Consider the following 56885-nt stretch of genomic DNA (forward strand, 5'->3'; position numbering starts at 1 on the left):
TTTTAGGGCTGGTTTAGAGAAATAAGGCCAATAACAGAAAGGCACCACTCCAACACTTCCGCCTTCCCTATAAAATGCAAATGACCGATTAGTACATCTAACCGGCCTTTGCATTTGGATTAATTAGTAAAAGCTTTCTCTATAGGCTACTTTAATATATAGTTATTTAATTTAATACCGGTTCTACTTTATACCCTTGGGCACGCAACAACTGGATCAACCCTTCCTCACCGGCTAGGTGCGCAGCGCCAACCGCTACAAACGAGGGGTGTTTCTTCATCATGTTCACCATTGGCGTGAGCCATTTGTGGTTCCGCTCATCCAGCAGCATATCGTTTGACTTCTCGTCTTCCTGAGAAGTGATCAGGCTGTACAAACCTGCCAGGTCTTCCTGCTGGTACAAAGACAGCATCTTCTTCATGAGCTTCCGCTGCCTGTCAAACTGCTTTACATTATTGAGCAACTGCGAGGCCTGGTCTGCCAGCGTAGATTGGTCAAAGAGGGCCACCTGCTCTTCGGGGGTTTCCAGCGCATACACAGATTTATGCCACTTTTTAGCCAGATCTAACAGTGCCAAATCATAGGATTCTGGGCTATAACCCAATAATTTGGGATATAGCAGCAATTGGCCCAGGAAACCAGGCTTTATGTACCGGAACTGCTGCATGCTGCGCTCCAGAGTGTCTTTCACAAAGCTGGCGAAGAGGTTGTATTCCTGCACGGTCATCAACGACTCCAAGGGCTGGCTCATGCGCATAGACCTGGATAGCAGGCTGGTGAGCTTGGGGCTGTCCAAATCCACTTCAAACACCGCCACCTGTGACTTTATCATTTTTTCTTTTACCTTATTGGGCAGAACAAACTGGTCTTTAGGCACTAAATGGAAGGTTCCGTAGAGGTAGGAGGTCTTGATCCCTTTGCCGCTAACTTTCCAAAGCAGGGAGTTTTCAGTAGAGGGCGTGGCACAAATTGCACGCTCCGGCAGCAGCATACCGCCGAAGAACAGACTTAAGAAGAATAAAAAGGAGGCTTTAAACGTGCCCATGAACTAAAGGTTACAAATACTTTTACAAAAGTATTACATTTTATGAGGCAACAACATGAATTTTATAAGAACCCTGTAGATTCATATTAAATACTTCTTAAAATTTAATCTACTGGAAACAAAGCACTTACCTAACTAATAGCAAAATTTTAAAACCATAGCAGAAACTAAGAATAGTTATACTTTAAACTATATCAACCAGCCTTTATGCAAATCACTACTTCCCCAGATGCCAAGAGTAAAATAGTAAACACCGCCGTGGTAGTCGCCGCGCTAGGGTACTTTGTAGACATCTATGACCTTGTGCTGTTTAGCATTGTCAGAATAGCCAGTCTGCGTGATTTGGGGGTGACCAGTCCCGCTGCTTTGCTGGACGAGGGAGTACACCTGATTAACATGCAGATGGCCGGCATGCTGTTGGGGGGTATTTTCTGGGGCGTGCTGGGCGATAAACGGGGGCGTATCTCGGTGCTGTTTGGCTCCATCTTCCTGTATTCGGCGGCCAATGTTGCCAACGGCTTCGTTCACAACCTGGAACTGTATGCCTGGCTGCGGTTTATAGCCGGGGTGGGTTTGGCCGGGGAGCTGGGGGCGGGGATTACGCTGGTCTCAGAAGTACTACCCAAGGAAAAGCGCGGGTACGGCACCACCATAGTGGCGTCTGTAGGGATTTCTGGGGCAATTTTGGCCGGGGTGATTGGCGAGTACTTTCATTGGCGCACCGCCTATTTTGTGGGAGGTGGTTTAGGCTTGCTCCTGTTACTGCTCCGCATTGGGGTCTATGAATCTGGCATGTTTGCGCGCACCCAGAAACAAGAGGTAGCGCGGGGCAATTTCCTGAGCCTTTTCACCAACAGGGCTCGGTTCCTGAAGTATGTGAAATGTATTCTGGTAGGGGTTCCTATCTGGTTTGTGATTGGCGTACTTATCACATTCTCTCCCGAGTTTGGCCAGGCGTTGGGCGTACCTGTTGCCATTTCAACCGCCAAGGCCATCGGCTTTTCCTATTTCGGGTTGAGTTTGGGAGACGTGGCCAGCGGCTTGCTCAGCCAAAAGCTGAAAAGCCGGAAACGCGCCGTAATACTCTTCCTCTTTTTGCTCGCGCTCGCCATTACCCTTTACCTGGTAGCCCATGGCGCTAGTGAGACCTATTTCTATGCCCTATGCTGCGCCCTGGGGTTTGCCAGTGGCTATTGGGCCATGTTTGTGACCATAGCGGCAGAACAGTTTGGCACCAACATTAGAGCCACCGCTACCACCACCGTACCCAATTTTGTACGCGGGGCCGTCATACCATTCACCCTTACGTTTAGCGCCTACAAAGAAGAGTGGGGCTTGTTACTGACTGCCGGAGCCTTGGGGGCATTCGCCTTGCTCATTGCGCTAGTGGCTATCTTAACCTTACCGGAGAGCTATGGCAAAGACCTGGATTACCTGGAGGAATCATAAGGTTTTAATTTTCAGGCTCATTTTGGAAAATGAGCCTGAAAACGGAATTAATCTAGTCTACTTTTATCTTGTAAGGCACCGTATACTTCACTGGTACAGCTTCACCGTCTTGGGTTCCCGGTATCCAACGGGGCATAGCTTCAAGCATTTGAACTGCATTTCTGGCCAGCGACTCATGGGTTGTTTTAACAACCTGAATATGCCCCACTTGTCCATCTCTCCCTACCACAAATGATAGAATTATATGTCCGCTCTGTTTAGCTTTTTGCATGTCTTTGGGTATTCTCATGTTGTTGCCCAAAAACTGAAACATGGCTTTCTGTCCGCCGGGGAACTCTGGCATTACCTCAAAAAGGTAATGGGGAACCGGCGCTCCATTTTCGTTGAAGCATTGCCCGTTAAGTAATTTCCCCTGCCTGTAAATGTCTTCTCGCTTTGGCTTTTGGTTGGAATGATATGACTTTGTCTCGCCGTCTAATTTACCTTTGTCGTAATTGGAAACCCATTTTTGTTGTCCACTCTCATACCAAGCCTCCTGCTTGCCATGCTGCAAGCCTTTTACAAACTCCGTTTTAGACTCTAACTGGCCATTTCTATACCATTTGGTTGAAAGGCCGTCTCTCACTGAATCTACTTTACTAAAGTGAGACTCTTGCCTCAATTCCCCCGTCATGAAAAAATCTTTTTGATATCCCCTTCCAGAAACTTGATCCGTTATCTGGGTGACACGGTAAAAGACAGCGTACCCCCTAGAAGTTTCATTAAAGTCCTTGTCTAAATAAGTGACCGAATCTGTTTGGCTGTAACCAACTGTCATAGCACATGCCCACATTAGCATGGAGAGTAAAACTTTGTTCATTGGGTATTTAATGAATGGGACGTGCGCCATCTGGGAAGGCACCTTTTTCGGGTTCTTATTTGTTATAGCAAGATAAGCAGTAATTTTGAGAATGATTCTTTTCAACGAAACCGTAAACATAGACAACGCCGTGGCGGCTAATTGGCTGCAGTGGATGCAGGAAACCCATATTCCGGAGGTGATGGCAACCACCTTCTTCATTAAATTCCAAATCGCCAAAGTGATGGAGGAAGAAGACAACGGCGGCTCTACCTACGCCATCCAGTACTACGCCCGCCACATGGATGACCTGCTGGAGTATCACCGCGAGCATGACCAAGCCATGCAGGCCAAAATGCAGGCCAAATACCCCGGTCAGTTTGTGGCCTTCAGAACCGTGCTGGAAGTAGTAGGCTAGTTTAGTTTTCAGTTGCTGGTTGTCAGTTATCAGTTGAGGAATCGCTGCTTTCTTGACGACAGCTCTGTTTTTAGCCCATATTTATGAAAACGCCCTGAAACCAGAATTCGGTTTCAGGGCGTTTTTTGTTTGAAGTGCCCCAATAGGCAACCAGGTATTCTGTTTTCAACCATCACCCGTTAAGCTGGTTTGAGGCTGTTTACGCAAAAACAGCCTCAAAACGCCATGTGGTGGTTTCTGGTTGAAAGGGAGTTAAACCTGACCTTACGCCCTCCTGCCAGTGGTTCCCGGCGAGTCTGGAGACTCGCTTCATCCCCAGTCACAAGGCTGAAGTCCCGCGCCAGTTGGCTCTAAACCTGTGAGGTCTTCAAGACCTCACAGGTTTTCGCGTTTTGTGTCTGCTTCCGCAACTCCGCTTGCTCCAAAGACCTCGTAGTGCGCGCAGCTCCTACGAGGGTCTCCGCCAAGGCCGTTTATAGCCCGTTTTCCGTAAACAGCCCCGGAACGCAACAAGACGTTTTTAGGCGGCTTTGTTTTTACAGCCGATAAACTTAGAAGCGTTGTAATTCTTCCTGACTAAGATTGCAGTTGATCCACTCGGCATCCAGGTGGGCGCCAATGCTGCGGTAGAAGTTAATGGCGGGCTCGTTCCAGTCCAGCACCTGCCACTTCATGCGCTTGTAATTCTCTTCTTTGGCGGCCTTCGCTACGGCGTGGAACAGCAAACGGCCAATGCCTTGCCTACGGAGGCGCTCGGTGACCACAATATCCTCCAGAAACAGCATCTTTCCTTTCCAGGTAGAATAGGCGGTATAGTACAGCGCGATGCCCACAATTCCCTCCTCCGCAGAATCGGCGACGAAGAACTCAAAGATGGGCTGTCCCCCGAACCCATCGTGGCGCATGTCTTCCAGGGTGTTGGTGACTTCATCGGGGGCTTTCTCGTACACGGCCAGTTCCACAATCAAGGCATGTACGCCCGGTAAATCGGCCTCGGTTCCTTTTCTAATTTTTATGGTTTGGCTCATAGTAGGGGTTTAGCTTGGAGAGGAGAAGACAGATTGCCTTTGTTTGCTCGCGCTATTTCCTGCAAGTTATCCAACCGGAGCCGTGAATGAAAATCTTACTCTTTACTTCTCTGCACGGGCTATTTTCAGGGCTTTCTCCAGCAGTTCATTGCGCTGCCCTTTCTGCACGATATCTTCAAGCGTCGGGCATATTGCGATTCAGTTTAACGCCTCAGGTAGGCAGCAGGCACTGCGTTAGAAGCGTTTCCCTATGCCAATGCCCACAGAGAACGTGTCATAGGCATGGAGGCGGTTGTCATAAAATACCGCAGGGGCAACATCCCAGTGGTCTTTCAACTCTACCTCGTATTCCAGGCCGCCTCGCAGCACAAATAGCCTTTCCCGTTCCTCTATCTCCGTGCCCAGGCCTGCCAACAGCACCAGCCCCTTCCAAGGCTTACAAAGGCCATCTACGGTCAACAACACGGGCCGCTCCCGCTCCACAGAATGGTGTTCGCCTTGCTTCACCTCAAAATTTATAAGTTCCAGGTCATTATGCGAGCCAATGCCCCAGGTGGGGTTAAACCAATATTCCACATCAAATCCTATGGAGGGTATGCTGATGAACTCTTTCCCATTCTGGGTATGGGTGCCTATATGGGTGTGGTACAGAACAACGCTTACCCGGGCATGTTTGAATTGGTGCTCCTCAACTTTTCCCTCAGAGGCAGTGGTATGGGAAACCGTCTGGCTGTAAACCGGGCAGGCGAAGGCAAATAACAGAATAAAAACCTTTATCAATTTCATAATAAAAACAAGTATATCTTAAATGGAAACAGGAACTGGTGCAACGATTGATTTAAGCGGCACGCTTTAACTGGTGATGGCCTGGAACGCGACCGCGCTTCTCCATTTCTTCCGGATGTTCACCATGGCCCGCCGGTTTACCATGCCAAAGCGGAACAGCAGCACGAACAGCACGATACCGCCACCGGCCAGTACCACCCAGCCCAGCATCTCCTGCGCCGTGAGCAGAATGGCCTGGGCCGTGGCCGACCCGTAGAGGCCTAACACCCCGGAGCCTAGAAACCTGGCCACCACGTTCGGGTTCAGGGCATCCATGTTCTGGGCCAATTGTTGCAGGTTGTCTATCTGGCCGTGGTACATGCCACAGGACATCACCGCTGAGAAAAAAGCCGGGCCTATGAACGAGCGGACGATAATTAGGAACGTGGAGGCCGCAAACATCTCCAGCATCTGCAGTTTATCTGAGGCATAGAGGCCCAGGGAGGCAAAGAGGATCACCATGCCCACCCCCTTCAGCGCCGAGGCCAGGTAGAAGTCCTGCACGCCCGCGCCCGGGTGTACGTTCATATACATAACCATGTGCGCCAGAATGTAGGCGAAGAAACCCACCAGCACCATCTGCTTAAAGCTCCACTCGTATTTGTTAGCAAAAAACATAAAAACGCCTCCTACGATTATCCCCGGAATCATCCATAGGTTTATCTGCGCGTTGGTCATGGGGTTGAATTTAAGGATGCCTACCGTGAGGGCGCTCTGGATGGAACCTGTCCCCATGAATAATCCCATTAAAAACACCAGCAGCAGGGATCCCCATACATTCCGGCGCTTGAGGATAGTAAGGTCAATGAAAGGCTTGGGCAAGGAAAACTGGCGCTTTGCAAACCAAAGCACCCCCACCACAAACCCGATGCACGCACCCTGTATGTTTACCGAATTGAAATAATCCTCTACCCTGGCAAAACACAGAATATAGTTCAGGAGCATGAGCGTAGCGCCCAGCAATCCAAGGCTAAGCCAGTCCATGCCTGCCCACGGGGCTTTGGGCATGGTGCGCCCGTTGTGGTAAAAGATGACTACCAATGCCAGACCCAACAATAACCCAGGTAGCATGAAATAATACACGAGCTGCCAGTTGTAGTCATACGCCAATTGGGCGGTGAAATAGGCCGATACCTGACCCGAGACAATACTAATGGGGTAGAAAATGGCGTAGAACCTGCCCCGGTTCCCGTCCGGGCTAATGATCATCATGACCGGGATGATGACTTCTATCATGGCAAACATCTTGAGGGCTCCCAATAGAAAATTGGCCGCAATCATTACCTCGGGGTGGGTGGTCATGGCACAGAGCAGGGTCAAGGCCGCGGTGCCGCTCAGGCTGATGAGTAAAATGTGGCGCCCTTTCAACAGGCTCTTTACCTGAAACAGAATAGGGAAAACCACCACCATGCCAATGGAGGAGGCAAAATTGGCCATGGTCAGGTACTCTGCCATGGTACCCAGCCCGCCCACCATATCGGTGATATTGGCGGTGTACAGACCGTTGGTGGTCAGAACGACCAAGGTGAGGAAAACAATAACCAGCAGCCCTACGGGTTTGGGAACCCAGTCATGGAACAGCCCTTTTCTAACTTCAGACATTCTCTTGTTTCTTTCCAGTTCCGGCTTTGCGGCCGATGTGTGTTTGGGTTGTGTTTTCTTCCTGTTTTCAGGCTGTTTTTAGAAAAACAGCCTGAAAACAGGGATAATTTTCTTATAATCATTTCCTGTTTTAGGCCTGATTTTCTGAAATCAAGCCTAAAACAGGAAATGATTAAAGGAGGGCTTTCACCTCCACGTTCATCCCGGCACGGAGTTTCTCCAGGTCAGCGGGCTGGTTCTCCGGCGTGAACTCAATGCGTACCGGAATGCGCTGCTGTATTTTCACGAAGTTACCCGCAGAATTATCCGTTGGCACAGCGGAGTATTTAGCGCCGGTGGCCTCGGAGATGGCGGTTACCTTGCCCTTGAAGACTTTGCCTTTCACGGCGTCCACCTCAATCTCCACCGGTTGCCCGATGGCCAGTTTCCCTGTCTGTGTTTCCTTGTAGTTGGCCACCACCCAAATCTGGTCGGCGCGCACGATGGGCACCAAGGCCTGCCCGGGTTGGATTAACTGCCCTTCCTGGATGTTCCTCCGGCCCACCACCCCATCATACGGCGCGGTGATGACGGTATAACTCAGGTTCAGTTTGGCCATGTCCAGCGCGGCGGCGGCACGTTTGATGTTGGCGTCGTTCACGGCCAGCCTGGATTTCACCTCTGTGGTAGAAAGCTGGGTAGACTGTTTCTGTTTCTGAAGACCTCGGTAGCGGGCCCGGGCGGCATCATACTCGGTTTTCACCTGCTCGTATTGCTGGCGCGTCACGGCTTCGTCTTTCAAAAGGCTTTCGTAGCGCCGGTAGTTCGCCTCCAGGTTTTCCAGGCGGGCCTGGGCCTCGGCGATGTTCGCCTCTGAAACCCCCACGTTGTTGCTCACGGTATTCACGCTGGAGCTGGTCACGTTCCTGCTGGCGACGGCATCCAGGTAGGCAGCCTCGGCCTGGGCCAGTTGGATTCTTATTTCGTTGTCATTAATGACCACCAAGGTGTCCCCTTGTTTCACCGGCTGGTGCTCGGTAAAGTATATTTTATCAATGTAGCCACCCACGCGGGCGTTGATGGGGGTAATGAACTGCTCTACCTGGGCATCATTGGTGATTTCGTTCTTCCCGAAATCAAAGAAGAGAGTAGCCACCCAAAACAGGCCTCCGGCAATGGCCAGCAACAGCAAGGTGTTCATGATGATAGGCCCGGCCTTGCGTTTCTTGGGATGCGCGTGCGCTTCGTGGTGTTTCCCGTGCCCCTCCTGTTTGTGGGAATCCTGGGGAGCGTGGTTTTCGGGGGAAGGATGGCTTTGTTCCTTGTTCTCCGCAGGAGCCGCACTTCCTTCTATTGGGGTATTTTCTTTCTGTTGTGACATTTCTTTAATGGATTTCTGTTAAAGGTTACCGGCTAGGCGCTGTAATTGGTAATAGGTGTAGAAGATGTTGGCGTCTGCGTTGGCTTTCTGCAGCTCGGCCTCCAGTTTTGCGTTGGTGGCATCCAGAACGTCCACTATCAGGGCCAGGCTACCGTAGTATTTTTTCTCTACGATGCGGTAATTCTCATCGGCAAGCCGAATGCTCTGGGTAAAACTCACGCTCCGCTGCCGGGCTTCGTTGTGCTTGATAAAGGCGCTGTTGACCTCGTTTTCAATGTTCTGGCGCTGCAGCGTGGCTACCTGCTGCTGTTGCGCCACGGCGGTATTGGCCAAGGCGATGCTGTGGCGGACGTTGTAGAGCGAGGACATGTTATAGTTGATGCCCACGCCCGCGTTCCAGCCTCTGGAGTACATGTCCAGCGCCGGGCTAGCAGTAGTGATGGGCCGGGCCAGGGAGTTCCCGGCCTGTAGGGTGATAGCCGGTATCCTGTCGGTTTTGGCAATCTCCAGGTTCTTGCGGGCAATGTCCACATTCACCTGGGCGGTCTTTATGTCAGGGAAGTTACCCAGGGCCAAGTCCAGGTAGGTCGTGTAATCCCGGCTTTCCATCTGGGAGGCCAGAAAAGAGGAGTCCGGCACAATCTGCGTGTTGGCGGGCAGGCCTACCAGCTGGCGGAGCTGCTGATTGGCGATAGACAGGTTGTTGCTTGCCTCCAGCACCGCCATGTCCAGGTTGGTAATCTGCAGTTCGCTTCTGATAAGGTCATTGCGGGTAACCATGCCCTGCTTATACAGGTTATGGATGTTTTTCAGGCGCAGTTGAGCCAGCTCAATGTTACGCTGGTACACCAGACGTTGGCGCTCCAGGCGGTACAAATCCACGTAGCGGGCCACCAACAGCAGTTTAATATCGGCGCGGTTTCTGGCGAAGCTCAGGCTGGCCACCTCCTGATTCAGCTCTGCGCGCTGAATGCTGTTGTTGATGGCGCCTCCCTTGAACACCACCTGGCTGGCCTGCACCGAGAAGGAGTTCCCGAAATGGGGCATCTTTACGTTCTGCGCCTCAGAGAAGTCGGTATCCAGGATTCTGACATCCCCGATGTAACTGGCCGTGGCCGCTACGTTCAGGGTGGGGCGTTTCTGGGTTTCGGCTACCTCCCGCTGCTGCTGGGCAATCTCAATACCGGTGCGCGACACCTGTAGCTGCTGGCTGTTCTGCTCGGCGAGCGTGAACAGTTCCTCTACCGTCAGCACCCGCGGCACCAATTCCTGGGCATTTACCTCCACCGAGGCGAACAGAACCACAAGTAAACCTAAAATGGTTTGTCTCTTAATCATACTATATTTAACTGTTAAATATTTAACTAATAAAGCAAAAAACTATTCTGCCTTGTTTTGGATATTTTTGTAAATCGTTTCGAAGGTGTGCAGACTGGTGGCTAAATCTCCGGCCGAAACGTTTTCCGCTACCAGTCCATACATTTCCTCCAACCAAGGGGTGATAAGGCTTTCCAGCTCTCTGCCTTCCTGAGTCAAGGTGATGATTTTGTTCCGGCGGTCTTGGCTATCTTCGGTGCGCAGTACCAGGTTGCGGCGCCCTAGGTTATCGAGGAGGTACGTCAGACTGGCTTTGTCCTTGTTGATGGCCGTCGCGATTTCCTGTTGGTTGCAGCTCTCTTTCTCCCACAGAAAACGCAGCACCTGCAGCATCTCAAAGGTGATGTCCACATTATGGGCCTTGAATTTCTGGCGCATATATCCTTTCAATGCCAGAGTCACCTTTGTCATTTGCTGCAGGAAAAGGATGGCATTCTCACGGGTTGACTTAGACATATCTAAATTTTATGATGCAAAGATAAAGGCTCAACAGTTAAATAACAAACTAATTTTATAACTTTATTTTAGACTTGGGAAATTACCTGGACGGAGTTGGCCGGAGGAAGAATAGCATCGTTTATTCACCTGCTTTACGCCCTTTTCTGAGAACCTACAGAGAAATGCGGCTGCCCACTGTGAATATATCGACTTAGAAGCTGTTTGAAATTTCAGGAAAACAGCCCAAAAACAGCCATTATAAGCGTGTTCCTGCCGTTCTGGAACTCCCGTTTTTGGCCTTGTTTTCAGAAACGAGCCCCAAAACGAAAGCAGAATCTATAAACACCTTCTATGGCGCGGATTTACTTCTGTGCCTGACGGATACTGCTTAGAAAGTCACGGAAGTAAATCCGCGCCATAGAGAGAAGTCATGGTAAAGTCTGTTTTGGCTTGTTTTCCTAAAAACAGGCTTAAAACACAAACTCTATCCGGTAATAAGGCAAAACAGAAGCCGATGCTTTCTTTCGCATCGGCTTCTGTTCAAAATTACTTCTTTTATTTGTGGTACGGATTCACGCCCATGTTGTAGAAGGTGAACGCCCAGGTGTCGGCCGCCTCGGCAATTTGGGCAGTGGTAGATTTACCGGCCCCGTGTCCGGCTTTCACGTCTACTCTTATCAGGTACGGATTTCCCGGTGCGCCTTTCTCCTGCAGCGTGGCGATGTACTTGAACGAGTGCGCGGGTACTACGCGGTCGTCATGGTCAGCGGTGGTCACTAAGGTGGCCGGGTAGGTCATGCCTTCTTTAATGTTGTGTATGGGCGAGAACTTGAGCAGGTTCTGGAACTGCGCGGCATCATCTGAGGAACCATACTCGGGTACCCAGGCCCACCCGATGGTGAACTTATGGAAGCGCAGCATGTCCATCACGCCCACGGCGGGCAAGGCCACCTTGAACAAATCTGGCCGTTGGTTGGCTACGGCCCCAATGAGCAACCCCCCGTTAGAGCCTCCGGCGATGGCTAATTTCTGCGAGGAGGTGTATTTCTGGTTTATGAGGTATTCGGCGGCTGAGATGAAATCGTCAAAGACGTTCTGTTTGTTAGGTGTTACCCCGGCTTTGTGCCAGGCCTCGCCGTACTCGCCACCGCCCCGTATGTTGGCTACGGCATACACACCGCCGTTCTCCAGCCACACCATGCGGGCGATGCTGAAGCCGGGGGTCATGGAAGCGTTGAATCCGCCGTAGGCGTACAGGTAGGTGGGATTGTCGCCGGTCAGTGGCAGCCCTTTCTTGTGGGTGATGAACATGGGAACCTTGGTGCCGTCTTTGCTGGTGTAAAAGACTTGCCTGGTTTCATAGGCTTCCATGTCTACATCTACCTCAGACTTCCGGAAGAGCGTGGATGTATTGGTGGCTACGTCATACTGGTAGATGGCGCTGGGGTACGTGAACGAGGTGAAGGTGTAGAAAACGGTCTTGTCTTCCTTCTTCCCGCCAAACCCGCTGGCGGTACCAATGGTAGGCAAGGTAACATCATGCAGCCATTTGCCGCTGGTGTCATGCACGCGCACCAACGTAGCAGCGTCTTTCATGTAATTCAGCAGCAAGCGGTTGTTTACCAGCGATGCGTTATTGAGCACGTTGTCGGTTTCAGGCACCAGCGTTTTCCAGTGGGCCTGCTGCGGTTTCTTCAGGTCAATCTCTATGAGCTTGTACTTGGGCGCGTTCTGGTTGGTGAGCACAATGAGCTTGTCACCTATGTTTTCCACCACACCATACTCTTTGTCAAAGCTCTCCACCAGCGGCACCAGCGGGCTGTTGTTCCTGGTGAGGTCTTTCACATACAAAGAGTTGTTGCTGGTGCCCTCTGAGGCGGTGAGGATAAGGTATTTTTCATCTTGGGTGGTACCGGCAAACAATAAGCGGAGTGGGTGTGCTTTGTCTTCCCAGATAAGTTGGTCCTGGCTTTGCGGGGTGCCTACTTTGTGGTAGTAGACTTGGTGGAACTCGTTCTTGTTGGCCAGTCTGGAGCCCTGGGTAGGCTCGGCGTAGCGGCTGTAGAAGAAGCCGTCTTTAAACCAACTGGTGCCCGAGAATTTAATCCAGTGCAGTTCATCAGACAGCTTTTTACCCGTGGCCACGTCCAGCACATAGGCATCGCGCCAGTCAGAACCGCCGGTAGAGGTGGTGTACACGGCATATTTAGCGTCTTTGCTGAAATCCAGGCTACCCAGGGAAGTGGTGCCGTCTTCTGACAGTTTGTTGGGATCCAGGAACAGTTCTGGGGTGCCGTTCAGGCCTTTCTGGCGGTACAACACGCTCTGGTTCTGGAGACCGTCGTTTTTGTAGAAGTAATAATAATCGCCTTCCTGAAAGGGCGCGCCGTATTTGGGGTAGTTCCAGAGTTGCGTGAGGCGCTGCTTCATCTGCTCCCTGAACGGGATTTTAGCCAGGTAATCAAAGGTCACTTCGTTCTGTTGCTTCACCCACGCGGCTACGTTTTCAGCGGTATCGGCTTCCAGCCAGCGGTACGGGTCTGGCACCTGCGTGCCGTGGTAGGTATCTACGTGGTTTATCTTTTCGGTTTTCGGGTACATAGTGGTTAAAGAATTAGCGGCCCCTGCGGGCGCATTGGCAGCAGCGTTGGTAACGGCTGCCGTAGGTGAAGCGGATGGCGTACTGGTTTTGCAGCCAGTGATTGCCGCCAAGGCAGCAACCCAGATAAACGTAAAGGATTTGTTCATGTTTATAGGCGTTAGTTTCACCAGGTAAAGCGTGGGTTTCTCTCCATTCCAATTTACAAAACAAAAGCATTTGTTGAAGCATTCCTACCCGCCCCTCTCCAGCAAAGCTCCGTTACCAACTTCACCCCCGGGAAGCACAGCAAACCGCTCAGGTAATAGTGTTTATCCTGTAATCTCTGCCGATAGGCTTCAAACCCATGATAGGCATCTTCCTGCCCGTCTTCATAGGTTCTGATGTAAGTGGCAGTTCGTTTTTTGCCTGTAAAACGAAAATCAATGGGAAAACGGCATAGCTCCCGGTACTGTCTACACACCAGGCTATAGGGGAAGAACAGGCACAGAATGGTAAGGCAGGCGACCACAAAGAAGATAAGGAACGCGAACTGATTGATAAGGTGAAAGCCCATGAGCAACGCCCCCACCCACGGCCGGAGCGGAGGATGCCCCGCTGCGGCTACCGCCGAGGTCAGGATATAAACCACCGCCACAAACCCGATTTGCCACACCCACGGGTACTCCAGAAACAGGTGCGCAAACGTGAGTGGCTGGTCATACTCCCGAAAACTGACCAGCGCATTGTACAACGCCGCCGGGGGCCTGAGCCAATGCACGTCTGCTGAGGCAGAGAGAAGTTTCTTCGCCAGAGCCGCTATTTTCCATAGTCCGGAGAGCGTGTAGACAAACAGCAGCCCGAAGTAAAACCAGTTGATGCTCGTGTATTGAATCTTGTCTGGCTTGTTCACGCCTGGTTTTTCCACCACTACAAAAATCAGGAAGAGATGGGCCAGCAGAAACAGATGGTTCACGTGCGGCAGGTACCCGTAGCTCCACAGCACCAGGTTTATCCACAACAGCGCCGCTGCTAAAACTACTTGCGGGATTATAGCTCGTTTTACGAAAAACTTGCCCAAATTAGCCAATGCGGCCACTGCCAACACACCCCAGAAAACTTCTTTACGGGGGAGAACAGGAGTTACAAGGCTGCCTACCCAAGTAAGCGGTTCATATAATTCGGCAGGCCGGTCAAGATACTGGTCAAACTTTGTCAGCGCCCAGCAGAGCCAGACAAAGGTGAAAAGCCGAAGAAACAGCTCGGCATAGAAGAAGTCTGTGCTGGCGCGCAGATAGCGGTTGAAGAAACCGGAATCGCTGGTCTTTGGCCGTGACGAAGCGTTTGGGGCCATGTTATCAGAAACAGACAACGGTATCGGCTTTATATTCCCCCGGCTGGCGCAGCAATTCCTCTACCGTGGTAGTCTCCCGCACAATGCGGTATTCCCGGGCTTGGGGGTGCAGGTAGTTGACGAGCGTACGCAATCTTTCCCGGCTGTTGGTGGTGTTGGCGGTATCAGCTAAGGTGCGGTTTACCCAATAGTCCAGGGTGTACACGTAGTCATCCTGGTCAAAGGAACGCGTGGGGCGCACGGCCTGCCGTTGGAAAGTAGCTTCTCCGCTGCTACGCGTGTACACCCGGTACGTGCTGTAGTGGTTGTCGCTGCCGCGGGGTTGGGTGAACAGCTTCCAGTTGGCGAAAGGGTACAGTTCTCCCCAACCGTGTATCAGGGTAAAAGAAGAACCCAAAGACCCCAGAATACTCACCGTTACCAAAACTTGCAGGCAGACCAGGCGCCAAGAAGAGGAAAGCATACGCGCGAACAAAGGTTTACCCATCTATATTAGAGAAAACCTTTTTATATTCCCAATAAAGGGCATTGTCTCCTCAGCCTTGGCAGCAGTGACAGCAGGCAAAATCGGCTCCTAAGCACGGAGACAGCATTACGTTATCCTATTTGTCTTCCTGGAAGGATCTTGTGGGCGAACTAGAATAGCTTTGATGGAGCACAATTGCCGTTCGCCACCAAGATCCTTCCAGGAAGACAACAAGAAAAGTAAGTAAAACTAATTCTGCCCGCGTACTTATATTTGGTAGCCCTAGAAAAGCAGTGATTTCCCACACTCGCGGGACGCGAGCGAGGGTTCTACTTTCGTTTATCTTCCCTTCTCCAGAACGCCCCACTAGGGTTTAGAGTTACTTCCGTGACTTTCCAAGCAGTATCCGTAAGTCACGGAAGTAAATCCGGGCCATAGAATGCTGTTTTCAGGCTGTTTTAGAGAAAACACGCCCAAAACCGAAAATAAATTTTCAAGAGCACACAATATGCCGCAATCTTCCTCCGTTTTAGAGGGGAAATAGTTGTTGTGTGACGTAGCAAAAGGATCTGGCAGAAATAGCTGGATCTTTTTGTGTTTTTACCCGTTCCCGTTTCTTCCTCCTTTTCGGGAAATTACGCCTAAAAGGGGCAGATCACGCAGTAACCCGCTGCCCAAAGCACTTTCTTGTCTATAACTCACCGTTGTTAATCAAACAGGCAGCATTCCCCTTTTTCTGTTTCTGGCCTTGTTTTCTAAAAAGAGGCTAAAACCAGGAACCTTCCTGTGTTGGCGCACAATAACGGCCGCCAATGCTCCGTTTTATACCCGAAGTAGTTTCTGTTTAGCTTATTGAGGCATTTACCTGTAATGGGTAAGTGCCTCAATTTTTATGGGCAAGTACTTCAGCTATCATCCACAGGGGCAATTTATTCCGTAGGTATGTTGCGCCGGTACCGTTTGGCCAGTATCTTTCATAGCCCGAAAACCCAGGCGTTTACTCCTATTCCGCAGTTTCTATTCAGCGTCTTATATGAAGCATAGCTTTACCCGTCTCTTCCCTTCGGCTTTCAAATTCTTTGCTTTTCTTTGGGTCTTAGGGTTCTTAGGTGCCGCTGCTGCCCAAGCCCAGGATGCCTGTCTACTTATTCCGTTGTCCCTGGAGGAGCGCATCCAGACGGCCGAGGTGGTGGTGGAAGGAAAGGTAGTGAGCCAACGGTCTTTCTGGGACGAGAAGCACCAGAATATTTACACCGCCAACCAGGTAGAGATCTACAAAGTGTTCAAAGGCACCCCTACCTCCACCACAGTGGAAATCATAACCGAGGGCGGACGGGTAGGCCTGGACATACACGTGTACTCGGCTACGCTTCAGCTCAAAAAGCAGCAACAGGGTATCTTTTTTCTGCAGCCGTCTAAAGCCAAGGCCCCGCTGGCGCGGTATACCGTTTTCGGCAGTCTGCAGGGCTTCATCAGATATCAGTTGTCTGAGGGTACCGCCAAAGATCCGTTTGCAAAGTACAGCTCCATCCCGTTGCAGCTCTATGGCTCGCTGGAGCGGTTGTCAGGTGCCTCCCTCCGCCGGGTGAAAGCCAACCCAGAGCTGGAAGTAGCCCTCAAACCTGAAATCCCTACCCCCAACCAACGCAGATTAATCCCGCTGATTTCTAGCTTCAGCCCAGCCAGTCTAAGGGCGGGCACCGGCGACGTGTTAACTATCAATGGCAGCAACTTCGGGAACACCCGCGGCGAAGGTTATGTAGAATTCCGGAACGCCGATGATGGCGGCAAAACCTTTATCCAGCCGCTCCCCACTGATTACTTGAGCTGGTCAGACACACAGATACGAGTAAAAGTACCTTCTTATGGAATAGATGGTGGTACCGCCGGCACCGGAGATTTCAGGGTAGTGAACAATGATCCCAACACCGCCACTGCGCCCTCTCCCTTGAATATTATCTATGCGCACTCAAACGTAGGCTATGAAAGCGCAGAACGGGGCATTAAAGAGCAAAGCTATCAACCCAGACTTATCTCGCAGAACGGCAAGGGCGGGTACACCTTCCGGTTCGGGGCCAGTTTTGAAGCCAATGCGCCCGCCCTTTACGCCTTTAAGCGCTCCATGAACGATTGGTCTTGCAGCACATTCGTCAATTGGGTAGCCGCTTCCAATGACCCCGTGGCCACCACGGCCGAAGATGACGTGAACTCCGTGCGGTTTGCCAATGCGGGCGAGTTGCCCAACAACGTTTTAGGCCGAACCATTAGCCGGTATAGTGGCTGTATCTCGGGCGGCGTGTTGAATTTCTGGGTGAGTGAGATAGACATGGAGTTTGCCCCGCGCGCAGACTGGCAGTACGGGCCCGCCGTGTCCACCAACCGCCAGTTCGATTTCCAAGCCGTGGTAGTACACGAGTTGGGGCACGGGCATCAGTTAAGCCACCTTATATTGCCTCGGGCCATTATGCATTACGCCGTAGCCCAGGGCCCGGCATCCAGAACCCTGAATGCTGAGAATGATATTGCCGGAGGGAATTACGTGATTGCCCGCAGCAGTACTACTGTCCCCTGCAACGTAGACCCCATGGTGCCTAAACCGGCCAATGCCTGCGCCATTCCGGTGGAGTTGATTGCGTTGGAGGGCCACCTGACCGCCAGCAACCAGGTTTTGCTTCAGTGGACTACCCAGCAGGAAACCGGCTTAACCGAGTTTATTGTAGAACGAAGCCCAGACGGAGAGAACTACACCCCAATTGGACAGGTAACCGCCAGGGGCAACTCTACCGTGCCCAGAGATTACGAGTTCACAGACCCCGCCCCTTTTTCTCAGCTTAACTTCTATAGGCTGCGCCTGGTTAGAACCAACAACACCCAGGAATACTCTGAGGTAGCGCAGGTGGCCGGCCCCGGCTTTGTGCGGCAGGTAGCACCTAACCCCGGCGGAAACCAGACCTTGCTGTACTTCAATGCATCACAGGAAGAAAGGGTGCAACTGGCCATCTATGATATCTCTGCCCGCCTCTACCGCACGTTTGAGATTACCGTAACCCCAGAATCTAACAGGTACAATCTTACGCTATTCCCTGAAAACGAGTACGAAATGACACCTATCGTCAGAGGATTGTTACTTATTAAATGGACTACCTCGCGCGAGAGCGGCACTATCAAATACCTGAAATTGGAATAGCTTCTCCTGTTTCCTTTAGTTGGTAATTCTACCATTGCAGACGAATCACCAACTTCTGAAGCCATATAAAAGCGGGGCTACAAAGAGCAATGTCTTTTTACAGACCCGCTTCTGTTTTAGGGCTATTTTCCTCAAAACACCAGTAAAACATAGTGCTCACATTGCTGCCGTTTCGGTTTGCTTTGCAGCGTGGGTAGCCGTAGTTTCGAGGTTTAGAGTTTTGCCATGCCACAGATGAACTGGGAGCGCCTGATCTCCAAGAAACGCTTTGATGCCCAAACCATAGAACACGCCACCGATGAGTCAGTGCGCGGGGAATTCCAGCGCGATTATGACCGTCTGGTGTTTTCCACCCCTTTTAGGCGGTTACAGAACAAAACGCAGGTAATGCCCATGCCTGAGAGCGATTTCGTGCACAACCGCCTTACCCATAGTTTGGAAACTTCCTGCGTGGGCCGTTCTTTAGGAAGAATGGTCGGCAAAACCCTTCTGGAGCGGCATCCGGCTATTCTGGAAGCGCACCCCGGCATGCTGGAATCTGATTTCGGGGACATGGTGGCCGCCGCCTGTCTTACCCATGACATTGGCAATCCGCCGTTTGGCCATTCCGGCGAAGATGCCATTTCCTCTTTCTTTAGAAGCCCCGAGGCCGCTGCATATTTAACCGGGTTAACCCCGGCCCAGATTGCTGACCTCCAGCATTTTGAAGGCAACGCCGCCGGGTTCCGGATTATCACCCACACGTATCCGGGCCAAAGCACCGGTTCCTGCGGCATGCGCCTTACCTACAGCACGCTGGCTACGTTTACCAAATACCCCCGCCCCTCAGACGCAGTGGTGAAAGGAACCAAGCGGGCGAGCGAGAAAAAGTACGGCTTCTTTCAGGCCGAACAGGCGCATTTCAGCAAGATTGCGCAGGAACTGGGTATGTTACCGGCCGGAGAAAGTGCGTTCCACCGGCACCCCATGGCTTTTCTGGTAGAAGCCGCCGATGACATTTGTTACCGCATCATTGACTTTGAAGACGGTTGCCGGTTGGGTCTAATCCCGTTTGATCAGGCGAAAGAATTGCTGCACCCTCTCTTGAACGAGCGACCGGGCAAAGTACACAGCACCACCTTCCATGACTGGCGGGAACAGCTTGGCGTTTGGCGCGCGGTCATCATCAACCACCTGATCTATGAATGCGCCGGTCTCTTCCTACACCACGAAGAGGAAATCCTGAACGGCACCTTTGACCAATCTCTGATTAACCTGGTACAGCACAAAGCCGCTTTGGACGAAATCAAGAAAGTCTCCATAGACCGCATTTACCGGCACCGTCCTGTGCTGGAGATTGAGGCGGCCGGGTTTGAAGTGCTGGGTGGTTTGCTGGAAGCGTTCCTGAAAGCGGTGTTTGATCCATCGGCGGGCCGCCACCGTAAGTACCTGGACCTAGTACCCGACCAATTCTTGGGCCCGCAGCGCCAACTCTCCCCAGACGCCTACGAGAAAATCCTCAACATCACAGACTTCATCTCGGGCCTTACGGACAGCAGCGCCATCAGCCTGTTCCGCAAGATCAAAGGGATTGAGTTGCCTAAAATGTACTAAATTGTTGGTTGTTTATTGTTGGTTGTAAATAGCCGAGAAATGCCTGTTTCTGGGCTGTTTTTGCGAAAACAGCCCAGAAACAGGCAGAAATTTGGATACATTCTGTAAATAAGCCCTCATTACTAAGTAATTGGACAGAAATAACGATATCTTCTTCTCTCTTTGTCATCCTGAAGGGATGACAAAATAGATAGTTTAATTTGTCCTGCTACTTAAAACAGTTCTTGCCCACTTTGCCATCTTGAAAAGATCTTGTGGGCGAACTGGAAAGCCTCTGCATTGCTGCCATTACCGCTTGCTCACAAGATCCTTGCAGGATGACAAAAAAGAGGATAGGAAGTTTCGTAATGCTAGCAAAGAAGCGGCGAGACGCCGCAGGTAACCCACACTCGCCAGAGGCGAGCGAGTGCTCAATTTTAGATTATCATTGCATTTTTAGAACTACTGAAGACGGCCTGAGGCTTTAAAGCGGAGTCTGCCAAGAACCACTAAAAGATGATGGTTTTGTTATTGCTCACGAACACCTTTTCCGCGAAGACCAGCTTCAACGCCTGAGCCAGCACAATCTTCTCCACATCCCTACCCGACTGGGCCATGTCGCGGGCACCTTGGGCATGATTCACCTGAATCACGTTCTGGGCTATGATAGGCCCCTCATCTAAATCACTGTTCACAAAGTGGGCGGTGGCACCAATGATTTTCACGCCGCGCTCATACGCCTGCCGGTACGGATTGGCCCCTATGAAGGCGGGCAGGAAAGAGTGGTGAATGTTGATGATCCGGTTAGGGAACTGCGCGACAAACCCGGGGCTCAGCACCCGCATGTACTTGGCCAGCACCACGTATTCTGGGGCATAGGCGGCAATGATCTGGCTTATCTCCTGGTCATGCTCCTCACGGGTTTTCTGCTCATGCGACACATGGTGAAACGGAATCCCGAAGCGGCTCACCAGTGACTCCAACGCGGCATAGTTGCCAATCACGGCTAGAATGTTGGCGTTCAAGTCACCGTACTCGTGGCGAAGCAGCAGATCGCCCAGGCAGTGGTGCTCTTTGGTGACCAGCAGCACAATGTTTTTCTTGCGTTCGGGCACTAGCCGGATGTTGGCCTCTGACGGCAATTCTGCTCTGAGTTCCTGCACCAAGGCCTGCGCGTGCACCTCACCCGCCAACTCAGCCCGCAGGAAGAAGTGGTTCTGTTGCCGGTCTACAAATTCATCATTGCTGGTGATGTTGAGGTTGTTCCGGAAGACAATCTGCGTAATGGTGAAGATGAGGCCTTTGCGGTCTGGGCAATCAATGAGCAGGAAATTAACCATGGTTGAGAGGGGTGTACCTTCCATTTTCGGGCTAGTTTAGGTAAAATAGCCTAAAAATGGAGTAGCATGTGCGGTTGGGAGAAAGTGAGTTTGAGCGCTCACAGGCGCAGTTTTAATTGGGGTAGGTTTCTGAGTTCTTTGAAGGTTTCCAACAGGCCCAACTGCTTCATGACCGCTCCCGCGTTAGGCAAACCTACTACCTGCCAATAACCGTCGCGGTCGCGCATCTGCACTTCCACAACTACTGGGTTTGGTTGCGAAGGCACACGCAGGTCTAAACCCACCACGGCCAGCGTATCGGTGCGGTTCACGTAGGAAATCCCTTCCAGGCGGCTGTTGGTCAGTGGGTTTTCCTGGAGCAGTTTCTGAATGGGTAGCACGGCCTGCAACTGCTCCCATTCCTCCTCACTCACGGCGGCGGGTCGGCCATTGATGGATCTCCGGTGCTCCACGTACTCTTCAATGCCTCCGCGTAAGGCCTGTAAGACCTCCTGCTTTTTAGACGCCATGGCCATGCCCAGTGCCATGGCAGCCAGGGCCTGTTCTTTCTGGGGCAGTTCGGCCATACCCGCCTTTACCGCCTGATCCAGGAAACTGGCGGTGGTGCGGTCTACGTCTACGTACTTTTCCAGCGCCGCCAGGTCACGGTTGTCTACCGCTTTTTTGATTTGGTATAAGGAGAATTCGGGGCCCTGGGCGTAGCGCTTGTAGAGCCCGTAACCAACGGCTCCCACCAATACCAGCACCAAGAGCCAAACCATGGCTTTTTTCATAGGAATGTCATCTATCTGAGTAGAACTTTTTTTACTACGTAAAACCCACGCATCCGCCTGCTCCCAACCTGTTGCATCCACAATTTTTTCTCCCGCTACACCCTGGGCATCGTGAAGTTAGTGCTTCTATTGAGAGTACCAAGCAGAACCGCCCCTCCGCTTTGGGCCTGTTTTTATAAAAACAGGCCCAAAGCGGAGGGGCGGTTTATTTCGAACTGTCTTAGTCTTTACAACATACCCGCTCCAATGGCAATCAGCGCACCGGCCAGGGTGGCTAGGAGTTTTCCGCGGTTGAACCGGTGCTCTGGGCTGGTTTCAAATAAAATGGTGGTGGAAATGTGCAGGAAGTTACCCACCACTAACCCAGACAAAACGGTGTAGGCTTCGCCGGAAAGAAGCTTTTCCAGGGCCACGTAGTTACTGAACAACAACCCCAGCGGCGAGGCAATGGCAAACAGCAGCAGATACCCGAAGGCTTTCTTAAAGCTATGCAGCTGCGTCACCAGCACCGACATAAGCGCAATGGCCGCCGGAATATGGTGCAACGCAATACCAGCCAGAATATGGTAGAAATTATCGCCTATGTGCGCGTGGTGGTGCAGGTGTTCATGCGCTTGCTGCGCGGCCATGCGGCTCTGCACCATCACGCTGCCTTCCAGAAAGGAGTGAATGATCAGCGAAGTCAACAACAGAACCGGTACCGAGCCGCCGTGGTGGTGATGGTGGCCATTGCCCTGCGGATGCGCGTGAATATGGCCGTGCTCTACCCCTTGCGAGAATACTTCCAGCACCAATTGCAGGAAGAAACCCGCCAGAATGTAAAAGCCTACCCTATGCGGGTCTTGGGTGCTGAGCAAAACATCTGGCAGAATGTGCAGAATGGTGAGCGCAAACAAATACGCCCCGCTAAACGCCAACAGCAGTTTAAGCCACCGCTGGTTGTTCTGCGGCAGAAAACGCACGAGCCAGCCCGAGAGCAAAACAGTAAAGAATAGAACGGAAACCGCTACTATCATGGGTGATATTTCTTCAGGATGAAAATCATACGTTCGCTCTTCTCCGGATCATACGCGCCCAGGTGATAATCCCCGAACACGCTGGCCATCCGCAGCTGGGCCATCTGGAAGTACTCCAGAAACTCATGATACTGGAGCGCCCGTACTCTTTCTATAAATTCATACGGTTGGCCCTTATCCTCAAACCTGATGGTCTTCAGAATGAAACCAGCCTCTACCTTACGGGTAATGTGAAAGGCGATGCCGCCTACTTCCTTGGTCTCTTTGGCTACCAACCGGTTGATCACCCTGGGCGTGTTCATGAAATCAATGATGAACTTGCCTCCGGGCTTAAGAGAAACCGTGCTGGCCCGCAACGCTACCACGTTCTCGTAATCGGCTTGGAAATACCCGAAGCTGGTAAACAGGTTGAAGACAAAGTCAAACGCCTGGGGCCGGAACACGTCCCGCATGTCATGCACAAAGAAGCGCAGCTTCTCGTTCTCAAACTGTTTGGCGTAGGCAATGCTCTGCTCAGACAGATCCAGCCCGGTTACGTCATAGCCTTTCTGGTTCAGGTAGACAGAATGCCTCCCTTTTCCGCAGGCCAGATCCATGAGTCTGCCGTCAGGGTTAGGCCTAAGATGATGCAGGAGGTTGTCCAGGAACCGTTGAGCCTCCTGGGCGTCCCGGTTCTTGTACAGAAGGTGGTAATACGGAGAATCAAACCAGGTGTTAAACCAATCTGCCGGATGTGTCATGCGGGTGCAGGAAAAGGAAGCAGCAACGCGTTTACCCCAGGCGCTTACACCGCGGGACAAAGGCCTTACCTGGTGGCAGTACTGTCAGCTGATGCCTGAGGGGCAGGATTCTTCACTAAGTCCATGCCGCACACCGGGCATTGGCCGGGCTGCATGCTGGCACTGCCTTCACACTCCATGGGGCAGATGTACGCCATTTGTCCGGCCTGGGCCGAGGTTGTGTCTGCCGTAGCGGTGGTTTCCGGCGTAGCGGCAGTGGCAGGCTGCTCTGTCGTAGCGGAGTTGTTGCAGGAAGTTACCGTGGCAACGGTAGCCAGTGCCATGGCCCAAGTAAAAAAGATCTTCTTCATAATAGAAAAATAGAAGGTACGCCGAAGCCCGTTTTTGGGCTATTATAAGAAAAACAGACCAAAAACGGGCTTCGGGTAAGATGTATTAATTGTGGTTTTCTATGGCTTCTTTGTTGTTGCTCTTCTGGGTAGGAAGCGTGCCTTTCTCCGCGCCCGGCTTGGTTTGGTTCTCGTGCTCATCGTGGTTAATCAGCACATCTTCACGGGTTTCCTCTGCCTGGCTCACATTGTCAATGTTAGAGGTGTTGTTGCGCATTCCTGGGGGCACGTAATCAGTAGTAACCTTTGTCTCAGGACGCAGATCAGAGGGCTGGCTGCTGCAGGAGGCCAGCAGAAGCGCACCTGCCAAGGCGAAAACGGAAAGGGTGTTTTTTATCATTTTAGAGAAATTTAAGTCAAAAACGGGTTCTGTAGTTTTAGACGCTTACGCGGGAATAAAGTTTTTACGGCGCAACAAAGACTCCATCAATTTGAGGTCATTGGGGCTGTTGAAAATTCTGAACGGCAGGTGCAAAAATACCGGCACGTTGAAATTCTTCGCAAGCCAGCCTTTCCAGCCTTTGGGCAGTTGGTCGGCGGCGGGGCCTTTCAGGTACATCTGGTAGGCGTCTTTGGTTTGGGTCACGCGCTCAATCATGTCCCACTGCAGGGCCATGCCTTCGCGGTCATTGCGTTTCATGAGAATCTGGCGCTGGTCAATCTCAAACATCACGCGCTCAAACAGCACGTTGCTTTGCTCCATCTGGGTCACGCCCATCACCTGCGCAGAGCGTACCAGAATATACAGAACGGTTACAATTACGGCACCGGCTACCCACCACCAGGAGAAGGCGAAAGCGGCTGGCAGAGAGAACAGCACCAGCGGAATCAAGGCGCGCCACCATTCCTTTTTCCAAACCTGTACCAGCGCCATCTTGGCGTAATTGTTCTTATCTAACTGATTCTTCTTCGTGCGGATGGCCAATGGGTTGAAAGGCTGTTGCTGCTGTACCCGCTGGTTGCCGCGTTGATTTGGTTGTTGCATAACTCTGTGGTAGTATCAAGTAGCAGGTATCAAGTAGCAAGATTTTCTTCCCTACGTTCTGCTTCTCTTTTACTTCTTTGATTTAGTGTATTCTTAAACTTATTCTTGTCGTGCTACTTGCTACACGATACTTGCTACTATTTAAACGCCTTCAAACTCAGGTCTAAACTGCGGTTGGAGTGGGTCAAGGCACCTACGGAAATGTAGTTCACCCCGGTTTCAGCCACGGCTCTGATGGTTTCCTCCGTAATTCCGCCGGAGGCCTCGGTTGCATAGCGGCCGTCAATCAGTTCTACCGCTTCGCGCAGCAAAGATACGGCAAAGTTGTCTAGCATGATGCGGTCAATGCCGCCAGTTTCCAAGGCTTGGCGCACTTCGTCCAGATTGCGGGTTTCCACTTCAATTTTCAACGGTTTACCCAGTTTCTCCAGGTAGCGGTGCGTGGCTTCAATGGCTTGCTTGATGCCACCGGCGTAGTCTACGTGGTTGTCTTTGAGCATGACCATGTCATACAGCCCGAACCGGTGGTTGGTGCCGCCCCCAATGAGAACCGCCCATTTTTCCATCATCCTGAAGTTAGGCGTGGTCTTGCGGGTATCCAGCAATTTGGCCCCGGTGCCTTCAATCAGTTTCACCAGGCTCTGCGTGTAGGTGGCAATGCCACTCATGCGCTGCATGCAGTTCAAGACCAGACGTTCGGCGGTTAAGATGGACTGGGCTTTGCCGTGCACGGTGAACGCAATGTCGCCGGGGTTGATTTGGGCCCCGTCTTGTAAAAACACCTCCAAACGGAGTGTTGGGTCTACTTCATGGAAGATTTTCCAGGCCAGCTCTACCCCGGCCAGCACACCGCGGTCTTTCACCAGGAGCTTGGCCTGGTTCTGGGCACTCTCGGGAATGGAAGCCAGGGACGAATGGTCGCCGTCGGCTACGTCTTCCTGCAGGGCCTGCCGGATAAATGCCCTAATGCCTTCTTGGGTAAGGTAGGATGCTTTCACAGCGCAAAAATAAAAAAAGGCACCGAACTATCGGTGCCTTTTCTAACTATCGGCGCAAAGCGGCCAATTATATTTCCTTTTGGAGCAGAAGGCTTGTGTCTTGCTACGTGCTACTTGGGTCTTTTATTTAAACTCAATGGTGTCAATCTTATAAGCATCGCCGTATTTCTTCACTTTCACCACCACGTTGTAGCGGCCGCCTTTGTGGGTGTATTTGCCAATGGCGTAGCGCTGGCCGTCTTCAGAACCGCCCTGGTGGTCAAAGCTGAAACTTACCGGCGCATTTTTGCTGAAGAAGTTCCGCACCACCATCTCGGCCTGGCTCTGGCTGAAGCTGCCGTTGTCGCCGTCAATGTTCACGTCTACCTTTGAATTGAAGTAGCGGGCCAGGTCACGGGAAGAGCCCGCTTTAATGGCCGACTGGATGCCGCCCATCACGTCAGATTGGGCAGCAACCTGTCCGGCACCTATCAGCATTCCCAACAGCACCACGGTCATCGCCATCAATCTCTTTAGATTTTTCATGTCTCTTTTTAAGCAAGTTTTACTTAACACATGCCAAAACTATGCCAAAGGCAGATACCTTCACACGCCTAAAGATACAGGAAATCTGCAGAATCAAAGGGCAAACACAACTTTTTACAGCCGGGCTTGTATCTTTACGCCCATGAGCAAGAAGGTACTTTTAATGATTCTAGACGGCTGGGGCCTGGGCACAGACCCTTCCGTATCGGCGATAGCCCAAGCCAATACTCCATTCATAGATTCTTTGTTCCAACGGTTCCCGCACGCGCGGCTGGAAGCCTCTGGTGAGGCCGTAGGCCTGCCCGAGGGCCAGATGGGCAACTCTGAGGTAGGGCACATGAACCTGGGCGCAGGCCGCGTAGTGTATCAAGACCTGGTGAAAGTGAACGTCGCTATTAGAGAGAAAACGCTGGACCAAAACCCGGTGCTACAGGATGCCTTCCAGTTCGCCCGCGAAAACGGCAAACCGGTGCATTTCATCGGGCTGGTGTCAGACGGCGGCGTACACTCGCACATTGAACATTTGAAAGCGCTTTGCACGCTGGCGCAGGAAAGAGGGCTGGAAAACGTGTTTGTGCACGCCTTCACCGACGGCCGCGACACCGACCCCAAAGGCGGCCTAGCCTACCTCACCGATTTACAGAACCACCTGGATACCACCGGCGGCAAGATAGCCTCCATTATTGGCCGCTACTACGCCATGGACCGCGACAACCGTTGGGAGCGCGTGAAACTGGCCTATGACTTACTGGTGAAGGGCCAAGGCAAAGCCTCTAAAAACTGGAAAGAAGCCTTACAGGAGTCTTACAGCGAAGGCGTAACCGATGAATTCATCCAGCCTATTGTGTGCCAGGATGAGCACGGCCAACCGCTGGCGCACATCAAAGACGGTGACGTGGTCATCTGTTTCAACTTCAGGACTGACCGCGGCCGCGAAATTACCCAAGCCTTAACGCAGCGCGAGTTCCCCGAGCAGGACATGCACCCGCTCAGCCTCCGCTACTACACGCTCACCAACTACGATGACACGTTTGTAGGCGTACAGCCCATCTTCGACAAAGACAACCTGGCCAATACGCTGGGTGAAGTGCTGGAGAAAGCCGGGAAAACCCAGATCAGGATTGCCGAGACCGAGAAATACCCGCACGTGACGTTCTTCTTCTCCGGCGGCCGCGAGCAGCCGTTTGAAGGCGAAAAACGTCTGTTGTGCCCTTCGCCGAAGGTGGCCACCTATGACCTGCAACCTGAGATGAGCGCCTTTGACATCAGGGACGCCATTGTCCCCGAAATAGAAGCAGAAACCGCTGATTTTATCTGCCTCAACTTCGCCAACCCAGACATGGTGGGCCACACCGGCGTGTTTGAAGCGGCCGTAAAGGCGGTGGAAACCGTTGACCAATGTGCCGAAGCCGTAGTCACCGCTGCCTTAGCCCACGGCTACGCGTCCATCATCATCGCCGACCACGGCAACGCCGACATGATGCGCAACCCAGACGGCACGCCGAACACTGCCCACACCACCAACCTGGTGCCCATCATCCTTGCCGATGAAGATTACCAAGGCGAACTGCTGGACGGCAAATTAGGCGACATCGCGCCCACCGTGCTGGCCTTGTTAGGCGTGCAGCCTCCGGCCGAGATGACCGGTACGTCTTTGCTCACGCCCAAGATTGTATAGCTACCATTACCCTAAAAAACGGAGACGGAGAAGCTCCTTTGCTTTCTCTGTCTCCGTTTTTTAGCTGTTTTCCGTAAAACAAGCCAAAAACAACTTCTTCCTATTCCTGTCTTTGCCCAACTCATGCCCATCTCCATGCCTGTTCGTCTTTGGTTTCAGAAATCCCTATTTGCACTGCTTCTAGCTTTCACGTTGGGCACCACTGCCTGCCAGGACGAGACAGCCGCTCCCGTGATGCAGAGTACCCATCAGGCGTATGATTTGGTAGGGTTCCTGGATCAGGAAGCCGATGCGCTCTCCGCCCAGAAAGCATTGGTCACCAAAACGGTTTCTACAGCCGATAACCCTACGGAGACCAAGACCATCTCTACCATTAACTGGGCAGAAGAACTGGCCCCTTTTGCGGATGCTGACATCAATAAACCCGCCTTGGCCGGGCTCTTTACGGAGGAAGTGAAGACCAACCCTCTCGGTCAGCAGGTGCGCCGTTACACTGCCAAAGAAGACGCCGACACCAATGTACAGCAAGTCACGTACCTCTTTGATGCGCAGGGCCGGTTAGTTCAGGTAGATGCCACCATTGTGCAGGAGAACATGCTGTTTAATACCCAGAAGATCCTGCATCTGGAGGCACAGCCCAGTGCAGCCCCAACAATCCGCCTTTACCGCCTGGATGAGACCCAGAAGCTTATGTTCATGGATGCCCAACGCTATGGTGTGCTGGGGGAGATTGCCCGGTAACCTGCCCCTGGTTTATTCGCTTACTTTGGTAAAATACCTGATTTTCACACTGCCCGGCACCAGTTTGGTATCCTTCGGGATGCCTTTGTGTGAGTCTTGGTACTGGTGGCTTTTGTACCAGGTCTTGAAACTCTCTTCATCGTCCCAGTAAGTCATGAGCCAGAGCTCATTGGGGCTGTCCTGCGGCGAAAGCACTTCCAGCTTCTGGAAACCGGGTGCGTTGTCCACCAAGTGGGGCCTGTTTTTGAACGCCTCTTTTACACTGGCTTCGGTGTCATTGGCAATGGTGAAGGAACTGAGGGAAACAAACATAGGGCAAAAGTAAGCGTTAAGACGGTATCCTTACAGAGATTTCCCAGAAAGATGTGGTACTTGGAGGTAAATCAGAAAATATATAACGTACATATTCCTTCGTGCGTTAGCCAAAGCTCTTATCTTTGCCCAATACCCCCTTCCGGAAGGTAGAAACAGCATGCAAAACTATCAGAATCACCGCGTTGATCTTTCCAATTGTGACACGGAGCCCATCCACCTGATTGGTCGCATTCAACCCCACGGTTTTCTGCTGGTTTTAAACCAGGAGACCTTGCAGATTGAACAGGCCAGCAGAAATGTGGGCGATTACCTGCCGCTTTCTCTGGAGGAAATCTTAGGAAAACCGCTGGAAAACCTTCTTTCTGAGGAAGAAAATACGTTTGACCCGCAGCTGCCTGGCACCCATTTTCTTACGTTAAGCGGCGTTCCGTTTATAGGCTATCTTCATAAAACCGAGGCGAAACTAGTGCTGGAATGTGAGCCCAGCGCCCCTTACCCCAATGCGGAGAAGATGCACCACAACATCCTTCTCGGGCAACTCCACAACCGCCTCAACCATTTATACACGCTGGAAGAGGTAGCCCAAACCGTGGCCGACACGCTGCGCACCATCCTGCACTATGACCGCGTAGACATCACCCAATTTGACCAGGAGTGGAACACCGATGTGATTGCCGAGAGCCGCGCCCCGCACCTGCATTCCTTCATTGGTCACCATTTTCCGGCCTCCGACATTCCGGTTCCGGCGCGGGAGCTGCTGCTGCACAAGCACGTGCGCCAAATCCCAGACGTGAACGCCCAGGCCGTACAGATTTTCCCGTACTTCAACCCAAGCACCGGCGCACCTACCAACATTCTGCGGTCAGAACTGCGCAACCCTTCTGAGATACACCTGGAGTACGTCCGGAACACGGGGGTGGCGGCTACCATCTCGTTCTCCATCATCGTGAAAAACAAGCTGTGGGGCGTGATTGCGTGCCACAATCTGGCGCCAACGTATATTGACGTCTGGCGGCGGCAACTCTGTGACCTGGTGACCAAGACCTTCGGGAATGTGATTGCCTCTATTCAGGAGAAACGCGATCAGGAGCAGTTTGAGCAGTACAAACTGGCAAAGCAGGCACTGGTGCAGCATTTGAACAGTGGCTTGCCCATGCCCGAAGGCCTGTTCCACCAGGAGCCCACCTTGCTGGATCTCACCGAAGGCCATGGCGCAGCGCTTCTGCAGGATGGCACCTTGACTACGTTCGGCATTACTCCCACGCAAGAGCAAATCAGGCACCTGGTGCAATGGCTTTCTGAGCATGTCGCTGACGGTGTGTTCTGTACCCGCCAACTGTCTGCGGAATGGCCTGCGGCGAAAGACTTCACCAGCACGGCTAGTGGCCTGCTGGCCTTGGAGATCTCCCGTTACAACCAAGAGTACCTGCTGTTCTTTAAACCGGAGATAAACGAAACCAGAACCTGGGCAGGCAACCCAGAAAAGCCTGTGTCTAAAGACAACCTGGGCATTCACCCCAGAAAGTCGTTTGAGAAATGGCTGGAGGTGATCAAAGGCAAATCAAAACCCTGGAGCCTGAACGAGGTAGAAATTACCCGAATCCTGTTGAAGGATTTGGTGGCTATCCGGCTCCGGAACCAGACCGCAGAATTGCAGAACCTGAACCAGGAACTCCAGCTCAACACAGACCAGTTACGCACCAGAAATGCGCAGCTGGAAGATTTCGCGTACATCATCTCCCACAACCTGCGTTCCCCTTTGGCTACCATTCAAGGCCTGCACCGGTTCTACGAAGACGAGCCTGGCGAGGACAGTGCCACGTACGTCATGAATAGCGTAAAGAAGGTAAGCGACAACATGGCCGAAACCATAGATGATTTAAATGTTATTCTAAAGACGCATCTGTTGCGGCAACTTCCAGAGAAAGAAGTTAATTTACAGGAACTGATTCAGAAGGAAACCCAAAACCTGGGCGACATTTTGGAGCAAACTGGGGCGCAGATTTGGTCTGAGTTGGAGGTGCCTTCCATCTTTATGCCTAAACTCTATTTGGAGAGCATTTTACACAACTTCATCTCAAACGCACTCAAGTACCGTTCGCCAGAGCGCCCGCCGGTAGTCATAGTCAAAAGCTGGCGCACCGGCAAAACGCTGCATCTTTCCGTTTCTGACAACGGCGTGGGCATGAACCTTGACCGGATAGGAGACAAGCTGTTTGGTCTGTACAAGGTGTTCCACCAAACCGAACAATCCAAAGGCTTGGGGCTTTACCTCACCAAGATGCAGGTAAATGCCTTGGGCGGCACCATAGACGTGGACAGCGCATTGGGCAAAGGCACCACCTTTACGGTGAATTTCACCAACATAGCCTATTCACCCAAAACGCGGTAAGCAGTTGCTCATCCTCTTGGGCTGGCACATCCCTCCAAAATCCTTTTTGCAAAGCAAGGAGCTTCGTTATAAGCACATGCCGTTTAAGGCCTGTTTTCCAAAAAGCAGGCCTTAAACAACCATCTTTTTCTAGTACAATTCTTAGATATCACTCCCAGTTCTTAGGACAAGTAGCAGAAATGTACCTTTATCAGGTCGAAACCAGAAATAAATTGCCCCTTCTCTACCTACCCTGTAGTAGAATATGTAGAAAACCAATATCTTAGATGCGTCCTTTTTACAACCCTTTCACTACCACTCTGTTCACCTATCATGAGAAACGTAAGCATTTTGCTGCTATTCATCTGTTTAGCCGCGTGCGCCCCAAAGATTTCCACCAGCCTTCTTACCACCAACTATGCCGCCCTGGACTACCGCGAAGAGGTGCGCGTGTTTGACCTGCAAGCCCCTGTTCCCCAGAATGCCGAGGAAATTGGAACCGTTAAAGTGGGAGACACCGGCTTTACCACCAACTGCGGCTGGGAGGTCATGCTGGAGAAAGCCAAACTGGAAGCCCGTAAAGCCGGTGGCAACGCCTTGAAGATTGTGGAGCATCAGGCTCCCAACCTCATGACCAGTTCCTGCCACAGAATTACCGCCACCATTCTAAAGGTGTCCAACTTTGAGGATGTGCTGGTCTCTACCCTTCCACAAGACACGCTTCTGGCCGGCGTAGATTACGCCCTGCTGCACGTGTACCGGCCCAGTGGCATAGGCCCACTAATTAACTATGACCTTTACTTAGGAGATTCACTTCTGTGCCGGGTGAAGAATAACTGGAAACAGACCATCAAAGTGAAGAAAGATGGCCTGAACACGCTCTGGGCCAAAACTGAGAAGAAAGTGGAAGCCCCCATCAACATTGAGATTGGCCGCGAATACTACGTGAGATGCGCCGTTTCCATGGGTGCTTTTGTGGGCCGTCCGCAGGTAGAGGTAGTGAGCAAAGCCGCCGGGAAAATGGAATACCAATCTATCAAAGAGAAGGAGAGCAAGAAGAAATGAAAAAACTGCTACTCCTTCTATTTCTAACCATTGCCGGTTACCAACTGCAGGCCCAGGACTTGATTGTGACCCAGGAAGGCGATTCCCTGAACTGCAAAATAAGCAAAATAGCCAAAGACCGGATCTACTTCACCTTCGTGCATAAAGACGAAGTGAGAAAGACGTTGCTTTTGAAGTCGTTGGTGAAGCAGTACCAGTACAACTACTACGCCACCAGCGCTATCCCCGAGGATCATAAAGCCCTCTACACCCAGGCGTATCCCCGCTTCAGGGGGGGAGTGAGCGGGGGCTGGAGTTACCGCACCGCCAGCGTAGCAGAAGGCTTAGACGCCGCCGTCAAAGACTACATCCAGGATTTGAAGAAAGGCTACAACCTAAGCGCCGATGCCGCTTATTACTTCTCAGAGCAAATGGGCGCGGGGCTTAGATACAGTTCTTACCGGGCCAGCAATGAAATAGAGAATGTTTCGGCCACCCGGCCAGACGGCACCCAGGTGTATGGCAAAATGAGTGATGACATCACCATCCATTTCATAGGCCCTTATTTCAGCTCCAGAATGTTGAACGCGAACAAACTCAATGCCTTGCTCTTTAATGTAGGGTTGGGCTATCTGGGCTACCAAGACAATGCCGTACTCATAGACAAGTTCACCATCAAAGGAAGCACGTTCGGGTTCTCGGCAGATATTGGCTATGACATGAAAATCTCCAAGAATCTGGGGCTGGGCCTACAATTGTCCCTGGTGTCTGGGGTGCTGAAAGAATATGAGGTAAGTGACGGGCGAAGCACCCAAACCGTTACCCTGGACGAAGACAGCTATGAAAACCTGGCCAGAATTGACCTTTCCATTGGTTTGCGGTTCAACCATTAATCTTCTGTAGAATTCCAATTAGCTGTTTTAGGCCTGTTTTCCGGAAAGCAGGTCTAAAACAGCTTTTTTTTGTCTGGCCAAAAAATCTATTTCCCCTGCAAAGTAACCACCACCGTGCGTTTGCCGCCTTGGTCGCGGTGTTCGCAGAGGTAGACGCCTTGCCAGGTGCCCAGATTGAATTGGCCGTGGGTAATGGGCACGGTGACGGAATTTCCCAGCAAGGCCGCTTTGATGTGCGCCGGCATGTCATCGGGCCCTTCCAGGGTGTGGCGGTAATAGGGGGCGTTCTCGGGCACCATGAGGTTGAAGTGCTGCTCAAAATCATGCCGCACGGTGGGGTCAGCGTTCTCGTTGATGGAAAGGCTGGCCGAGGTATGCTGGATGAAAATATGTGCCAGCCCCACTTCTATCTCCTCCAGTTCGGGCAGTTGCGCTTCCAGCAGATCGGTGATGAGGTGAAAGCCCCGTTTAACGGCGGGTAACCGGAGCGTTTTCTGAAACCACTTCATAAGCGAAAGAGTGAATTAATAATCTACTTCCAGCGCCCCGGCATCGGGCTTCTGCGCATCACGGGGTTTGTTCTCGTAATCTACGGTAATGCCCGGCACCGGTACGCCCGCGGCGTTGGCCGGAGACAGCTTTATAAGCTGGAAGTCAAACATAGGCCCATCGCGGAACAAAGGGTCTACGTTGATCTTATTCTGCAAGGCCGCCTCTCCCAATTGTGCGGCATACTTCTTCGTTCTCACAAAAGAATTCCTTATTTCAGCCGTAGAGCCCAAGGCTAAGGGTTCCAACTGTAGTTCCTCTTCCTGCCGCCCCCACAAAATGCTGTTGATAATCTTGGCTTGGTAAGCCTGGGCACCTTCCTCAAAAAGAATAGACGGGCTATTCCTCACAAAGTCATTGCTGTAATTGGCCAGTGTACTGAAGTAGATGGCATAGACACCCCCGCCTATGCCGGCAAAGGAATACTGCCCGCAATTGGCGATAATGCTGTTCTCCAGGCGCACGTTTCCGCCATGGCTCAACACGCCGTTTTGCAGCATGTTTTTCAGAAAAGCGTTTCTTAGCGTTACCTGTGGAACATTGGTGCCTTCGGCCCTTAAATAAATACCCGTGACGGCATTCTTTAGCTCGGTGTAGTTTAGTTCATTGTTCTGGCTGCCGGGCAGAAACTCCAACCCTTGCCATTGCCCCGGCGCGTTGCGGTATTGTTCTTCCCTGCGCACCTGCTGGAACACTACCCGCTTCTCGTGCTCGCCCTCCACTTTCAAAGTGCCCAGCACCTTTATCTTGGCGTTGCGGTGCAGATGTATCTGGCTGCCTTTCTGGATGGTGAGCGTCTGCCCCGCCGGCACTGTCACGGAGTCATAGATGACGTGCGCCTTGGCGGCCGTCCAGACCTCGGCGGGAGCAGTTGTGTAGTTGTGGCGGTAGTAGGTCGCGTTCTGCCCGTAGGCCAGCAGCTTTACTTTCTGCCGGTTTCCGTTGGTCAGGAACAGGATGGAGTCATTGACCAGAAACGGCTGCTCCTGGGCGTTGGGATGGATGGAGGCTTTAACCAGAATGAGCAGGCTGTCTTTCCCTCTAAGTTCCACGTTCTCCAACATCGGCCCCGGCACCCCGTTCACAAACACCTGAAACGGTGATGCCCCCAAGCCGCCCACTTTGATCTCTGAGATTCTGACCGCGTTCTTATGAGGGTTGTAGACTTTCAGGCGTTTGGTCACGCTGCCTACTTCGGTGAAAACCGTGTCAAACCACACCGTATCGGCCTCCAGCCGAAGCAGGGCACTGGCATCTGGGGTGATTTCCTCCTCGCGCGGCGTACAGGCACTCATCCACCACCCCGTGGCGCACAGCAGCAGCAGGCTTTTAAGCCAGAAGCGCCAGGAAGCAGGAGGGAAGAAGTGGCTCATGGCTGAAGTAACGTATTGACCAGGGTGGTGTAGTATGAGTATTGCTAACGGATTTATCTCTATTGCAAAGCTTTCTGTGCCTAAACGTGCTTTCTGGTTACTTTACGTTTTAGGCCTTCTTTCTGCAAAACAGGCCAAAAAGGCGAAGAAACAAAAAAGCGCAGCCCTCTGGAGCTGCGCTTTCTGTCATTATTAAGATTAGGCCTGGGCTCCTTCTTTCAAACGCTCAGCGTTCTCGGCAATCCGGAGTTGCTCCACAAACTCATCAATGTTACCGTCTACTACGCTAGGCAGGTTGTATACCGTTAAGCCGATGCGGTGATCGGTGACGCGGCCCTGCGGGTAGTTGTAGGTTCTGATTTTATCGGAACGGTCGCCGCCGCCTACCATGCTCTTGCGCTGGGCACCTTCCGCTTCGTTTTTCTTGGCTAACTCTATCTCGTAAATACGGGAACGCAACACGGCCAGGGCCTTGTCAAAGTTCTTGAGCTGCGATTTCTGGTCTTGGCACTGGGCTACAATTCCGGTAGGAATGTGCGTTAACCGAACGGCGGAATACGTGGTGTTCACACTCTGCCCGCCGGGCCCCGAGGACATGAAAAGGTCTTTGCGGATGTCGTTCATGTTCAGTTCCACGTCCAGCTCTTCCACCTCTGGCAACACCACCACTGATGCCACCGATGTGTGGATACGGCCGGCGGTCTCAGTAGCGGGTACGCGCTGTACGCGGTGCACGCCAGACTCAAACTTCAGCTTGCCGTACACGTCTTCGCCTTTGATGCCCACAATCACCTCTTTGTAGCCACCGGCGGTGCCTTCCATCACGTCAATCACTTCCATTTTCCAGCCTTTCTTTTCTGCGTAGCGGCTGTACATACGGTACAAATCGCCCGCGAAAAGAGAGGCTTCATCGCCCCCGGCACCCGCCCTGATCTCCATGATAATGTCTTTGCTGTCATCTGGGTCGGTGGGGATCAGCATTTCTTTGATGCGCTCCTCCATCTCGGCCCGCTGCGGCAGAAGCTCATCTAATTCTTCTTTGGCCATCTCGCGGAAGTCTTCGTCTTTCTCAGTGGCAATGACTGCTTTGGTGTGCTCAATGTTGCTGAGCAACAGCTTATAACGCTCGTACTCGGCTACAATCTTCTCCAGGTCTTTGAACTCTTTGTTCAGAGACTTATATCTTTTAAGGTCACTGGCTACATCTGGCTGGATGAGTTGCTCATTTACCTCTTCAAACCGCTGCTTTATGGCTTCCAGTTTATCTAACATCTTCTGCTTTACTTAATTCAGGCCGCAAAGATACGAAATTTCCGGCGCATTTCTTCGTGTGCGTTTAAGGCTTGTTTCTGGAAAAAGGGGCTAAAAACAGAGCTGCTTTTCTTTCACCTGCCTCTCGGCACGGCCCTCCCCCACTGCGATTGGGTAGAGCTAATGCTGGTAGGGGAGCCAACTTCTCCCATGAGTTCCCGAAGAACCAGCCAGCCATTTTCCGCAAAGCCGGATTTTTTACTCATTTTTGCAAAAACAACCTTAAAACGCACGTCATTTCTTTCCCGTACCCTTCGCTATGGCACAACTTCCTTCTATACTCTTACACGCGGGCAAAGAACACTCGCTCAAACGTTTCCACCCGTGGGTTTTCTCGGGGGCCATCAAGAAAGTGGAGGCCGACGTGCAGGAAGGCGACATAGTGGCCGTGTACACCAACCGCCGCGAGTTCCTGGGCATCGGGCACTTCCAGCCGGGCTCCATTGCCGTACGCATCTTCTCCTTTGAAGAAATTGAGCCAGACTACGCCTTCTGGAAAAGCCGCGTTCAGCGGGCCATAGATTACCGCCGCGAGCAAGGCTTCCTGGACACCCCAGATACGGATGTTTACCGCTTGGTCTTCGCCGAAGGCGATAACTTGCCCGGCCTCATCATAGACGTGTACGGCAATACCGCCGTGCTGCAGGCGCACAACGTAGGAATGTTCCACGTGCGACAACACATCGCGCAAGCGCTGATAGAGGTTTATGACGGAATACTGACGGCGGTCTACGATAAAAGCGCCGAGACCTTGCCCGGCAAGGGCACTGAGCAAGGCCAGAACGGCTACCTCATTGGCGATACGCCCGTGCCCCACGTGGTCACCGAGAACGGCAACAAATTTCTGGTAGACTGGGTAACGGGCCAGAAAACCGGCTTTTTCATTGACCAGCGCGAGAACCGCCAGTTGCTGGCGCACTACTCCAAAGGCAAAGCGGTGCTCAACACCTTCTGCTACACCGGCGGCTTCTCCATCTACGCGCTTAACGCCGGGGCTACCTTGGTGCACTCCGTGGATGTCTCCAAAAAAGCCATTGACCTCACCGACCAGAACGCCGCCCTCAACCACGGCCAAGAACGCCACGAAGCCTTTGCGGCTGATACCTTTGATTTCATGAAGGGCCGCGAAAACCAGTATGATTTGATTGTGCTAGACCCACCCGCCTTCGCGAAAAGTCAGAAAGTGCGCCACAACGCGCTCATGGGCTACAAACGCCTGAATGCCGAGGCCATCCAGAAAATAAAGCCCGGCGGCATTATCTTCACGTTCTCCTGCTCCGGCGTGGTAGACAAATACCTTTTCCAGAGCACCGTGATGGCGGCCGCCATTGAAGCGGGCCGCAACGTGAAAGTCATGCACCACCTCTCGCAACCCGCCGACCACCCCATCAGCATCTTCCACCCAGAAGGCGAGTATTTGAAAGGCTTGGTGCTGTACGTGGAATAGACGCTTGGTTCAGGATCAAGACCACAGCCTTCTTCTAAAATAAAAACGGAAAGCCCCGGCTGTTTATAAACTGCCGGGGCTTTCCGTTTTTGGCTTATCTTGGTAAAAACAGATTAAAAAGAGGAATTTGCTTCCTGCTATGCACTTCCAAGTTTTAAATTCGCCCCTAGTTTCTGGTCTGTTTTGGTAAAATCGGGTTAAAAACAGAATAGAAATCTAACTCCGGATACGCACTACTGGTTGCCCAGCGTAAACAGCCCGTCCACCTTCTCCGGTTTCAAGGCTTCATCCAGGCTCATGCGTATGCGCCATTCTTTGGGGTAGTGGTTGTTCACCCGGTTCTGGAGTTTCTTGCCCCAACCCAGCGCTACGCCGTTGAACTGCACCAGCACCCAACCGTTGGCCGAGTTATCCAAGGTGATGTCTTCACGGTGCAGGTAACGTAGGGCGGTGGCCAAATCTACTTCGGCGTGGGGGAAAGCAGTTGGGGATAAGTGCTGCGACAAAGCGAGAGCGGGCTGGGGTTTGGCGTTGTTCTTCATGACCTCGGCCAGTTCAATGCCGCCGTAGACCACCCGCAGGTTCTCATAGAGTTGTTCCAGTTCCAGCATCCAGGCGGAGGGCAGGGCACGCAGGACTTCTTTGTGCTTCACCAGTTCCCAGTTTTCGGGCTCATTTAGCCAATCCTGCACCAGTGCTTTCTCCTGTTTGGAGGCGGAGACCAAGTAGGGGCGCTTGCTTTTCTTGAACGTGCGGGCTTCTTCGCCCCCGGTTTTCCGGACGGAGGCCAGGAAGAAGCCTTCGCCCTGGGTTTGGTGCGGGTAGAAGCGGTAGCCGCGCATGCCTTCCAGTTGGGTTTCGGTAACGCCCCAATCAGGTTGCAGTTGTAATGGGATGGCTTCCGCGTCTTGCTGGCGGGCCAGCCAGGCCAGGTTCTCTTCGTTTTCTTCCAGGTTGTAGGTACAGGTGCTGTAAATGAGCACACCGCCGGGTTTGAGGGCGTCCCACACGTCCATCAAGATACGCCGTTGCCGCTCAGAGCACAGTTTCACGTTGGCTTCCGACCACTCGTTCATGGCATCGGGGTCTTTGCGGAACATGCCTTCACCCGAGCAGGGCGCGTCTACCACCAGCACGTCAAAGAAACCGGTGAGTTGCCCTAGGTGGCTGGGGTCATTGTTGGTAACTACTACGTTGCCGCTGCCCCATTTCTGGATGTTCTCGGCCAGAATGTTGGCTCTGGGTTTGATGACCTCGTTGGCCACCAGCAGGCTTTCTGGGGAGAGAAGCGAGGCAATGTGGGTCGATTTTCCGCCGGGGGCGCCGCACAAGTCCAGCACCGCCAACGGCTGGCTCAAATCTACGCTTTGCCGCAGGGCTTGCTCCAGAAACATGGAACTGGCCTCCTGCACGTAATACGCGCCGCCGTGGAACATGGGGTCTAAGGTAAAACTCGGCCTAGCCGATAGATAAAATCCGGTTTCCGTCCAGGGCACTTTGGGCAAACTGATGGGCAGCGCCATTTTGGCTTGGTTCACCCGCACGCTGGTGGGCGAGGGCTGGGCCAAGGCATGGGCGAACGCGGCGTAGGCATCGCCTAACTGCGTCTGCATGCGGGTCTGGAAAGAAACGGGAAGCTCTGGGCTCATACAACGAGTGCCCGGCAAAGGCCGAAGCGTCGGCAAAGATACGACTTCTGTTTGAGGGCTGTTTTCAGAAAAACACGCCTTAAACAGATTTACTCGGCTGCCAGAATGGGTTCGCGACGGGTGGTGATTTTGGCGGGTTTGCGCACGGTGCGGGTCTGGTACACGGGGTTGTCTACAAACGCTACCACCTTCAGGGTCAAATCCAGGCCGGTAATGGTGCTGGGGTTCTCAAAACCCAGGTACAGGTACCCATCATCGGTTTTGGGGGTTTGGCTGGCCAGCACTTTGCCGTAATCAGAAAGCACGTCCTGGCCTTTGGCTACCCCATAGGGTTTCCAGCCGTCTTCGTCCTCGGTGAACAGGTAGGCACTGTTTTTATTCAACAGGTAATAGCTGATGTACCCGCTGGACTTCACCTGCGGCAATTGCGGCAGCAAACCCAGCCCGAACGCCACCAGCGGGTTGCTCCCGGTCAGCAACGCGGTGGCACCTTTGGCCAGCGTCTTGCCCGTTTCCTGCAGCGCCTGCACCGATTCCTGCCCCACGCCTACCCAATACACCCAATGTTTGGTATTGGCGGGCAACTTAAAGCGTTCAGTGCTGCGGTTGTGGCTGGTAAGGCTGGTGAGGGAAGCCAAATGGAAACTCTTGTCCACCACCGTCTCGGCTTTCAGGTCGTTTTTCACCAGCACTTTTTCGGTGGCGGTAGCCCAGGTGGTATCTTGCACGGTGCGCCAAGCCACGTGCGTGCTGAAATGCTGCGTGGCCGCGCTGCCCGGAATGCGGGTGAGCGTGAAATGGCTGCGGGTGCTCACCTCAGACAAACTCTGCAAAATAATGGTGTACACCGATTTCTGCGGAATGGTGAGTTTGAGGTTGTTCAGTTTCTTGGTTTCGGCTGTGCTGTACAGCGGCGAATTGGAGAAATACTCCTGCACCGTCACTTTATAGTTGGTTTTAGACTTGTTTTCCAAATCCAGCACCAAAACGTCACCGGCCTGAAACGCATATTGCAGGTGGGTAGCCGGTTCTTTGGCGCCCGCCACCTGCACGTCCAGATCAGCTATTTTAATGGCTTTCCCCGGCTGGGCCGAACCTATGAAAGTGAAACTTAGAAGCAGCCCGCAAAGAGCCAGCGCAAACGTAGAAAGAGAGCTACCCATACCGCACGCAAAAAATAATCCTGATTTGGGTGCAATTTACGGAAATCGGCTCATAATCAATACCCTCCCAGCGGCTCTATCCACATTTTACGGGCGGTGGCTTGCGCCGAGAAACCTCCTATGGACTCGCGGAAACGGCCCCGGAACTGAATAGCCACCTGCTGGCCGTTCTGCAGTTCGCTCAAGCTGATGCTTCTTCCGTTCAACCCTACAATCTGCGTAATGGGCGTCACTAACACCACGGCCCGGCTGAACCTGGAGTTCTGGTCTGTCACGCCTTCCACCAGAATAAGCATCTGCCCCTGGCTGTATTCCCGCTGGGAAATGACCCCACGCACGTCTACCCGCTGCGGCGAGTACCTAATGACGGTATCCATCTCGGCGGTGGCATCGGTTCCGGTGGCGTTGGCCGTAGCATCCGTTCCAACCGGAGCCATGGTCTGGCACGCGGTCAGGTAGAATGCAAGGAAGGTAAAAAGCGTACCGGCCATTATGATTCTTATCTTCTTCATGTTCTTTGGGTTAAGGTAGAATCTATGAACGGAAAAGGAACCCTTATGGATGAACCCACGAAAGCATCGGCTTTCTTTTTGGGCTATTTCCAGAAAACCAGGCGGTAAACGGACTATTTCTATGCTAAATTTGTTATCTCTGTAACCGCATTATCTGCCGCCCAAGCATTACATATAGCTTTTTCGCGGCGCGGAAATCATTCTTATGGCTAAAATCAGAACTTCATATTTCTGCCAGAGCTGCGGGGCGCAGTCGGCTAAGTGGATTGGCCGGTGCCCGGCCTGCGGCGAATGGAACACCTACGTAGAGGAAGTGGTGTCGCGCGAAGACGTGACGCCTACCACCGCCTGGAAAGTGGGCACCAGCAGCCAGCAGGTGGCCAGCAAACCCAAAGCCATCGCAGAAATCACCTACTCAGAACAGGCGCGCATCACCACCCAGGACGCCGAACTGAACCGGGTACTGGGCGGCGGCATTGTGCCCGGTTCCATGGTCTTGATTGGCGGCGAACCCGGCATCGGGAAATCTACGCTCATGCTCCAGATTGCCCTGAGTTTGGGCAGCCAGCGCGTACTCTATATCTCTGGCGAGGAAAGCGAACAACAAATTAAGATGCGGGCCGAACGGCTGGGCACCAAACACCCCAACTGTTTTATCCTCACCGAGACCGGCACCCAAAACATCTTCAAGCAGATAGAACAACTCCAGCCCGATGTCCTGATTATTGACTCCATCCAGACGCTGCACTCCTCCTTTATTGAGAGCGGCGCGGGCAGCGTGGCCCAGGTACGCGAGTGTACGGCGGAGCTGCTTAAATTCGCGAAGGAAAGCGGCACGCCGGTGTTTTTGATTGGGCACATCACCAAAGAAGGCAACCTGGCCGGGCCGAAGATTCTGGAACACATGGTAGACACGGTCTTGCAATTTGAGGGCGACCGCCACATGACCTACCGTATTCTGCGCACCACCAAAAACCGGTTCGGGTCTACGTCTGAACTGGGCATTTACGAGATGCTGGGCACGGGCCTGCGCGAAGTGAGCAACCCGTCTGAGATTCTGATTTCACAGCGCGAGGAGGCATTCAGCGGTATCACCATTGGCGGCACCATGGAAGGGAACCGTCCGCTTTTGATTGAGGTGCAGAGCCTGGTCACGCCCGCCACGTACGGCACCCCGCAACGCAGCACCACCGGCTTTGACGCCAAACGCCTGAACATGCTGCTGGCGGTGCTAGAGAAGCGCGGCGGTTTCAAGCTGGGTACGCAGGACGTATTCCTGAACATCGCCGGAGGCCTGAAAGTGGAAGACCCGGCCTTGGACTTAGCCATCTGCGCCGCCTTGCTCTCTTCCTTTGAAGACGTAGCCATTCCGCATACCACCTGTTTTGCCGCCGAGGTAGGCTTAGGGGGTGAGGTACGCGCCGTTCACCGCATTGAACAACGCATCTCCGAAGCCGAGAAATTGGGTTTTCAGGATATTTATATCTCTAAGTATAATAAGAAAGGAGTGGACTTAAGCCGCTTCAGCATCAGGATTCATGCCGCCAGCCGACTGGAGGAAGTCTTCAGTGGTTTATTTGGATAAAGTTTTTCTTTGAACTATTTTTATAGAATCTGTCGTTACGCAGCAATAATAGACCACAGATTTTATCTTATTCTATGTTCTTCCAGAAATACTCCCCCTCCAAAGGCTTCCTGGCTTCGGTCGCGCTCTGCCTGGCGCTTTGCTTTAGCACTATTTCTACGGGCTGGGCGCAGACCAAAGTCACGCTTACCGGTAAAATAGAGAATGCCGTCAGTGACAGCGTGCTGTTGGAACTGTATACGGTTCCGGCGGCGTACTCCGGCGTTTCGTACACGGTGGCCCTGGGCAAAAACGGCGAATTCACGCTTACCGCGCCGGTAGCAGAGCCCATGCTGGGCGAATTGGTACACGGCCCCGAGTCCATCATGCTGTTCCTGCAACCCGGCGACCAACTGGATGTTCGCGCCGATGCCGAAGACATGGTGAGCAGCGTGAAACTGAAAGGCAAAGGGTTTGATGAGAACAACTTCCTGATTCAGTTTGAGCGCAAGTTTGAAGAAGAGGAAGATTACCAAGTGCTGCCAGACAACATCCACAAGCGCGAAAAGGAGTTTCTGCTGTTTCTAGAAGAACGGAAGCAAGACCAACTTAAGTTTCTGGACAAGTTCCTGAAAAGCGCCCAAGTGTCAGAAGCGTTTAAAGGCTACGTGCAGGCGCAGATTAACTTCGGCTACGCCAATGACCGGCTCACGTACGCAGACGTACGCAAACGCGTGGGTGATTTGCCTCCCCAGCTTTCGGCCAACTACTATGATTTCCTGAAGCAAGTAAACCTGAACGCGCCGGGAGCCCTCAGAAACCAGGCGTACCTAGATTTCCTGAACAACTATTTCCAGTACAGAGTCCTGCAGGAAAAACCCGCCAGCCTGGAGCGCGACTATTACCCTAACCTGTACAGCTTAGCCAAGAAAGAACTGCAGGGGCCCGCGCGGGACATGCTGCTGTCGCGCATTCTTTCGCAGACCCTGCGGTTTGGGTACGTACCAGACGCAGACGCCATGTACCTGGATTTTCAGAAAGAAGTCAAAGACGCGAATTACGTGTCTTTTATCCAAACCCAGTACAAACAGTTCAGAAGGGTAGGCTTGGGCAGCCCGGCCCCGGCGTTCACCCTTTTATCCGCCACCGGCGAGAATGTTTCCTTGAGCAGCTTCAAAGATAAGATGGTGTACCTGGGTTTCTGGCGCACGCACTGCGGCATCTGTACCGTTGACCAACAAGCCTACAAGTATTTCGCCGAGCAGCTAGCAGATAAGGGCATTGTGCTGGTGCAGGTATCGGTGGGAGAGGACTTACAGGCGTGGAAGCAGAGCATGGCCCAGAAGAAACTGCCCGGCGTGCAGTTGTACGCCCCAGATTTATCGGCCCAGATTCTGAAAGACTATGACGTGACTTCGTTCCCGGCCTATTTCCTCATTGCCCCAGACGGCACGCTCATCAGTACCAACGCGCGCCGGCCCGGCCACGCCGAAGGTGCCCGTGAGGTAGCCGCCGCCGTAGACCTGTACCGCAAATCTGCCCGCAAGTAGCGTTTTTTGCGTACTTTTGGGAAAACAGGTTTAAATCAGAAATAGGGGCGGTTTACGTAAGCAACCCATATTTTACTTTCGCGCAGCACCTTGACCCGAGGCACCTTTCAAGACGGATTGAATTTGGCATCTAAGCTCACGCCGCGGCGCGCCTGGAACGCACTACAGGTGGTGAGCAGCTATGCGTTGGCCCGTCTTACCAAGAAACCCCGGCACTGGGGCAGCCCGGTCAGTATTTCGTTTGAGCCTACCACTTCCTGCAACCTGCGCTGCCCCGAATGCCCCAGCGGTCTTCGGTCGTTCACGCGGCCTACGGGCATGTTGTCAGACAGTCTTTTCAAGCAGACCATTGACCAGTTGCACAACCGCTTGCTGTACCTGCTGTTTTACTTTCAGGGCGAACCGTACCTGCACCCCTCGTTTCTGGATTTGGTCAGCTATGCTTCTAAAAAAGGTCTGTACACCGCTACTTCTACCAACGCCCACTACCTGACCGAAGAAAATGCCCGCCGCACCGTGGAATCTGGCCTGGATCGGCTCATCATCTCTCTGGACGGCACCACCCAGGACGTGTACAAACAATACCGCGTAGGCGGAAAGCTGGACAAGGTACTGGAGGGCACCAAGCGGCTGGTGAAGTACAAACGCGAACTCAAGTCTAAAACCCCGTACCTTATTTTCCAGTTTCTGGTGGTGCGCCCCAATGAGCACCAGATAGACGAAGCCAAACAATTAGCCAAGGAACTAGGCGTGGATGATGTCTGGTTCAAGACCGCCCAGATTTACGACTACGAGCACGGCTCGCCGCTTATTCCTACCATAGACTACTACTCACGGTACCAGGCGCAGCCCAACGGCACCTATTCGCTGAAGAACAAACTGATAGACGGCTGCTGGAAGATGTGGCATTCCTGCGTCATCACCTGGGACGGGCTGGTGGTGCCCTGCTGCTTTGACAAAGACGCGCATTACCGTCTGGGCAACCTGCAACAGCAGAGTTTCAAGGAACTCTGGAAAAGCGATTCGTACCAAAAGTTCAGGGGTTCGCTGCTAAAAGGCCGCGCCCAGATAGAGATGTGCCGCAATTGCTCAGAAGGCACCAAAGTCTGGGGCTGAACAGTTTCCGTTCGTTTCTGTAGCTAGTTTAGCTGATCTTCCGTATGAGGAATTTAGCGCCTTAGGCCTTGTTCCAGGGCTGGTTCCCAGTAATTCTATCCCATACCCGTGACTGATATAAACGAAGCGTTTCAACTCTTATGGCGCAAACTTGAGATCTGGCTGAAACAGATTGTGCTCATGCTGCCCAACCTGTTCTTGGCCATGCTGGTGCTGGTGCTTACGTTCATAGCGGCCCGGCTCTTGCGCCGCACCTCAGACAAACTACTCATCAGGTTTACCCACAGCAGCGCGCTTAACAACCTGGTGGGCACCACCGTGTATGTGAGTGCCCTTACCCTGGGCATTTTCTTCACCCTGAGCATCCTCAAGCTGGATAAAACGGTAACCACCTTGTTGGCGGGTGCCGGTATCATTGGTTTGGCCCTGGGTTTCGCCTTTCAGGACATAGCCGCCAACTTCATCTCCGGGGTAATCATTGCGTTCAGGAAACCGTTTATTGTGGGCGATGTGATAGAGACCAACGAGCACTTCGGGACTATTGAGCGCATCAACCTCCGCACCGTGGATATTAGAAGACAGACCGGCGAATTGGTGAAGATGCCTAACCGCAAGGTCTTTGAAGCCGCCCTCACCAACTACTCCCACTACGGCATCCGCCGGATTGACTTAAAGGTGGGGGTTTCCTACGCCGAAGATCTGGAGCGGGTGCAGCAGGTGGTCAAAGGCGCCATGGTAGACATCCGGAACATGATCTCGGGCAAAGAAGTAGAGGTGGTGTATGAAGAGTTCGGCGACAGCAGCATCAACTTTCTGGTACGGTACTGGATTACTTACAAGCGCCAGACAGATTTTGTGTACGCCAAGAGCGATGCCATCATCAAGATCAAGAAAGCCTTTGATGAGCATAACATTGAGATTCCATACCCAATCACTACGCTCAATTTTGGGGTGAAAGGCGGCAAAGACTTATCTATAGAACTGAAAGAAGACTTGCCGCACCATGCCAGCACCATGAAGTTGAAAGCTTCCCCAGACGAGGAAGCTCCCAAAGAAGAGCAGACAAAAACGGCCGAAGAATAGTCTTCGGCCGTTTTTGTCTGCTCTTAACAGCAGGATATCACCGCTATTAGTTATCTATCTTTTTGCCCCGGTCTTCTACCAGCCTCAGGAACGCGTCAATGCTCTGGTCGGCGTAAGGGCCGTAGGAGTTAGAGATAGTGCCTTTGGTGCCGTCATTGCATTCAATGGCGTAGAGGATGGCCATATCATCGGGGTTGGTTTCGCCTTCAAAGCGGTAGAAATCCACAATTTTGACTTCTTCTACGCTGTAGGCCTTGTCTCCCTTAAGGGGTAAAAGCACGTTGTCTTCACTTACCCTGAAATCTTCTGTATACCCTTCTTTTCTTAGTTTCGCCTCCACTTTGACTTGGCTGGTGAGTTCTTCTTTGTCTTGCATAACCCAGTATTTTTAGATGGTTTTAGTATCCATTGATGGTATCTGAACTATACGTAAAAACCACGCCTGGTTGCCAGTTATATTCAAAGAAAATGATATTTCTGCTTTCTGATGCGGGCACATCAACCAAAAGCATTTGCCGGGGAAGGGCGCTTTTTGGCTGTTTTCTTAAAAAGAGCCGGGAAGCAGGCAAGCTTACAAACAGAGGGAGCCGCTCCTGCTAGAAACGGCTCCCCCTGTTTTTAAGTGAATGGGTACGTATTATTTATAGGCCTTTTTTGCCTCTATCTCCCGCTGGATTTTAGCCAGGTCAATGGTGGAGCAGGCCCCGCCGCAACCTTTGTTGCAACCGGCCTCTTTGGTGAAAAAGCTCTTATAGCCCATACGCAGCAGGTAAGCCGCCGCTAAAAGAAAGACGAAGAAAATGATGATTTCCTGTACCATAACATGTGCATAACGTTGCCAAAGGTACAAATAGTTTATCTTAACCATGGAAATCAAGTTCCAGCCATCAGAAGCTCAATTGCTGTTTTGGGGCTATTTCCCTAAAAGCAGCCCTAAAACGGCAATGCCCTACAGAAAAGCCCTTTGCTGTTTTGGGCCATTTTTAAAAAACCACCCCTAAAACGCCTTCCCTAAACGGGATGGTATCAGTCCTTCAATCAAAACTTGTCCTTAAACCTTAAGAGGCACTACGCAAAGCAGAGCGTCTCTCTTGGCTCTTCGGCTTAAGAGCTTGTTTAAATTTCAGGTTTGCCGGCGAAAATGGCCAGAGAAAGGTTCTGCGGAAGCGTTTTTTGAGCCGCGTAGCAGCGCTACGGGGCGAGAAAAAGGCGAACGCAGGTTCTTTTTATGGCCGTTTGTAGCGCAAAGATGAAATTTAAACATGCTCTAAGGCATATACTAACCCGGCTTTGGGTACGTTTTAACTAAGCAGGCTCTTTCATTAGAGCAGCTAACATCTGATTACTTAATAACCCTAAATCAAAAAACTATGAAATGTCCCTCCTGCCATGAAACGCTGTTAATGAGCGATAAGAACGGAATTGAGATTGACTATTGCCCCAACTGCCGTGGCATCTGGCTTGACCGGGGCGAACTGGAAAAAATCATTGAACGCTCTGCTGACCATTACTCCAAGAAGGAGAACTATGACTCTGACTACAAGCGCTACGGCTATGGCGACTATGGCAACGATTACCATAAAAAGCATCCGAACCAAAAGAAAAGATCCTTCTTGAGCGATTTATTCGATTAGTCCTCCTGAGCTGGTACCTAACCGCCCCTCTTCCTTTCAAGAAAATAGCCCAATCCCGCATCCTCCTACCGGAAGATATGGGATTGGGCTATTTGATTAGAGTATCTTGACAATGAGAAGGGCAGAACTCATCTCCCAGAGGGGAATAGCCTTTGAAAGAGGAAGGAATGCATATCTGCTGGTGTAAACATCCCTTTTGCCCCCTTCAAAGGGGAAGTATCTGCTTTAGAGGGCAAAAGTACTGAACTGATAGATATAGCTTCTGCTCCTTTCCCCAGTTCCAGTCTTCCCTGAGCGCGCCTCGCTTTTGGCCCTGAATAGACAAAGCTAAGAGCAAAGGACTTCTTAGGCCGAAAGGGCAGTGCGAGAGGGGAAGACGGGGCCCCGCGGCCGTGAGCGCATGGTGGGAAACCATGCAACAACCCAGCATAAGGGCACCGCATCAACCAGCCGCCACGCCAGCAATAAACAAACTGCATGGCACTTGCACCCACGCAAAAAGCAGCCAAGCCGAGGGAACAGCAAAAGGCGTGCACCCACCAACCTCCCTACAAAAGCTAACTTCAGGCAAAGCCCAAAACAAACCAATTAATTCCCTATTCTTTCCAGAACGGCTCAATGAGCTTCAGCATTTCCTGCTGCACCGTGGGGTTGTTGCTCACGCAGATCTGCCGCCCGAACACGTAGTCCTGGCCTCCTCTGAAATCTGTTACCTGACCGCCCGCTTCCTGCACCAAGAGTGCTCCGCCGGCCACGTCATAGGAGTGGATGTTGAACTCAAAGTACCCCTCAGACTTACCAGCGGCTACGTAGGCTAAGTCCAAGGCGGCCGAACCCAAGCGGCGCACGCCGTGGCAACTCTGCATGAAGGAACCCATCACTTGCAGGTATTTCTGCAGGAGGTCAAAGCTGTAGTAGGGGAAACCGGTAGAAATAAGGGAATCAGCTAGGGTTGGGGCTTGGGAAACGGAAATCTTTTTCTCATTGCAGTAAGCGCCGCCGCCTTTGATGGCGTGGTAGCACTCATCGCGGGTAATATCATAGACCACGCCAATCACTAACTCGTCGTTCTGCATCAAGGCAATGCTCACCGAATACACCGGCAGGCCGTGAATGAAGTTGGTGGTACCGTCCAGCGGGTCAATGATCCAGTTGAACTCCTCGGCCAGGTCAGATTTGGTTTCTTCTTCGGTGATGAAGCCTGCCTCTGGCAAGAACTTCTCCAGCCCGGCCACCAAACGCAGCTCGGCCTCTTTGTCTACGTAAGAAACCAGGTTGTTCAGGCCTTTGTGCTCCAGCTTGGAAACATCGAAGTTGGCCGCTTCCTGCAAGATGAACTTGCCTACTTCTTTGGTGAGCTGTACCACCTGGTCGCGGAGCGCGGATATGTCTGTCATAGTTGTAAAGTAAGCATCCGCCGGGGCGGAATACATATAGATTATCTTTTACCGGTTTTGCGGGTAAATCCCAGAAATAAGGCCAAAAACGCCAAGCCTAGCGCGAGCCACTGGGTTCCGTGCCCAATGAATTCGCCGTGGCGGGTGTAAAACGTTTGGGTCTGGTTGAACCTGATTTGTCCGCGCAGGGCCGCCGGTACCCACCAACCTGATTTCTGGAGCAGTTCGCCTTTCTGGTTGATGAACCCCGAGATGCCCGTATTGGCTGAACGCGCCACATCCCGTCTGGTTTCAATGGCCCGCAAAGAAGCGTAGGCCAAGTGCTGCTTGTAGCCTGGGCTGTCGCTCCACCAGGCGTCATTGGTGATGATGAAGATGGCGTTGGCCCCGTTCCGGATGTACTCACTCACGTACTCGCCGTAAATAGACTCATAGCACACCACCGGCGCGCCAGACAGCTGTGGATTCTGGCTATGCCTGAAAACAGCCCGGGTGTCTTGCGAGCCCATGTTGCCGGCAATGCCGCCCAGGTCAATGGAGAACATTTTCAAGGCTTTGAACATACCGGGGTACGGCGTCTTCTCCACGCCCGGCACCAGCTTTGACTTATGGTAGAACGCGTGCTGGCCGGTTGGTTTGAAGTGCAAAGCCGCATTGTACACGTCATAATAGCCCACCTGCTCATGGAAACGGGCCGTGCTGCTTCGCTGGGTAGAATCTGGGTACAACCGGGCCGAGGTAATTCCCGCGACCAACTCCACGCCGGGGTGCCGCGCCAGAAAATCGCGCAGGGCGTAACTCACCGGACTCATCCCGAAGTTTTCTTCCCAGTTGATGCCGTTGCTGATGGAGGTTTCGGGCCAGAGCACAAACTTGGTGTTAGGCGTAATCTGCTGCTCAGACAGCTTGATGAGACGCTCAAATTGCTGTTCAAACGGAATGTAGCCTTCGCCGCCCTCAAACTTCTCTTTGTACGGGTCTACGTTGGGCTGCACCACCACTACTTCGGCGGTTTCGCCTTGTTCCTGGTACTGGCTGCCAATGTAGAAGGACAGCAGCAGCGGCAACAGGAACGTCAACACCGGGGCAACCCATTTGCTCCAGTTCTTGGCCGGAGAAGTCAGCGCGAAGAACACCAACAGGTTCCCCCCCCACACCCACAGCGAACCACCCAGAAAGCCCGTGTATTCATACCATTGCACCCAGCTTGGCAGCGAGGCAAAGCCGTTTCCTAACGTGAGCCAAGGCCAGCTCAAATCCCAGTTCAGGTGAAACTGCTCAAACGCAATCCAGTACACGGGCAAACTGAGATACCCAATGGTTTTCCCTGCTGCCCGTTTAGTCCAGAAGAACGCCATCATAGGCATCATCATGAACAGCGCGTTGAACACCACGGCCGCAATACCGCCGCCCAGCGTGGAGTAACTTACCCAATAGGTGGTGAAGATGTTCCAGAGCAGCAGCAGCAGATAGGCGTGTTTGAAAAACGTGCGGCCTCGTTTTGGGGCTACTTTTTCAGAAATGGCCTTTTCCATGAACAGGAACGGCACCCAGCCTATAAACAAGAAAATAGCCAGTGGTTTCACCGGCCAACCCAACCACAGCAGGAAGGCGCTCATGAGTGCCAGCCCCGGGAGGTAAAAACGATTATTTGTTTCCTTGAACAACAATGACAAATTCTCCTTTGATTGCTTTGGTTGTAAACGTCTGCACCATCTCTTCCAGGGTGCCATTCAACGTTTCCTCAAATAATTTACTTATCTCGCGGCTCACCGAGACCAGGCGCCCCGCCCCGAACACTTCTTTGAACTGCTCCAGCGTTTTAAGTACCCGGTGCGGCGACTCGTAGAAGATCATGGTGCGTTCTTCCTGCGCCAGACTCTGTATGCGTGTCTGCCTTCCTTTCTTGATGGGCAGAAAACCCTCAAACGTGAACCTATCTGTACTGAAGCCCGATTTCACCAGCGCCGGCACAAAGGCGGTAGGGCCGGGCAGGCACTCAATCTTGATTCCTTCCTGCACGCAGGCGCGCACCAACAAAAAACCGGGGTCAGAGATACCCGGCGTACCGGCGTCTGAGACCATGGCCATCCTCTCGCCTTTCTTCAGGCGTTCCACCAGGTGCGCCACGGCTTTGTGCTCATTGTGCAGGTGGTGGCTGTGCATGCGCTTGTCAATGCCCAGGTGGTGCAGGAGTTTGCCGCTGGTGCGGGTATCTTCGGCGAGCACCACGTCCACCTCTTTCAAGATACGAATCGCCCGCAGGGTAATGTCCTCCAGGTTGCCTATGGGCGTGGGCACTAAATACAGTCTGGTCTCTTCTACGGGTTGGGCCATAGGTCAAAGATACTGATTATTTTAGTCCTGAGTTCTGAGTCTTGAGTTCTGAGTTGGGAACGCGTTTATGGGCTGGTTTCTGGAAAACAGGCCCAAAACGTTCTCCATAAAACGTACTCGCAGCTTCTAACAGGAGATGTAGACACGGCGTTTTTGCACTGATTCCCAAGAAACAGCCTGGAAACGGACTTCAGGCATTGCACCGTTCTGCCAGGGCACTGATGCGCTGCGCCAGTAGGTGGTCTTTTTCTGTGACGGTGTTACCAGCGTCATGGGTGGTGAGTCTGATTTCCACGCGGTTGCAGCTGTTGCTCCACCACGGGTGATGGTTCAGTTCCTCGGCCACTACGGCCACCTCGGTCATGAAGGCGAAGGCTTGTTTGAAATCCCGGAACTTGAAGCGTTGGGTAAGTTGGTTGTCTTGCTCTGTCCACATACTAAAATCTGTAAAGAAATAGGCGGCCTGCCTAAATGATTTAGGGCTACCTGCGCCTCAGTGTTTGTACTCTGTTTTTCTTAAAACGATGCCGAAACGTAGCCCTTTCCAACTGCTCCCGTACTTCTAAGTCTATCTCTTGGCTTTGTATCTGATGAATAGCTGAGAATCAAAGTAGAACCTGAGACAAACATAAACTACCAAGACTATGGCAGAAGAACAGAAACCACAGGAAGTTCCAGACCAGCACCAAGACCACCAACCCGGCCTGGAGCATGAAATGGGCCCGGAGCCCATCGTCATTCGGAAGAACTACAAAGGCAGCGAAAAGCTGCAAGGCAAGAAAGCCTTGATTACCGGCGGAGACAGCGGCATTGGCCGGGCCGTGGCGGTGCATTTCGCCCGCGAGGGCGCCGATGTGGCCATCGTGTACCTGGACGAGGAGCAGGATGCCCAGGACACCCAAAAGATGGTAGAGGCCGAAGGTCGCAAATGCGTCCTCATTCCCGGTGACCTGCGCGACGAAGCTTTCTGCAAAGCGTGCGTAGAACAGGCGGTTAAAGAATTAGGCGGCCTGAACATTCTGGTCAACAACGCCGCCGAACAGCACGAGAAAAACGATTTACGCGAGATTACCTCTGAGCAACTGGAGCAAACCTTCCGGACGAACATCTTCGCCTACTTCTTTGTGGCGCAGGCGGCCTTAAACCATTTAAAGTCCGGCGACTGCATTATTAATACCACTTCCATTACCTCTTACCGGGGCTCTAGTCACCTGATGGATTACGCCTCTACCAAGGGAGCTATCACTTCCTTTACCCGTTCGCTCTCCCAGAACCTGGCCGAAGGAGGCATTAGGGTGAATGCGGTAGCGCCGGGCCCTATCTGGACTCCACTCATCCCGGCCACGCTGGAAGAAGTAGGGGATTTCGGGAAAAGCCAGCCCATGGGCCGCTTAGGCCAGCCTTCTGAGGTAGCCCCGGCCTACGTGTTTTTGGCTGGTGAAGACGCTTCTTACATTACGGGGCAGACCATTCACGTGAACGGCGGCGAACAGATAGGCGGGTAAGGCTCAACCTTTCCACGTGGAAAACAGTAAACAGGGAGAGACACAACCTAAAGCAACCGCCTATGGCAACTGACAATAAAGACCACCCAAACGGGCACGACCGTCCCATACGGGTAATAGATGATACGGCCACTAACATGGAAGACATGATGGCCGGGCATATTATACCAGGTGCTGATCCGCCCAAGAACGAAGCCCAGCGCGGCGGCTTCGGCAACCGCGATGGCAAAGAAGGCTACGGCTCTGACTCTTCTGACGGCCCAACCGGGGTAAGCGTGAACGAAGAGGCAGACAGCACTGAGCCACCCAAAGACAATATGCGCACAGACGGCGAAGGTCGCGGCACCTGATACCGTTTCCCGCGTGTTTTTTGAATAATTAGTTTAAACCAGAAAAGGAGGAAGTATGCCCTATAAAAGCAAGAACACCAGCCATGACTCCAAATCGCAGAAAGGCCAACCTACGGACGAAGGCATCAGCAAGGCTGGCGCTAAATCAACCGGTGGGCCAGATGAAATCCAGCGCAGTGAAGAGATAGCAGAAAGGTTTCTGGATGACAACGGCGATCCGGCACCGGAGGCTATTACCCATCCCAACCGAAACCTCCACAAACCCGATATCAACAAACCTAGCTACGGCGGTACTTGATTTGGTTCTTCAGCAGAAGAGAAAAAGCACCTTCTTCACAGAAGGTGCTTTTTTATATGGTTTTTATTCTATTTTCCTAAAACAGGAGACAAACTGATGAACACCTTTGATTATCTAGCCTTGTAATATAACATTTCAAATAACCTTCAAGGCATAGTAGTCCGTGACAGCACCCGGCATCTACCACTAATCACCTCCCCCCATGGCCCGATACGCAATCTCTGATATTCATGGCTGCCTTGTCACTTTCCGGAAAATGGTGGAAGAAGTCATTCAGCTACAGCCGCAAGACCATTTATATTTATTAGGGGATTACATCAACAAAGGGCCTCATAGCAAGGAAGTTATAGACTACATCTTTTCCCTGCAGCGCTGGGGCTTTCGCGTTACCTGCCTTCGTGGCAACCATGACCAGTTGCTGCTAGACGCCGTTGACAAAGGAGAGCACACCGTTTGGCTCACGGAAGAAGACAAGCAGAAAACCTTGACTAATTTTGGGGTAGCACAATTTGCTGACATTGCCCCTGAATACATCTCATTTATCAGGTCTTTGCCCCTTCTGGTCATCTTAGAAGACTACATCCTGGTACACGCCGGGCTAGACTTCACGCTCTCCAATCCTCTCCTTACCAGCAACCACAACCTCCTGAATACGAAGCGCATGCAACCATCTCTTGCCAAACTTGGTGAGCGAAGATTGCTGCACGGCCATTTACCTCTCCCCAGACCTTCCATTGAAAAAGCAGTAGCCCAGAAAAGGCCCGCCATTAACCTAGATGCCGGCTGCGTATATTACCAAAATCAGGAATTCGGCCACCTCTGCGCCTTAAACTTAGACAAAGTAGAACTATTCTTCTTACCTAATTCAGAAGCTCCTTACCCTATAAAGGTTAAATAGCCTATAACTATTCTTATCTTATCTTAAACTAAATAAACATTCTCATTAAATAATTACTATTACCTTAATTGCCATACAGTAAAATACTACCCTTAAAATCACCTTTTAAGACCCGTTAAAGGCATATTTAGGTAGAATTTTATATTAAAAATAATAAATATATAAAAACATATTTACTAATTAAACTACACTTTCCTTTCATAGATTAAAAAACTTTATTGTAATTTTACACGTAGATAGCCGCTCCCAAAAAAGCGACTTTCGCTAATTACCTATTGCACTTATTGCAATTTTCAAACAGTCCAGAACAGAGCAAATACGCATAATCAAGTATACGCCAACCAATCACAATCTTCAACCAGAATAAGTTTATCAATTTTAAAGTAGCGTTATGGAGAAAATTTTACTCAGAAGAAATGCTTCCGGGGAAAGTAGGGCAAGAAGAATCTGGCTATTTTTAGTTTTGATTCTTTGCGGAATAGTGTCAGTAGCACAGGCACAGGTGACAAGCTTGCCTACAACCTATGGAGGACGTTGGAATACTTTGAACAACTCCCCTGCACCTAAGCAAGGGTGGTCACACGTTGGCTTACCTACGGATACTAACATAAACCTAGGCACAACTGACGCCACCACCCATGCAACCAACACAAGATCTGCAAGTTTCGATGGAGACGGCGATCAATTGATTATTAATTTCTCTGGAATCACCAATCAGTCTCCCGGAGAATTTAGCTATCACATTGCATATGTTGGCAGTGCTTCTTCCTTCACCGGAGAGATGCTGTTGGAGCAATCGGTGAATGGCACTATTTGGTCTACATTACAAACCATTAACAGCAGTTCAAACATAGCAAAAATAACCCAGAGTGATGCAGCCATCTTACCTATTACTGCAACTCCTAACTCAGCTTCAAGATATCTGCGATTCAGAGCTACTTCAATTCCAGCAGGTGTCACCAACATACTTATTGACAAAGTAACACTAAGCCCAAGGCCTGCTGCCCCTGAAATCAATATTGTGGTAGGAAATACCACACAGGCGAACGGTACTACTTATACGTTTACGGAACAACAAAATATCAACACCAGCAGCCCTCCGGTTACCTTTACCATACAAAACAATGGAGACTCACCCTTGTCTATTGCAACCCCATTGGTATTAAGCGGCACAAACACTGATCAATACGAGATTCTAGGAGCCCCATCTTCTTCTCTTGCAGCAGGGGCAACCACTTCGTTTCAGGTTGTTTTTAAGCCAACCACAGCAACAATCAAAAGTGCAGCAGTTACTATCGGCAACAATGACTCTGATGAAAATCCCTATACCATTAATCTCAGCGGAAGAGGCGCAATTCTAGCACCTATTATTACGAGTTTTGAACCAGACGCCGGTACCGTTGGAAGCACCATCATTATCCGTGGTTCTCATTTCACGAACGCGCAAACTGTTATATTCAACAACGGCACCCCAGAGGGGAAAACGGCTACCCTCACAAGAATTGACGATAACACAATATCAGCCACCGTTCCGGCAGGTGCAGAAACTGGCAAGATTAAGCTCTCTTACAACAATTCCTTAACAGCAGAAAGCAACGGGGTTTTCACAGTTATCTCTACCCCAATCATCACGGACTTTACTCCTAAGACAGGCCCGGTCGGCACGATGGTGACGGTGACGGGGGCGAACTTCACTGCTGGCGGCGGCCTGCTGTTCAAGAACGCAGCCGGCGAGTACCTCTACTCAGAGGGCTACGAACTGGTGAGCAGCACCCAGATCAGGGGCAAGGTGCCGCAAGGCGCG

Annotated in this window: 55 protein-coding genes (1 of these 55 only partly in view); 22 read left to right on the forward strand and 33 right to left on the reverse strand. The window is 52.0% G+C overall.

What is annotated here, in order from left to right:
* Positions 1-166: 166 nt before the first annotated feature.
* Positions 167-1045: a TraB/GumN family protein gene (locus tag HHO50_RS15940; RefSeq protein ID WP_181307292.1), complete on the reverse strand. Its 879-nt coding sequence runs from the start codon at positions 1043-1045 to the stop codon at positions 167-169.
* A 207-nt stretch (positions 1046-1252) separates the two neighbouring features.
* Here HHO50_RS15940 and HHO50_RS15945 point away from each other — a divergent pair, with 207 nt between their 5' ends.
* Positions 1253-2494, forward strand: a complete 1242-nt coding sequence (locus HHO50_RS15945; protein ID WP_181307294.1) for an MFS transporter — start codon at positions 1253-1255, stop codon at positions 2492-2494.
* A gap of 52 nt (positions 2495-2546) precedes the next feature.
* On the opposite strand, the gene HHO50_RS15950 is transcribed toward HHO50_RS15945, so the two are convergent.
* Positions 2547-3353: an energy transducer TonB gene (locus tag HHO50_RS15950; RefSeq protein ID WP_181307296.1), complete on the reverse strand. Its 807-nt coding sequence runs from the start codon at positions 3351-3353 to the stop codon at positions 2547-2549.
* 91 nt (positions 3354-3444) lie between these two features.
* Between HHO50_RS15950 and HHO50_RS15955 the strand changes: the two genes are divergently transcribed.
* Positions 3445-3750: a DUF4286 family protein gene (locus HHO50_RS15955; protein ID WP_181307298.1), complete on the forward strand. Its 306-nt coding sequence runs from the start codon at positions 3445-3447 to the stop codon at positions 3748-3750.
* Positions 3751-4301: 551 nt separating this feature from the next.
* Here the strand turns inward: HHO50_RS15955 and HHO50_RS15960 are convergent.
* The 9 genes from HHO50_RS15960 to HHO50_RS16000 all read right to left on the reverse strand — a co-directional run bounded on the left by HHO50_RS15960 (position 4302) and on the right by HHO50_RS16000 (position 14775).
* The gene (locus HHO50_RS15960; RefSeq protein WP_181307300.1) at positions 4302-4778 is read right to left on the reverse strand and encodes a GNAT family N-acetyltransferase; all 477 of its coding nucleotides are present in this window, start codon (positions 4776-4778) and stop codon (positions 4302-4304) included.
* A 234-nt stretch (positions 4779-5012) separates the two neighbouring features.
* Positions 5013-5564 (reverse strand): hypothetical protein, encoded by a 552-nt coding sequence (locus HHO50_RS15965; RefSeq protein WP_181307302.1) that lies wholly within the window; start codon positions 5562-5564, stop codon positions 5013-5015.
* A 66-nt stretch (positions 5565-5630) separates the two neighbouring features.
* Positions 5631-7205, reverse strand: a complete 1575-nt coding sequence (locus tag HHO50_RS15970) for an MFS transporter (protein WP_181307304.1) — start codon at positions 7203-7205, stop codon at positions 5631-5633.
* A 172-nt stretch (positions 7206-7377) separates the two neighbouring features.
* Positions 7378-8565, reverse strand: coding sequence for an HlyD family secretion protein (locus HHO50_RS15975; protein ID WP_219921564.1), 1188 nt, complete (start codon positions 8563-8565; stop codon positions 7378-7380).
* 18 nt (positions 8566-8583) lie between these two features.
* The gene (locus HHO50_RS15980; protein WP_181307306.1) at positions 8584-9903 is read right to left on the reverse strand and encodes a TolC family protein; all 1320 of its coding nucleotides are present in this window, start codon (positions 9901-9903) and stop codon (positions 8584-8586) included.
* Between the two features lie 42 nt (positions 9904-9945).
* Positions 9946-10398: a MarR family winged helix-turn-helix transcriptional regulator gene (locus HHO50_RS15985; RefSeq protein WP_181307308.1), complete on the reverse strand. Its 453-nt coding sequence runs from the start codon at positions 10396-10398 to the stop codon at positions 9946-9948.
* Between the two features lie 537 nt (positions 10399-10935).
* Positions 10936-13128, reverse strand: a complete 2193-nt coding sequence (locus HHO50_RS15990; protein WP_181307310.1) for a prolyl oligopeptidase family protein — start codon at positions 13126-13128, stop codon at positions 10936-10938.
* A gap of 53 nt (positions 13129-13181) precedes the next feature.
* On the reverse strand, positions 13182-14312 hold the full coding sequence (locus HHO50_RS15995; RefSeq protein WP_181307312.1) for a hypothetical protein: 1131 nt from the start codon (positions 14310-14312) through the stop codon (positions 13182-13184).
* Between the two features lie 4 nt (positions 14313-14316).
* The gene (locus HHO50_RS16000) at positions 14317-14775 is read right to left on the reverse strand and encodes a hypothetical protein (RefSeq protein WP_181307314.1); all 459 of its coding nucleotides are present in this window, start codon (positions 14773-14775) and stop codon (positions 14317-14319) included.
* A gap of 1036 nt (positions 14776-15811) precedes the next feature.
* On the opposite strand from HHO50_RS16000, the gene HHO50_RS16005 reads away from it, so the two are divergent.
* Entirely contained in the window at positions 15812-17965 is a 2154-nt protein-coding gene (locus HHO50_RS16005) for an IPT/TIG domain-containing protein (RefSeq protein WP_181307316.1), read from the forward strand.
* Positions 17966-18190: 225 nt separating this feature from the next.
* Positions 18191-19558 carry a deoxyguanosinetriphosphate triphosphohydrolase gene (locus HHO50_RS16010; RefSeq protein WP_181307318.1) on the forward strand — a complete coding sequence of 456 codons (1368 nt, stop codon included), beginning with the start codon at positions 18191-18193 and terminating at the stop codon, positions 19556-19558.
* 488 nt (positions 19559-20046) lie between these two features.
* On the opposite strand, the gene purU is transcribed toward HHO50_RS16010, so the two are convergent.
* From purU to HHO50_RS16055, 9 genes are all read right to left on the reverse strand, one after another.
* A complete protein-coding gene (gene purU, locus HHO50_RS16015; protein WP_255478776.1) occupies positions 20047-20901 on the reverse strand; it encodes a formyltetrahydrofolate deformylase in 855 nt (284 codons plus the stop codon).
* Positions 20902-20975: 74 nt separating this feature from the next.
* The gene (locus HHO50_RS16020) at positions 20976-21650 is read right to left on the reverse strand and encodes a DUF2939 domain-containing protein (protein WP_181307320.1); all 675 of its coding nucleotides are present in this window, start codon (positions 21648-21650) and stop codon (positions 20976-20978) included.
* 227 nt (positions 21651-21877) lie between these two features.
* Positions 21878-22666, reverse strand: a complete 789-nt coding sequence (locus HHO50_RS16025; protein ID WP_181307322.1) for a ZIP family metal transporter — start codon at positions 22664-22666, stop codon at positions 21878-21880.
* Positions 22663-23406: a cyclopropane-fatty-acyl-phospholipid synthase family protein gene (locus HHO50_RS16030; RefSeq protein ID WP_181307324.1), complete on the reverse strand. Its 744-nt coding sequence runs from the start codon at positions 23404-23406 to the stop codon at positions 22663-22665. The genes HHO50_RS16025 and HHO50_RS16030 overlap by 4 nt, the downstream gene beginning before the upstream one ends.
* Positions 23407-23471: 65 nt before the next feature.
* Positions 23472-23756, reverse strand: a complete 285-nt coding sequence (locus tag HHO50_RS16035; protein WP_181307326.1) for a heavy metal-binding domain-containing protein — start codon at positions 23754-23756, stop codon at positions 23472-23474.
* 85 nt (positions 23757-23841) lie between these two features.
* Positions 23842-24135: a hypothetical protein gene (locus HHO50_RS16040; RefSeq protein ID WP_181307327.1), complete on the reverse strand. Its 294-nt coding sequence runs from the start codon at positions 24133-24135 to the stop codon at positions 23842-23844.
* Between the two features lie 45 nt (positions 24136-24180).
* Positions 24181-24780: a YcxB family protein gene (locus HHO50_RS16045; RefSeq protein WP_181307328.1), complete on the reverse strand. Its 600-nt coding sequence runs from the start codon at positions 24778-24780 to the stop codon at positions 24181-24183.
* A 137-nt stretch (positions 24781-24917) separates the two neighbouring features.
* Positions 24918-25778 (reverse strand): carboxylating nicotinate-nucleotide diphosphorylase, encoded by an 861-nt coding sequence (gene nadC, locus HHO50_RS16050; protein WP_181307329.1) that lies wholly within the window; start codon positions 25776-25778, stop codon positions 24918-24920.
* 123 nt (positions 25779-25901) lie between these two features.
* Positions 25902-26303 (reverse strand): DUF4783 domain-containing protein, encoded by a 402-nt coding sequence (locus HHO50_RS16055; RefSeq protein ID WP_181307331.1) that lies wholly within the window; start codon positions 26301-26303, stop codon positions 25902-25904.
* Positions 26304-26445: 142 nt separating this feature from the next.
* Here HHO50_RS16055 and gpmI point away from each other — a divergent pair, with 142 nt between their 5' ends.
* Positions 26446-27981 carry a 2,3-bisphosphoglycerate-independent phosphoglycerate mutase gene (gene gpmI / locus HHO50_RS16060; RefSeq protein WP_181307333.1) on the forward strand — a complete coding sequence of 512 codons (1536 nt, stop codon included), beginning with the start codon at positions 26446-26448 and terminating at the stop codon, positions 27979-27981.
* Positions 27982-28116: 135 nt separating this feature from the next.
* Positions 28117-28722: a hypothetical protein gene (locus HHO50_RS16065; RefSeq protein WP_181307335.1), complete on the forward strand. Its 606-nt coding sequence runs from the start codon at positions 28117-28119 to the stop codon at positions 28720-28722.
* Between the two features lie 12 nt (positions 28723-28734).
* On the opposite strand, the gene HHO50_RS16070 is transcribed toward HHO50_RS16065, so the two are convergent.
* Positions 28735-29034 (reverse strand): antibiotic biosynthesis monooxygenase, encoded by a 300-nt coding sequence (locus HHO50_RS16070; protein ID WP_181307337.1) that lies wholly within the window; start codon positions 29032-29034, stop codon positions 28735-28737.
* Between the two features lie 160 nt (positions 29035-29194).
* On the opposite strand from HHO50_RS16070, the gene HHO50_RS16075 reads away from it, so the two are divergent.
* The 3 genes from HHO50_RS16075 to HHO50_RS16085 all read left to right on the forward strand — a co-directional run bounded on the left by HHO50_RS16075 (position 29195) and on the right by HHO50_RS16085 (position 33345).
* Positions 29195-31429 (forward strand): ATP-binding protein, encoded by a 2235-nt coding sequence (locus HHO50_RS16075; protein WP_181307345.1) that lies wholly within the window; start codon positions 29195-29197, stop codon positions 31427-31429.
* Between the two features lie 312 nt (positions 31430-31741).
* Positions 31742-32473: a hypothetical protein gene (locus HHO50_RS16080; protein WP_181307347.1), complete on the forward strand. Its 732-nt coding sequence runs from the start codon at positions 31742-31744 to the stop codon at positions 32471-32473.
* Positions 32470-33345 carry a hypothetical protein gene (locus HHO50_RS16085; protein ID WP_181307350.1) on the forward strand — a complete coding sequence of 292 codons (876 nt, stop codon included), beginning with the start codon at positions 32470-32472 and terminating at the stop codon, positions 33343-33345. Before HHO50_RS16080 ends, HHO50_RS16085 begins: the two co-directional genes overlap by 4 nt.
* Positions 33346-33431: 86 nt before the next feature.
* Here HHO50_RS16085 and HHO50_RS16090 read toward each other — a convergent pair whose 3' ends face one another.
* Entirely contained in the window at positions 33432-33854 is a 423-nt protein-coding gene (locus HHO50_RS16090; protein ID WP_181307352.1) for a secondary thiamine-phosphate synthase enzyme YjbQ, read from the reverse strand.
* Between the two features lie 15 nt (positions 33855-33869).
* On the reverse strand, positions 33870-35267 hold the full coding sequence (locus HHO50_RS16095; RefSeq protein ID WP_181307354.1) for a hypothetical protein: 1398 nt from the start codon (positions 35265-35267) through the stop codon (positions 33870-33872).
* 34 nt (positions 35268-35301) lie between these two features.
* Here HHO50_RS16095 and HHO50_RS16100 point away from each other — a divergent pair, with 34 nt between their 5' ends.
* A complete protein-coding gene (locus tag HHO50_RS16100; RefSeq protein WP_181307356.1) occupies positions 35302-35463 on the forward strand; it encodes a hypothetical protein in 162 nt (53 codons plus the stop codon).
* Positions 35464-35465: 2 nt separating this feature from the next.
* Here HHO50_RS16100 and prfA read toward each other — a convergent pair whose 3' ends face one another.
* Positions 35466-36539, reverse strand: coding sequence for a peptide chain release factor 1 (gene prfA / locus HHO50_RS16105; protein WP_181307358.1), 1074 nt, complete (start codon positions 36537-36539; stop codon positions 35466-35468).
* Positions 36540-36837: 298 nt separating this feature from the next.
* On the opposite strand from prfA, the gene HHO50_RS16110 reads away from it, so the two are divergent.
* Entirely contained in the window at positions 36838-38025 is a 1188-nt protein-coding gene (locus tag HHO50_RS16110; protein WP_181307360.1) for a class I SAM-dependent rRNA methyltransferase, read from the forward strand.
* Positions 38026-38258: 233 nt separating this feature from the next.
* On the opposite strand, the gene HHO50_RS16115 is transcribed toward HHO50_RS16110, so the two are convergent.
* From HHO50_RS16115 to HHO50_RS16125, 3 genes are all read right to left on the reverse strand, one after another.
* On the reverse strand, positions 38259-39674 hold the full coding sequence (locus HHO50_RS16115; RefSeq protein WP_181307362.1) for an rRNA methyltransferase: 1416 nt from the start codon (positions 39672-39674) through the stop codon (positions 38259-38261).
* A gap of 89 nt (positions 39675-39763) precedes the next feature.
* Entirely contained in the window at positions 39764-40837 is a 1074-nt protein-coding gene (locus HHO50_RS16120) for a hypothetical protein (protein ID WP_181307364.1), read from the reverse strand.
* Between the two features lie 56 nt (positions 40838-40893).
* Positions 40894-41349 (reverse strand): hypothetical protein, encoded by a 456-nt coding sequence (locus HHO50_RS16125; RefSeq protein ID WP_181307365.1) that lies wholly within the window; start codon positions 41347-41349, stop codon positions 40894-40896.
* Positions 41350-41554: 205 nt separating this feature from the next.
* Between HHO50_RS16125 and radA the strand changes: the two genes are divergently transcribed.
* The 4 genes from radA (at position 41555) to HHO50_RS16145 (ending at position 46662) form a co-directional block, all read left to right on the forward strand.
* The gene (gene radA, locus HHO50_RS16130; RefSeq protein ID WP_181307367.1) at positions 41555-42934 is read left to right on the forward strand and encodes a DNA repair protein RadA; all 1380 of its coding nucleotides are present in this window, start codon (positions 41555-41557) and stop codon (positions 42932-42934) included.
* A gap of 74 nt (positions 42935-43008) precedes the next feature.
* On the forward strand, positions 43009-44463 hold the full coding sequence (locus HHO50_RS16135; protein ID WP_181307370.1) for a TlpA disulfide reductase family protein: 1455 nt from the start codon (positions 43009-43011) through the stop codon (positions 44461-44463).
* Between the two features lie 90 nt (positions 44464-44553).
* Entirely contained in the window at positions 44554-45579 is a 1026-nt protein-coding gene (locus HHO50_RS16140) for a radical SAM/SPASM domain-containing protein (RefSeq protein ID WP_181307372.1), read from the forward strand.
* Between the two features lie 108 nt (positions 45580-45687).
* Positions 45688-46662 (forward strand): mechanosensitive ion channel, encoded by a 975-nt coding sequence (locus HHO50_RS16145; RefSeq protein ID WP_181307374.1) that lies wholly within the window; start codon positions 45688-45690, stop codon positions 46660-46662.
* A 46-nt stretch (positions 46663-46708) separates the two neighbouring features.
* Here the strand turns inward: HHO50_RS16145 and HHO50_RS16150 are convergent, their stop codons facing one another.
* Both HHO50_RS16150 and HHO50_RS16155 read right to left on the reverse strand, forming a co-directional pair.
* The gene (locus HHO50_RS16150; RefSeq protein ID WP_181307376.1) at positions 46709-47038 is read right to left on the reverse strand and encodes a hypothetical protein; all 330 of its coding nucleotides are present in this window, start codon (positions 47036-47038) and stop codon (positions 46709-46711) included.
* Positions 47039-47299: 261 nt separating this feature from the next.
* Entirely contained in the window at positions 47300-47482 is a 183-nt protein-coding gene (locus HHO50_RS16155) for a FeoB-associated Cys-rich membrane protein (RefSeq protein ID WP_181307378.1), read from the reverse strand.
* Positions 47483-47528: 46 nt separating this feature from the next.
* Between HHO50_RS16155 and HHO50_RS21360 the strand changes: the two genes are divergently transcribed.
* A complete protein-coding gene (locus tag HHO50_RS21360; RefSeq protein WP_255478777.1) occupies positions 47529-47663 on the forward strand; it encodes a hypothetical protein in 135 nt (44 codons plus the stop codon).
* Between the two features lie 369 nt (positions 47664-48032).
* The gene (locus tag HHO50_RS16160) at positions 48033-48296 is read left to right on the forward strand and encodes a zf-TFIIB domain-containing protein (RefSeq protein WP_181307380.1); all 264 of its coding nucleotides are present in this window, start codon (positions 48033-48035) and stop codon (positions 48294-48296) included.
* Positions 48297-48892: 596 nt separating this feature from the next.
* Here HHO50_RS16160 and HHO50_RS16165 read toward each other — a convergent pair.
* The 4 genes from HHO50_RS16165 to HHO50_RS16180 form a co-directional block, all read right to left on the reverse strand.
* Positions 48893-49693, reverse strand: a complete 801-nt coding sequence (locus HHO50_RS16165; protein ID WP_255478778.1) for an inositol monophosphatase family protein — start codon at positions 49691-49693, stop codon at positions 48893-48895.
* 41 nt (positions 49694-49734) lie between these two features.
* Positions 49735-51312 (reverse strand): apolipoprotein N-acyltransferase, encoded by a 1578-nt coding sequence (lnt, locus tag HHO50_RS16170; RefSeq protein ID WP_255478779.1) that lies wholly within the window; start codon positions 51310-51312, stop codon positions 49735-49737.
* A gap of 28 nt (positions 51313-51340) precedes the next feature.
* On the reverse strand, positions 51341-52030 hold the full coding sequence (gene rsmI, locus HHO50_RS16175) for a 16S rRNA (cytidine(1402)-2'-O)-methyltransferase (protein WP_181307387.1): 690 nt from the start codon (positions 52028-52030) through the stop codon (positions 51341-51343).
* A 190-nt stretch (positions 52031-52220) separates the two neighbouring features.
* Positions 52221-52466: a 4a-hydroxytetrahydrobiopterin dehydratase gene (locus HHO50_RS16180; protein ID WP_181307389.1), complete on the reverse strand. Its 246-nt coding sequence runs from the start codon at positions 52464-52466 to the stop codon at positions 52221-52223.
* A gap of 208 nt (positions 52467-52674) precedes the next feature.
* Between HHO50_RS16180 and HHO50_RS16185 the strand changes: the two genes are divergently transcribed.
* From HHO50_RS16185 to HHO50_RS16205, 5 genes are all read left to right on the forward strand, one after another.
* The gene (locus tag HHO50_RS16185; RefSeq protein ID WP_181307391.1) at positions 52675-53535 is read left to right on the forward strand and encodes an SDR family oxidoreductase; all 861 of its coding nucleotides are present in this window, start codon (positions 52675-52677) and stop codon (positions 53533-53535) included.
* A 62-nt stretch (positions 53536-53597) separates the two neighbouring features.
* Positions 53598-53885, forward strand: a complete 288-nt coding sequence (locus HHO50_RS16190) for a hypothetical protein (protein ID WP_181307393.1) — start codon at positions 53598-53600, stop codon at positions 53883-53885.
* Positions 53886-53940: 55 nt separating this feature from the next.
* Positions 53941-54183: a hypothetical protein gene (locus tag HHO50_RS16195; protein ID WP_181307394.1), complete on the forward strand. Its 243-nt coding sequence runs from the start codon at positions 53941-53943 to the stop codon at positions 54181-54183.
* 202 nt (positions 54184-54385) lie between these two features.
* Positions 54386-55081, forward strand: coding sequence for a metallophosphoesterase family protein (locus HHO50_RS16200; protein WP_181307397.1), 696 nt, complete (start codon positions 54386-54388; stop codon positions 55079-55081).
* A 391-nt stretch (positions 55082-55472) separates the two neighbouring features.
* Positions 55473-56885 carry the 5' portion of an IPT/TIG domain-containing protein gene (locus HHO50_RS16205; protein ID WP_181307399.1) on the forward strand. Its footprint extends 1398 nt past the window's final position, so 1413 of the gene's 2811 nt are visible here — the first part of the coding sequence; the start codon lies at positions 55473-55475; its stop codon lies beyond the right edge, outside the window.

Source organism: Rufibacter sp. XAAS-G3-1 (assembly GCF_013623775.1).
GTDB lineage: Bacteria > Bacteroidota > Bacteroidia > Cytophagales > Hymenobacteraceae > Nibribacter.

Coding starts and splice junctions, on each gene's coding strand:
- HHO50_RS15940 (WP_181307292.1), bottom strand. CDS start 1,045: ATGGGCACGTTTAAAGCCTCCTTTTTATTCTTCTTAAGTCTGTTCTTC.
- HHO50_RS15945 (WP_181307294.1), top strand. CDS start 1,253: ATGCAAATCACTACTTCCCCAGATGCCAAGAGTAAAATAGTAAACACC.
- HHO50_RS15950 (WP_181307296.1), bottom strand. CDS start 3,353: ATGAACAAAGTTTTACTCTCCATGCTAATGTGGGCATGTGCTATGACA.
- HHO50_RS15955 (WP_181307298.1), top strand. CDS start 3,445: ATGATTCTTTTCAACGAAACCGTAAACATAGACAACGCCGTGGCGGCT.
- HHO50_RS15960 (WP_181307300.1), bottom strand. CDS start 4,778: ATGAGCCAAACCATAAAAATTAGAAAAGGAACCGAGGCCGATTTACCG.
- HHO50_RS15965 (WP_181307302.1), bottom strand. CDS start 5,564: ATGAAATTGATAAAGGTTTTTATTCTGTTATTTGCCTTCGCCTGCCCG.
- HHO50_RS15970 (WP_181307304.1), bottom strand. CDS start 7,205: ATGTCTGAAGTTAGAAAAGGGCTGTTCCATGACTGGGTTCCCAAACCC.
- HHO50_RS15975 (WP_219921564.1), bottom strand. CDS start 8,565: ATGTCACAACAGAAAGAAAATACCCCAATAGAAGGAAGTGCGGCTCCT.
- HHO50_RS15980 (WP_181307306.1), bottom strand. CDS start 9,903: ATGATTAAGAGACAAACCATTTTAGGTTTACTTGTGGTTCTGTTCGCC.
- HHO50_RS15985 (WP_181307308.1), bottom strand. CDS start 10,398: ATGTCTAAGTCAACCCGTGAGAATGCCATCCTTTTCCTGCAGCAAATG.
- HHO50_RS15990 (WP_181307310.1), bottom strand. CDS start 13,128: ATGAACAAATCCTTTACGTTTATCTGGGTTGCTGCCTTGGCGGCAATC.
- HHO50_RS15995 (WP_181307312.1), bottom strand. CDS start 14,312: ATGGCCCCAAACGCTTCGTCACGGCCAAAGACCAGCGATTCCGGTTTC.
- HHO50_RS16000 (WP_181307314.1), bottom strand. CDS start 14,775: ATGCTTTCCTCTTCTTGGCGCCTGGTCTGCCTGCAAGTTTTGGTAACG.
- HHO50_RS16005 (WP_181307316.1), top strand. CDS start 15,812: ATGAAGCATAGCTTTACCCGTCTCTTCCCTTCGGCTTTCAAATTCTTT.
- HHO50_RS16010 (WP_181307318.1), top strand. CDS start 18,191: ATGCCACAGATGAACTGGGAGCGCCTGATCTCCAAGAAACGCTTTGAT.
- purU (WP_255478776.1), bottom strand. CDS start 20,901: ATGGAAGGTACACCCCTCTCAACCATGGTTAATTTCCTGCTCATTGAT.
- HHO50_RS16020 (WP_181307320.1), bottom strand. CDS start 21,650: ATGAAAAAAGCCATGGTTTGGCTCTTGGTGCTGGTATTGGTGGGAGCC.
- HHO50_RS16025 (WP_181307322.1), bottom strand. CDS start 22,666: ATGATAGTAGCGGTTTCCGTTCTATTCTTTACTGTTTTGCTCTCGGGC.
- HHO50_RS16030 (WP_181307324.1), bottom strand. CDS start 23,406: ATGACACATCCGGCAGATTGGTTTAACACCTGGTTTGATTCTCCGTAT.
- HHO50_RS16035 (WP_181307326.1), bottom strand. CDS start 23,756: ATGAAGAAGATCTTTTTTACTTGGGCCATGGCACTGGCTACCGTTGCC.
- HHO50_RS16040 (WP_181307327.1), bottom strand. CDS start 24,135: ATGATAAAAAACACCCTTTCCGTTTTCGCCTTGGCAGGTGCGCTTCTG.
- HHO50_RS16045 (WP_181307328.1), bottom strand. CDS start 24,780: ATGCAACAACCAAATCAACGCGGCAACCAGCGGGTACAGCAGCAACAG.
- HHO50_RS16055 (WP_181307331.1), bottom strand. CDS start 26,303: ATGAAAAATCTAAAGAGATTGATGGCGATGACCGTGGTGCTGTTGGGA.
- gpmI (WP_181307333.1), top strand. CDS start 26,446: ATGAGCAAGAAGGTACTTTTAATGATTCTAGACGGCTGGGGCCTGGGC.
- HHO50_RS16065 (WP_181307335.1), top strand. CDS start 28,117: ATGCCTGTTCGTCTTTGGTTTCAGAAATCCCTATTTGCACTGCTTCTA.
- HHO50_RS16070 (WP_181307337.1), bottom strand. CDS start 29,034: ATGTTTGTTTCCCTCAGTTCCTTCACCATTGCCAATGACACCGAAGCC.
- HHO50_RS16075 (WP_181307345.1), top strand. CDS start 29,195: ATGCAAAACTATCAGAATCACCGCGTTGATCTTTCCAATTGTGACACG.
- HHO50_RS16080 (WP_181307347.1), top strand. CDS start 31,742: ATGAGAAACGTAAGCATTTTGCTGCTATTCATCTGTTTAGCCGCGTGC.
- HHO50_RS16085 (WP_181307350.1), top strand. CDS start 32,470: ATGAAAAAACTGCTACTCCTTCTATTTCTAACCATTGCCGGTTACCAA.
- HHO50_RS16090 (WP_181307352.1), bottom strand. CDS start 33,854: ATGAAGTGGTTTCAGAAAACGCTCCGGTTACCCGCCGTTAAACGGGGC.
- HHO50_RS16095 (WP_181307354.1), bottom strand. CDS start 35,267: ATGAGCCACTTCTTCCCTCCTGCTTCCTGGCGCTTCTGGCTTAAAAGC.
- HHO50_RS16100 (WP_181307356.1), top strand. CDS start 35,302: ATGAGTATTGCTAACGGATTTATCTCTATTGCAAAGCTTTCTGTGCCT.
- prfA (WP_181307358.1), bottom strand. CDS start 36,539: ATGTTAGATAAACTGGAAGCCATAAAGCAGCGGTTTGAAGAGGTAAAT.
- HHO50_RS16110 (WP_181307360.1), top strand. CDS start 36,838: ATGGCACAACTTCCTTCTATACTCTTACACGCGGGCAAAGAACACTCG.
- HHO50_RS16115 (WP_181307362.1), bottom strand. CDS start 39,674: ATGAGCCCAGAGCTTCCCGTTTCTTTCCAGACCCGCATGCAGACGCAG.
- HHO50_RS16120 (WP_181307364.1), bottom strand. CDS start 40,837: ATGGGTAGCTCTCTTTCTACGTTTGCGCTGGCTCTTTGCGGGCTGCTT.
- HHO50_RS16125 (WP_181307365.1), bottom strand. CDS start 41,349: ATGAAGAAGATAAGAATCATAATGGCCGGTACGCTTTTTACCTTCCTT.
- radA (WP_181307367.1), top strand. CDS start 41,555: ATGGCTAAAATCAGAACTTCATATTTCTGCCAGAGCTGCGGGGCGCAG.
- HHO50_RS16135 (WP_181307370.1), top strand. CDS start 43,009: ATGTTCTTCCAGAAATACTCCCCCTCCAAAGGCTTCCTGGCTTCGGTC.
- HHO50_RS16150 (WP_181307376.1), bottom strand. CDS start 47,038: ATGCAAGACAAAGAAGAACTCACCAGCCAAGTCAAAGTGGAGGCGAAA.
- HHO50_RS16155 (WP_181307378.1), bottom strand. CDS start 47,482: ATGGTACAGGAAATCATCATTTTCTTCGTCTTTCTTTTAGCGGCGGCT.
- HHO50_RS21360 (WP_255478777.1), top strand. CDS start 47,529: ATGGAAATCAAGTTCCAGCCATCAGAAGCTCAATTGCTGTTTTGGGGC.
- HHO50_RS16160 (WP_181307380.1), top strand. CDS start 48,033: ATGAAATGTCCCTCCTGCCATGAAACGCTGTTAATGAGCGATAAGAAC.
- HHO50_RS16165 (WP_255478778.1), bottom strand. CDS start 49,693: ATGACAGACATATCCGCGCTCCGCGACCAGGTGGTACAGCTCACCAAA.
- lnt (WP_255478779.1), bottom strand. CDS start 51,312: ATGAGCGCCTTCCTGCTGTGGTTGGGTTGGCCGGTGAAACCACTGGCT.
- rsmI (WP_181307387.1), bottom strand. CDS start 52,030: ATGGCCCAACCCGTAGAAGAGACCAGACTGTATTTAGTGCCCACGCCC.
- HHO50_RS16180 (WP_181307389.1), bottom strand. CDS start 52,466: ATGTGGACAGAGCAAGACAACCAACTTACCCAACGCTTCAAGTTCCGG.
- HHO50_RS16185 (WP_181307391.1), top strand. CDS start 52,675: ATGGCAGAAGAACAGAAACCACAGGAAGTTCCAGACCAGCACCAAGAC.
- HHO50_RS16190 (WP_181307393.1), top strand. CDS start 53,598: ATGGCAACTGACAATAAAGACCACCCAAACGGGCACGACCGTCCCATA.
- HHO50_RS16195 (WP_181307394.1), top strand. CDS start 53,941: ATGCCCTATAAAAGCAAGAACACCAGCCATGACTCCAAATCGCAGAAA.
- HHO50_RS16200 (WP_181307397.1), top strand. CDS start 54,386: ATGGCCCGATACGCAATCTCTGATATTCATGGCTGCCTTGTCACTTTC.